57 protein-coding genes and 1 riboswitch (2 of these 58 running past the window's edge) are annotated in these 56,497 nt (G+C 57.2%); of the genes, 24 read left to right on the top strand and 33 right to left on the bottom strand.

Features of this window, described 5'->3' with window-relative positions:
• The 4 genes from N7D90_RS04105 to N7D90_RS04090 all read left to right on the top strand — a co-directional run.
• On the top strand, window positions 1–1,436 hold the 3' portion of the coding sequence (locus N7D90_RS04105) for a penicillin-binding protein activator (RefSeq protein WP_261741000.1). Its footprint begins 340 nt before the window's first position; only the last 1,436 of its 1,776 coding nucleotides appear in the window; the start codon falls outside the window, past its left edge; the stop codon is at window positions 1,434–1,436.
• Entirely contained in the window at window positions 1,436–1,801 is a 366-nt protein-coding gene (locus tag N7D90_RS04100; RefSeq protein ID WP_261740999.1) for a YraN family protein, read from the top strand. Before N7D90_RS04105 ends, N7D90_RS04100 begins: the two co-directional genes overlap by 1 nt.
• 135 nt (window positions 1,802–1,936) lie before the next feature.
• Window positions 1,937–2,530 carry a phosphoheptose isomerase gene (locus N7D90_RS04095; protein ID WP_016779517.1) on the top strand — a complete coding sequence of 198 codons (594 nt, stop codon included), beginning with the start codon at window positions 1,937–1,939 and terminating at the stop codon, window positions 2,528–2,530.
• Window positions 2,527–3,108: a BON domain-containing protein gene (locus N7D90_RS04090; protein WP_261740998.1), complete on the top strand. Its 582-nt coding sequence runs from the start codon at window positions 2,527–2,529 to the stop codon at window positions 3,106–3,108. The genes N7D90_RS04095 and N7D90_RS04090 overlap by 4 nt, the downstream gene beginning before the upstream one ends.
• Window positions 3,109–3,162: 54 nt before the next feature.
• On the opposite strand, the gene N7D90_RS04085 is transcribed toward N7D90_RS04090, so the two are convergent.
• The 7 genes from N7D90_RS04085 to rplM form a co-directional block, all read right to left on the bottom strand.
• On the bottom strand, window positions 3,163–3,570 hold the full coding sequence (locus N7D90_RS04085) for a ClpXP protease specificity-enhancing factor (RefSeq protein WP_261740997.1): 408 nt from the start codon (window positions 3,568–3,570) through the stop codon (window positions 3,163–3,165).
• Between the two features lie 17 nt (window positions 3,571–3,587).
• On the bottom strand, window positions 3,588–4,205 hold the full coding sequence (locus N7D90_RS04080; RefSeq protein ID WP_261740996.1) for a glutathione S-transferase N-terminal domain-containing protein: 618 nt from the start codon (window positions 4,203–4,205) through the stop codon (window positions 3,588–3,590).
• 186 nt (window positions 4,206–4,391) lie between these two features.
• Window positions 4,392–5,171: a cytochrome c1 gene (locus N7D90_RS04075; RefSeq protein WP_261740995.1), complete on the bottom strand. Its 780-nt coding sequence runs from the start codon at window positions 5,169–5,171 to the stop codon at window positions 4,392–4,394.
• Window positions 5,171–6,382, bottom strand: coding sequence for a cytochrome b (locus tag N7D90_RS04070; protein WP_261740994.1), 1,212 nt, complete (start codon window positions 6,380–6,382; stop codon window positions 5,171–5,173). Before N7D90_RS04070 ends, N7D90_RS04075 begins: the two co-directional genes overlap by 1 nt.
• Window positions 6,382–6,981: a ubiquinol-cytochrome c reductase iron-sulfur subunit gene (gene petA, locus N7D90_RS04065; protein WP_261740993.1), complete on the bottom strand. Its 600-nt coding sequence runs from the start codon at window positions 6,979–6,981 to the stop codon at window positions 6,382–6,384. The genes N7D90_RS04070 and petA overlap by 1 nt, the downstream gene beginning before the upstream one ends.
• A gap of 253 nt (window positions 6,982–7,234) precedes the next feature.
• On the bottom strand, window positions 7,235–7,627 hold the full coding sequence (rpsI, locus tag N7D90_RS04060; protein WP_003216038.1) for a 30S ribosomal protein S9: 393 nt from the start codon (window positions 7,625–7,627) through the stop codon (window positions 7,235–7,237).
• Window positions 7,628–7,641: 14 nt separating this feature from the next.
• Complete coding sequence (rplM, locus tag N7D90_RS04055; protein WP_048359182.1) at window positions 7,642–8,070, bottom strand: 50S ribosomal protein L13; 429 nt, start codon at window positions 8,068–8,070, stop codon at window positions 7,642–7,644.
• 246 nt (window positions 8,071–8,316) lie between these two features.
• Between rplM and N7D90_RS04050 the strand changes: the two genes are divergently transcribed.
• From N7D90_RS04050 to N7D90_RS04040, 3 genes are all read left to right on the top strand, one after another.
• Window positions 8,317–9,357 carry an NADP(H)-dependent aldo-keto reductase gene (locus tag N7D90_RS04050; RefSeq protein ID WP_261740992.1) on the top strand — a complete coding sequence of 347 codons (1,041 nt, stop codon included), beginning with the start codon at window positions 8,317–8,319 and terminating at the stop codon, window positions 9,355–9,357.
• Between the two features lie 244 nt (window positions 9,358–9,601).
• Window positions 9,602–10,522: a GlxA family transcriptional regulator gene (locus N7D90_RS04045; protein ID WP_261742370.1), complete on the top strand. Its 921-nt coding sequence runs from the start codon at window positions 9,602–9,604 to the stop codon at window positions 10,520–10,522.
• Window positions 10,523–10,672: 150 nt separating this feature from the next.
• Window positions 10,673–11,680, top strand: a complete 1,008-nt coding sequence (locus tag N7D90_RS04040; RefSeq protein WP_261740991.1) for an asparaginase — start codon at window positions 10,673–10,675, stop codon at window positions 11,678–11,680.
• Window positions 11,681–11,750: 70 nt separating this feature from the next.
• On the opposite strand, the gene zapE is transcribed toward N7D90_RS04040, so the two are convergent.
• The 3 genes from zapE to N7D90_RS04025 all read right to left on the bottom strand — a co-directional run bounded on the left by zapE (window position 11,751) and on the right by N7D90_RS04025 (window position 14,952).
• Window positions 11,751–12,845, bottom strand: coding sequence for a cell division protein ZapE (gene zapE / locus N7D90_RS04035; protein WP_261740990.1), 1,095 nt, complete (start codon window positions 12,843–12,845; stop codon window positions 11,751–11,753).
• Between the two features lie 91 nt (window positions 12,846–12,936).
• On the bottom strand, window positions 12,937–14,292 hold the full coding sequence (locus tag N7D90_RS04030) for a tryptophan--tRNA ligase (RefSeq protein WP_261740989.1): 1,356 nt from the start codon (window positions 14,290–14,292) through the stop codon (window positions 12,937–12,939).
• Between the two features lie 24 nt (window positions 14,293–14,316).
• Entirely contained in the window at window positions 14,317–14,952 is a 636-nt protein-coding gene (locus tag N7D90_RS04025) for an alpha/beta hydrolase (RefSeq protein ID WP_261740988.1), read from the bottom strand.
• 139 nt (window positions 14,953–15,091) lie between these two features.
• Between N7D90_RS04025 and N7D90_RS04020 the strand changes: the two genes are divergently transcribed.
• Window positions 15,092–15,526: a YhcB family protein gene (locus N7D90_RS04020; RefSeq protein WP_261740987.1), complete on the top strand. Its 435-nt coding sequence runs from the start codon at window positions 15,092–15,094 to the stop codon at window positions 15,524–15,526.
• A gap of 167 nt (window positions 15,527–15,693) precedes the next feature.
• Here the strand turns inward: N7D90_RS04020 and N7D90_RS04015 are convergent, their stop codons facing one another.
• The 8 genes from N7D90_RS04015 to N7D90_RS03980 all read right to left on the bottom strand — a co-directional run bounded on the left by N7D90_RS04015 (window position 15,694) and on the right by N7D90_RS03980 (window position 23,906).
• Window positions 15,694–16,416 carry an OmpA family protein gene (locus tag N7D90_RS04015; RefSeq protein ID WP_261740986.1) on the bottom strand — a complete coding sequence of 241 codons (723 nt, stop codon included), beginning with the start codon at window positions 16,414–16,416 and terminating at the stop codon, window positions 15,694–15,696.
• 189 nt (window positions 16,417–16,605) lie between these two features.
• Window positions 16,606–17,514, bottom strand: coding sequence for a MurR/RpiR family transcriptional regulator (locus N7D90_RS04010; protein WP_261740985.1), 909 nt, complete (start codon window positions 17,512–17,514; stop codon window positions 16,606–16,608).
• Between the two features lie 160 nt (window positions 17,515–17,674).
• Window positions 17,675–18,787: a succinylglutamate desuccinylase/aspartoacylase family protein gene (locus tag N7D90_RS04005; protein ID WP_261740984.1), complete on the bottom strand. Its 1,113-nt coding sequence runs from the start codon at window positions 18,785–18,787 to the stop codon at window positions 17,675–17,677.
• A gap of 9 nt (window positions 18,788–18,796) precedes the next feature.
• Window positions 18,797–19,495, bottom strand: a complete 699-nt coding sequence (locus tag N7D90_RS04000) for an ABC transporter permease (protein WP_261740983.1) — start codon at window positions 19,493–19,495, stop codon at window positions 18,797–18,799.
• A 13-nt stretch (window positions 19,496–19,508) separates the two neighbouring features.
• Window positions 19,509–20,198, bottom strand: coding sequence for an ABC transporter permease (locus N7D90_RS03995; protein WP_261740982.1), 690 nt, complete (start codon window positions 20,196–20,198; stop codon window positions 19,509–19,511).
• 90 nt (window positions 20,199–20,288) lie between these two features.
• On the bottom strand, window positions 20,289–21,068 hold the full coding sequence (locus N7D90_RS03990) for an ABC transporter substrate-binding protein (protein ID WP_261740981.1): 780 nt from the start codon (window positions 21,066–21,068) through the stop codon (window positions 20,289–20,291).
• Window positions 21,069–21,329: 261 nt separating this feature from the next.
• Window positions 21,330–23,087 carry a DUF1302 domain-containing protein gene (locus tag N7D90_RS03985; RefSeq protein WP_261740980.1) on the bottom strand — a complete coding sequence of 586 codons (1,758 nt, stop codon included), beginning with the start codon at window positions 23,085–23,087 and terminating at the stop codon, window positions 21,330–21,332.
• 189 nt (window positions 23,088–23,276) lie between these two features.
• Window positions 23,277–23,906 (bottom strand): LysE family translocator, encoded by a 630-nt coding sequence (locus tag N7D90_RS03980; RefSeq protein ID WP_261740979.1) that lies wholly within the window; start codon window positions 23,904–23,906, stop codon window positions 23,277–23,279.
• 80 nt (window positions 23,907–23,986) lie between these two features.
• Here N7D90_RS03980 and N7D90_RS03975 point away from each other — a divergent pair, with 80 nt between their 5' ends.
• From N7D90_RS03975 to N7D90_RS03965, 3 genes are all read left to right on the top strand, one after another.
• Window positions 23,987–24,952: a 2-hydroxyacid dehydrogenase gene (locus N7D90_RS03975; protein ID WP_261740978.1), complete on the top strand. Its 966-nt coding sequence runs from the start codon at window positions 23,987–23,989 to the stop codon at window positions 24,950–24,952.
• 30 nt (window positions 24,953–24,982) lie between these two features.
• Window positions 24,983–25,981, top strand: a complete 999-nt coding sequence (locus N7D90_RS03970) for a class I SAM-dependent methyltransferase (protein WP_261740977.1) — start codon at window positions 24,983–24,985, stop codon at window positions 25,979–25,981.
• 50 nt (window positions 25,982–26,031) lie between these two features.
• Window positions 26,032–26,151, top strand: a riboswitch (yybP-ykoY riboswitch).
• Window positions 26,152–26,242: 91 nt separating this feature from the next.
• Complete coding sequence (locus N7D90_RS03965; RefSeq protein ID WP_261742369.1) at window positions 26,243–26,827, top strand: TMEM165/GDT1 family protein; 585 nt, start codon at window positions 26,243–26,245, stop codon at window positions 26,825–26,827.
• 52 nt (window positions 26,828–26,879) lie between these two features.
• Here N7D90_RS03965 and N7D90_RS03960 read toward each other — a convergent pair whose 3' ends face one another.
• From N7D90_RS03960 to N7D90_RS03945, 4 genes are read right to left on the bottom strand one after another with little or no spacing between them, the layout of a single operon-like run.
• Complete coding sequence (locus tag N7D90_RS03960) at window positions 26,880–27,701, bottom strand: M48 family metallopeptidase (RefSeq protein ID WP_261740976.1); 822 nt, start codon at window positions 27,699–27,701, stop codon at window positions 26,880–26,882.
• Between the two features lie 34 nt (window positions 27,702–27,735).
• Window positions 27,736–28,362: an SOS response-associated peptidase gene (locus N7D90_RS03955; protein ID WP_261740975.1), complete on the bottom strand. Its 627-nt coding sequence runs from the start codon at window positions 28,360–28,362 to the stop codon at window positions 27,736–27,738.
• Window positions 28,363–28,412: 50 nt separating this feature from the next.
• The gene (locus N7D90_RS03950; protein WP_261740974.1) at window positions 28,413–28,673 is read right to left on the bottom strand and encodes a putative signal transducing protein; all 261 of its coding nucleotides are present in this window, start codon (window positions 28,671–28,673) and stop codon (window positions 28,413–28,415) included.
• Window positions 28,674–28,685: 12 nt separating this feature from the next.
• Entirely contained in the window at window positions 28,686–28,868 is a 183-nt protein-coding gene (locus tag N7D90_RS03945) for a CPXCG motif-containing cysteine-rich protein (protein WP_261740973.1), read from the bottom strand.
• 103 nt (window positions 28,869–28,971) lie between these two features.
• Between N7D90_RS03945 and N7D90_RS03940 the strand changes: the two genes are divergently transcribed.
• Window positions 28,972–30,138, top strand: coding sequence for a 1-acyl-sn-glycerol-3-phosphate acyltransferase (locus tag N7D90_RS03940; protein WP_261740972.1), 1,167 nt, complete (start codon window positions 28,972–28,974; stop codon window positions 30,136–30,138).
• Window positions 30,139–30,367: 229 nt separating this feature from the next.
• A complete protein-coding gene (locus N7D90_RS03935) occupies window positions 30,368–30,574 on the top strand; it encodes a hypothetical protein (protein ID WP_048359204.1) in 207 nt (68 codons plus the stop codon).
• Window positions 30,575–30,634: 60 nt separating this feature from the next.
• On the opposite strand, the gene N7D90_RS03930 is transcribed toward N7D90_RS03935, so the two are convergent.
• Window positions 30,635–31,219 (bottom strand): YajG family lipoprotein, encoded by a 585-nt coding sequence (locus tag N7D90_RS03930; RefSeq protein WP_261740971.1) that lies wholly within the window; start codon window positions 31,217–31,219, stop codon window positions 30,635–30,637.
• Between the two features lie 155 nt (window positions 31,220–31,374).
• On the opposite strand from N7D90_RS03930, the gene N7D90_RS03925 reads away from it, so the two are divergent.
• Both N7D90_RS03925 and mqo read left to right on the top strand, forming a co-directional pair.
• Complete coding sequence (locus tag N7D90_RS03925) at window positions 31,375–31,608, top strand: hypothetical protein (protein ID WP_261740970.1); 234 nt, start codon at window positions 31,375–31,377, stop codon at window positions 31,606–31,608.
• A 693-nt stretch (window positions 31,609–32,301) separates the two neighbouring features.
• Window positions 32,302–33,810 (top strand): malate dehydrogenase (quinone), encoded by a 1,509-nt coding sequence (gene mqo, locus N7D90_RS03920; protein ID WP_261740969.1) that lies wholly within the window; start codon window positions 32,302–32,304, stop codon window positions 33,808–33,810.
• An 84-nt stretch (window positions 33,811–33,894) separates the two neighbouring features.
• Here mqo and N7D90_RS03915 read toward each other — a convergent pair whose 3' ends face one another.
• The 6 genes from N7D90_RS03915 to N7D90_RS03890 form a co-directional block, all read right to left on the bottom strand.
• Window positions 33,895–34,335, bottom strand: a complete 441-nt coding sequence (locus N7D90_RS03915) for a hypothetical protein (RefSeq protein ID WP_261740968.1) — start codon at window positions 34,333–34,335, stop codon at window positions 33,895–33,897.
• A 307-nt stretch (window positions 34,336–34,642) separates the two neighbouring features.
• A complete protein-coding gene (locus N7D90_RS03910) occupies window positions 34,643–34,930 on the bottom strand; it encodes a PA4642 family protein (protein ID WP_261740967.1) in 288 nt (95 codons plus the stop codon).
• A 51-nt stretch (window positions 34,931–34,981) separates the two neighbouring features.
• On the bottom strand, window positions 34,982–35,476 hold the full coding sequence (locus tag N7D90_RS03905; RefSeq protein WP_261740966.1) for a hypothetical protein: 495 nt from the start codon (window positions 35,474–35,476) through the stop codon (window positions 34,982–34,984).
• 55 nt (window positions 35,477–35,531) lie between these two features.
• Entirely contained in the window at window positions 35,532–37,247 is a 1,716-nt protein-coding gene (locus N7D90_RS03900; protein ID WP_261740965.1) for an ABC transporter ATP-binding protein/permease, read from the bottom strand.
• Window positions 37,248–37,387: 140 nt separating this feature from the next.
• Window positions 37,388–37,948, bottom strand: coding sequence for a response regulator transcription factor (locus N7D90_RS03895; protein ID WP_019823883.1), 561 nt, complete (start codon window positions 37,946–37,948; stop codon window positions 37,388–37,390).
• Window positions 37,941–39,203: an ATP-binding protein gene (locus tag N7D90_RS03890; RefSeq protein ID WP_261740964.1), complete on the bottom strand. Its 1,263-nt coding sequence runs from the start codon at window positions 39,201–39,203 to the stop codon at window positions 37,941–37,943. The genes N7D90_RS03895 and N7D90_RS03890 overlap by 8 nt, the downstream gene beginning before the upstream one ends.
• Before the next feature lie 340 nt (window positions 39,204–39,543).
• Between N7D90_RS03890 and N7D90_RS03885 the strand changes: the two genes are divergently transcribed.
• The 9 genes from N7D90_RS03885 to N7D90_RS03845 all read left to right on the top strand — a co-directional run bounded on the left by N7D90_RS03885 (window position 39,544) and on the right by N7D90_RS03845 (window position 51,490).
• Entirely contained in the window at window positions 39,544–40,260 is a 717-nt protein-coding gene (locus N7D90_RS03885) for an SIMPL domain-containing protein (protein WP_261740963.1), read from the top strand.
• A 417-nt stretch (window positions 40,261–40,677) separates the two neighbouring features.
• A complete protein-coding gene (locus N7D90_RS03880; protein ID WP_261740962.1) occupies window positions 40,678–42,303 on the top strand; it encodes an ABC transporter substrate-binding protein in 1,626 nt (541 codons plus the stop codon).
• A 300-nt stretch (window positions 42,304–42,603) separates the two neighbouring features.
• Window positions 42,604–44,202: an ABC transporter substrate-binding protein gene (locus N7D90_RS03875; protein ID WP_261740961.1), complete on the top strand. Its 1,599-nt coding sequence runs from the start codon at window positions 42,604–42,606 to the stop codon at window positions 44,200–44,202.
• A 279-nt stretch (window positions 44,203–44,481) separates the two neighbouring features.
• Window positions 44,482–45,846, top strand: a complete 1,365-nt coding sequence (locus N7D90_RS03870) for an OprD family porin (protein ID WP_261740960.1) — start codon at window positions 44,482–44,484, stop codon at window positions 45,844–45,846.
• Window positions 45,847–45,933: 87 nt separating this feature from the next.
• Entirely contained in the window at window positions 45,934–47,529 is a 1,596-nt protein-coding gene (locus tag N7D90_RS03865; protein ID WP_261740959.1) for an ABC transporter substrate-binding protein, read from the top strand.
• Window positions 47,530–47,604: 75 nt separating this feature from the next.
• On the top strand, window positions 47,605–48,615 hold the full coding sequence (locus tag N7D90_RS03860; RefSeq protein ID WP_261740958.1) for an ABC transporter permease subunit: 1,011 nt from the start codon (window positions 47,605–47,607) through the stop codon (window positions 48,613–48,615).
• A 10-nt stretch (window positions 48,616–48,625) separates the two neighbouring features.
• Window positions 48,626–49,537, top strand: a complete 912-nt coding sequence (locus tag N7D90_RS03855; RefSeq protein WP_261740957.1) for an ABC transporter permease subunit — start codon at window positions 48,626–48,628, stop codon at window positions 49,535–49,537.
• 10 nt (window positions 49,538–49,547) lie between these two features.
• A complete protein-coding gene (locus N7D90_RS03850; RefSeq protein WP_261740956.1) occupies window positions 49,548–50,516 on the top strand; it encodes an ABC transporter ATP-binding protein in 969 nt (322 codons plus the stop codon).
• Complete coding sequence (locus N7D90_RS03845) at window positions 50,516–51,490, top strand: peptide ABC transporter ATP-binding protein (RefSeq protein WP_261740955.1); 975 nt, start codon at window positions 50,516–50,518, stop codon at window positions 51,488–51,490. Before N7D90_RS03850 ends, N7D90_RS03845 begins: the two co-directional genes overlap by 1 nt.
• Before the next feature lie 203 nt (window positions 51,491–51,693).
• On the opposite strand, the gene N7D90_RS03840 is transcribed toward N7D90_RS03845, so the two are convergent.
• The 4 genes from N7D90_RS03840 to N7D90_RS03825 all read right to left on the bottom strand — a co-directional run.
• Window positions 51,694–51,987, bottom strand: coding sequence for a hypothetical protein (locus N7D90_RS03840; RefSeq protein ID WP_261740954.1), 294 nt, complete (start codon window positions 51,985–51,987; stop codon window positions 51,694–51,696).
• A 379-nt stretch (window positions 51,988–52,366) separates the two neighbouring features.
• On the bottom strand, window positions 52,367–52,630 hold the full coding sequence (locus tag N7D90_RS03835) for a bacteriocin immunity protein (RefSeq protein WP_261740953.1): 264 nt from the start codon (window positions 52,628–52,630) through the stop codon (window positions 52,367–52,369).
• Window positions 52,620–54,869 carry an S-type pyocin domain-containing protein gene (locus N7D90_RS03830; RefSeq protein WP_261740952.1) on the bottom strand — a complete coding sequence of 750 codons (2,250 nt, stop codon included), beginning with the start codon at window positions 54,867–54,869 and terminating at the stop codon, window positions 52,620–52,622. The genes N7D90_RS03835 and N7D90_RS03830 overlap by 11 nt, the downstream gene beginning before the upstream one ends.
• 318 nt (window positions 54,870–55,187) lie before the next feature.
• Window positions 55,188–56,497: the 3' portion of a peptide chain release factor 3 gene (locus N7D90_RS03825; RefSeq protein WP_261740951.1), read on the bottom strand. Its footprint extends 274 nt past the window's final position; only the last 1,310 of its 1,584 coding nucleotides appear in the window; the start codon falls outside the window, past its right edge — the gene reads right to left on this strand; it ends in the stop codon at window positions 55,188–55,190.

The raw sequence follows: 56,497 nt of genomic DNA, 5'->3' as shown, positions 1-56,497 counted from the left end.
CTGCACTGAGCCACCCGAGCATGTCGGTTCTCGGCGAGCTGCCAGCCGACTTGCAAGTACGCACGCACACCGTTCACGCCCGCGCCCTTGAGGCCGACGGCCAGACGCTGGCGGCCGCACGCGAACGCGCAGCGATGAGCTCAAGCCTGACCGGCGATGCCGCCAACAGTAACAATGAAGCCATTTGGGCACTGGTTGCCGCCTTGCCGGTCGATCAACTGCGCACGCAGAGCAACGATGTACTGGGTGGATGGATGTCCCTGGCATTGGCCGTCAAGAGCGCTGGCACCTTGCAGGATCAGCAAAACGCCATCGATCAATGGCGCGCACAGAACCCCGCTCATCCGGCTGCCATCCAACTGCCAACACCGCTGATCAAACTCAAGGAGCTGGCCAGCCAGCCGCTGACCAAAATTGCCTTGCTGCTGCCACAAGAGGGCCAACTGGCCTCAGTCAGCAAAGCACTGCGTGATGGTTTTATGGCTGCCCACTACCAGGCTCAACAGGCCGGACAAAACCCGCCGAGCATTCAGTTCTATGACAGCTCGCGCCTGACATCGCTGGATGAGTTCTATCGCAAGGCGCAAGCCGATGGCGTGCAACTGGTGGTGGGACCGCTGGAAAAACCACTGGTCAAACAGCTCAGCACCCGCCAACAGCTGCCAATCACCACCCTGGCTCTGAACTACAGCGAGGGCGCACAAGCCCCCGCACAACTGTTCCAGTTCGGTCTGGCGGCTGAAGATGAAGCCCGCGAAGTGGCTCGCCGCGCCCGGGCCGACGGCCTGACCCGTGCTGGCGCCATGGTGCCCGTCGGCGAGTGGGGCAATCGCGTACTCAAGGCGTTCCGCCAGGAATGGGAAGCCCATGGCGGCACCATCGTCGGCGTTGAGCATATCGACAAGCCCGTAGCACTGGCCCAGCAGGTCGCTGACCTGGTGCAACTGCGTAAAACCGGTGGCAGTGCTGCCGAACCTTCGCGTCGCCACGACATGGAATTTATCTTCCTGGCCGCTACCCCTCAGCAGGCCCAGCAGATCAAACCGACCCTGAACTACCAGTACGCAGGCGACATCCCGGTTTACGCGACCTCCCATGTATTCAGTGCCAGCGGCGACCAAAATCAGTACAACGACATGAACGGTATCCGTTTTTGTGAAACACCTTGGCTGCTCGACCCTGCAAACCCGTTGCGCCAGCAAGTAACAGCGCAATGGCCACAAGCCGGCGGCAGCCTGGGGCGCCTGTATGCAATGGGCATCGACGCCTATCGCCTGACATCGAGCCTGGGCCAGTTGAAAGCCCTGCCCGATAGCCGGATTGACGGCTTGTCAGGCAGCCTGAGCATGAGCCCGGCGCAACGTGTAGAGCGTCAACTGCCGTGGGCCGAGTTCACCAATGGCCAGCCTCAACGCCTGCCTGATACTCCTAACTGATGCCCGAGCGCTCAAGCCAGCAAACTGGCAAGGATGCCGAACGCCTGGCGTTGCGGCATCTTGAGCAACAGGGTTTGCGCCTGTTGGCGCAGAACTGGTCATGCAAGCGTGGCGAGCTGGATCTGGTCATGCTTGACGGCGATACAGTAGTATTCGTCGAAGTTCGTTACCGACAACACGCGCAATGGGGTGGCGCACTGGCCAGCATTGACGCTCGCAAGCGACAAAAGCTGATACTTGCCGCTCAGTATTTTTTACAGCGCCAGACGCGCTGGGCCAATCACCCATGCCGATTTGACGTGGTGACCATGGACAGCGCAACACCCCAATTGAACTGGCTACGGAATGCCTTTGACAGCCAATAACGCTGCCAGGCCGATTCCAGCACCCTTTTTTAAACGATTTTGCTTTGCTTTGCTGGCTGCACATTTTTGTGCCGGGAAGTCACTCAGGAACACCTGGATCACGCCCGACCAGCCGCCCTACTTAAGGTCACATAGATGGACATGCAATCCCGGATTCGCCAGCTTTTTCAGGCCAGCATCGACACCAAGCAGCAGGCCATGGAAGTGCTCGCCCCCCATATCGAGCAAGCCAGCCAGGTGATGGTTAACGCCCTGCTCAATGAGGGCAAAATGCTTTCGTGCGGCAATGGCGGATCAGCAGGTGACGCCCAGCACTTTTCATCCGAACTGCTCAACCGCTTTGAACGCGAGCGCCCAAGCCTGCCCGCCATTGCGCTGACCACAGATACTTCGACGATCACATCGATCGCCAACGATTACAGCTTCAACGAGATCTTCTCCAAACAGATTCGCGCACTAGGCCAACCCGGCGACGTGCTGCTGGCTATTTCCACCAGCGGCAACTCGGCAAACATCATCCAGGCCATTCAAGCCGCGCATGATCGTGAAATGATCGTCGTTGCCATGACTGGCCGCGATGGCGGCGGCATGGCCTCACTGCTGCTGCCCGAGGACGTCGAAATTCGCGTCCCGTCCAATGTCACTGCACGTATTCAAGAAGTCCACCTGCTGGCGATCCACTGCTTGTGCGATCTGATCGACAGCCAACTGTTCGGGAGTGAAGAATGACTTTTAATCGCCTTAGCCTTGTCGCGCTGACGTTATGCCTCGGCCTGACTGCCGGCTGCAGCTCGGTACTGACAGCCACCCGCGACAAGCCCATTGAAGATGACCGCGGCACGCGCACTTTCGGCAGCAAGATCGACGACTCCCTGATCGAAACCAAGGTCGCCGTGAACGTGGCCAAGGCCAGCCCGGATCTGGACACCGGTTCGCATATCGTTGTCACCAGCTACAACGGCATCGTACTGCTCGCAGGCCAAACCCCGCGCGCCGACCTCAAGGCCCAGGCAGAGCAGGCTGCTGCCGCCGTTCAGCGGGTCAAAAAGGTCAATAACGAGCTGCAAGTCATGGCCCCGTCGTCGATCCTTGCGCGTAACAACGACGCCTGGCTGACCACCAAGATCAAGACTCAGATGCTGACCGACAACGCAATTCCCGGCTCACGGATCAAGATCGTCACCGAAAACGGTATCGTCTACATGCTTGGCCTGGTAACCAAGCAAGAAGCTGCCCGCGCCACCAGTCTGGTGCAGGGTGTTTCCGGGGTGCAGAAAATCGTCAAACTGTTCGAGTACATCGACTGACAGCACCCAACTGCCAGACACAAAAAAGGCGACCTTCTCAGGTCGCCTTTTTTATTACTTGACCACTTTCAAGCTTGGCCGGCCCGTAGGGCGCGGCGGCTCGGGTTGCGGCCCATCGTCATCCGGCTCAACCTCGTCATCACCCCCTAGAGGCTCTTCCAGGTCAAACACCATGCCTTGGCCGTTCTCTCGAGCGTAAACGCCCAAGATCGCAGGGATAGGCACGTACAACGTGTGTGGCACACCACCAAAACGCCCTTCAAAGCTCACTGCTTCGTTGTCCATGTGCAGTTGACGCACGGCGGTTGGCGAAACATTCAGGACAATCTGCCCGTCACTGGCAAAACCCGCAGGCACTTGTACCTTCGGGTAGTCAGAGTTAACCAGCATGTGCGGAGTGCAGTCGTTATCAACGATCCACTCATACAGCGCACGCACCAGATAAGGTCGACTTGAATTCATCGAGGGCTCCTAAAGCCTTAGCGCATGTCGCGTTCGACTTCAGACAAACTCGCCTGGAAAGTCTCACGCGCAAACTGGCGCTCCATATAATCGAGCAACGGCTTGGCTGGCCGCGGCAATTCAATGCCCAGAATGGGCAAACGCCAGAGTATCGGCAATAGGCAGCAGTCGACCAGACTTAGCTCGGTACTGAGGAAAAAAGGTTTATCTGAAAATAACGCAGACACACCTGTCAGGCTCTCACGCAGCTCTTTGCGCGCTTGAACACGGGCAGGCTCTTTGGTGCGCGAATCCAGAATCAAATCCACCAGCCCACACCAGTCGCGCTGAATGCGATGGATCAGCAGACGGCTATTGGCCCTCGCCACCGGATAAACCGGTAATAACGGCGGATGCGGGTAACGCTCATCCAGATATTCCATCACCACAGTCGACTCCCACAACGCCAGGTCACGATCGACCAGGGTTGGCAGGCTGCCGTAAGGGTTCACTTCGATCAGCTTCGGCGGCTGACGGCCCGCCTCCACACTGATGATCTCGGCGCTGACACCTTTCTCTGCGAGCACAATGCGTACTCGGTGGGAATAGTGGTCGGCGGGGTCGGAGTAACAGGCCAACCGATTGGTCACGCCCATGGCGGTCCTCCTCGCTTGTTGAAATTATCGGGAGCGGAAAAACGAACGCGCCCAAGGGAAGCCTCCGATAACCGCAGAACCTGGGCAAACGAGGTCGTTGGACCCCGCTTGCCACTTGTCCTGCACTGTTACCTTTTCAGAGACACCCTCGGGCGCGCACGATTAACAGCAATGCGTGTAACTATATCAGTGCACATCTTTCCAGTATTCGCGCTTGAGCAGATAAGCGAATACAAAGAAGAAGGCCAGGTAGAGCAGCACGTAAGTACCGATGCGCTGATGCTCCAGCTTCACCGGGTTGGCCGAGTAGGCCAGGAAGGTCACAAGGTTCTTGATCTTCTCATCGAACTGCTCTTCAGTCAGCGCGCCGGTTTTTGGCAGCACTGTCAGCTGGTCGCACGCTTCATGTGTCAAAGGTGTGCCGGTGAGCGGATCATACTGCTTCTTGCCGTCTTCGACGATCTGTACTTGCTTGCAGCCTACAACCTGACGACCTTGCAGCGGCGCCAGAACGTTCGGCATACCTACGTTCGGGAAGACCTTGTTGTTCACACCCCAAGGGCGGGACGGGTCTTCATAGAAGGAACGCAGGTAGCTGTACAGCCAGTCAGTACCACGTACACGAGCTACCAGCGTCAGGTCTGGCGGTGCAGCACCGAACCAGGCCTTGGCGTCAGCAGGCTGCATACCGATGTTCATGTGGTCGCCAATCTTGGCACCGGTGAACACCAGGTTATCGAGCATGACTTCATGGGGAATACCCAGGTCGTCTGCTACACGCTCGTAGCGCTGGAACTTGGCGCTGTGACAGCCCATGCAGTAGTTGGCGAACGTACGCGCGCCGTCCTGCATGGCAGCCTTGTCAGAAACATCGATGTCGACCTTGTCGAGGTGCACACCCTGTTCAGCCGCGAAGGAGAACACAGGCATCACCGCAAGCATCAATACAGCAAATAGCTTTTTCATCAGCCAGTCACCCTTTCCGGAACCGGTTTGGTCTTCTCAAGCCTGGTGTAGAACGGCATCAGAATGAAGTAAGCGAAGTACAGGAACGTACACACTTGCGACAGCAGCGTACGGCCCGGGGTTGGCGCCAGTACACCCAGCACGCCCAGAATCACGAACGAGATGCAGAACACCCACAGCCACACCTTGCTCATCCAGCCTTTGTAGCGCATGGATTTAACAGGGCTGCGGTCAAGCCAAGGCAGCACGAACAGAACGGCAATCGCGGCGCCCATGGCAATGACGCCAAGCAGCTTGTCCGGGATGGCTCGCAAGATCGCGTAGAACGGTGTGAAGTACCAGACAGGCGCAATGTGTTCCGGCGTTTTAAAGGCGTTAGCCTGTTCAAAGTTCGGTTTTTCCAGGAAGTAACCACCCATTTCCGGGAAGAAGAACACAATCGAGCAGAAGATAAACAGGAACACCACCACGCCGACGATATCTTTCACGGTGTAGTACGGGTGGAAGGGAATGCCATCCAGCGGTACGCCGTTTTCGTCTTTATGCTTTTTAATGTCCACGCCGTCCGGGTTGTTGGACCCGACTTCGTGCAAGGCCAGAACGTGCAGCACTACCAGACCCAGAATCACGATAGGCAAGGCCACCACGTGCAAGGCAAAGAAGCGGTTCAGGGTAATACCGGAAATCAGGTAGTCACCACGAATCCACTGGGTCAGGTCGTTACCGATAACCGGAATCGCACCGAACAGCGAGATGATCACCTGGGCGCCCCAGTAGGACATTTGACCCCAAGGCAGCAGGTAGCCCATGAAGGCTTCAGCCATGAGCGCCAGATAAATCATCATGCCGAACAGCCAGACCAGCTCACGCGGCTTCTGGTACGAGCCGTAGAGCAAGCCACGGAACATGTGCAGATACACGACAATAAAGAACGCCGACGCACCCGTTGAGTGCAGATAGCGCAAAATGGAGCCGTATTCAACGTCACGCATGATGTATTCGACAGAAGCAAAAGCTTCTTCTGCCGACGGCGTGTAGCTCATGGTCAGCCACACACCGGTAACGATCTGGTTAACCAGAACGAGCAATGCGAGGGAGCCAAAAAAGTAGAAGAAGTTGAAGTTCTTCGGCGCGTAATACTTGCTGAGATGGTCTTCCCACATCTTGGTAGCGGGGAAGCGGGCATCTACCCAATCCATGAACTTGCTCATTACGCGCTCTCCCCTTCAAGGCCAACGACAATGATGCTGTCACTGCCATCTACATAGTAGTAAGGAGGCACTGGCAGGTTCAGCGGCGCAGGTTGCGACTTGTAGACGCGGCCGGCCAGGTCATAGTGCGAACCATGACAAGGGCAGAAATAACCCCCGACCCAATCCTTGCCCAGGTCGACAGGTGCGACCTCCGGACGGAAAGTAGGCGAGCAACCCAGGTGAGTACAAATACCGATCAACACCAAAACTTCTGGCTTGATAGACCGCCACTCGTTTTTTGAGTTTTCAGGTTGATCAGAACTCAAGGACTCAGGATCAGCTAGCTGCCCTTCAATCTTTTTCAGATTCGCCAGGATTTCCTCGGTGCGGCGGACAATGAATACAGGCTGACCACGCCACTCAGCAATCATCTGCTGCCCTGGCTCGATCTTTGCAATATTCACTTTTACCGGTGCGCCCGCGGCTTTTGCCTTGGCACTGGGAAACCACGACCCCACGAACGGGACCGCCGCCCCCACCGCTCCTGCAGCACCCACCACGGATGTGGCTGCTACGAGGAAGCGACGCCGGCCGACATTTACGCCGTCATTGCTCATTCAGTCCTCTCCCATCAGCTTTGTGGCCTGTTAAATCAGGCATCTACTAAATTTGCATCTGAACTTATAAAAATTTTGCAGAATGGTAATGAAAAGCCCCTAGTCTTACAAGGTAATTACCGCTCTGGGGCGGCTACAAGCCTTGTAGTATAGGCGTTTGCTGGATGTGGCAAGTTGTCACACCAAGAAATCATCACCCATAAAAAAAGCCCAGCTCCGAAGGAGACTGGGCTTTTTTGAACGAAGCTGCGAATTAACGCTTCGAGTACTGCGGACGCTTACGCGCTTTACGCAGACCGACTTTCTTACGTTCAACTTCACGAGCATCGCGAGTAACGAAGCCAGCTTTGCGCAGAGCGCCACGCAGGGTTTCGTCATACTGCATCAGTGCACGAGTGATACCGTGGCGGATTGCGCCAGCTTGACCACTTACACCACCACCGATCACGGTGACGTAGATGTCGAATTTCTCGACAGTCTCAGTCAGTTCCAACGGCTGACGAACTACCATGCGGGCAGTTTCGCGACCGAAGAAATTCTCCAGAGTGCGGTTGTTGATCGAGATGTTACCGGTACCTGGACGCAGGAAAACGCGTGCAGTTGCGGTTTTACGACGGCCAGTGCCGTAGTTTTGAGTCGCCGACATAATGAACTATTCCGTTAAAACTTCAGTTCTTGGGGCTGCTGAGCAGTATGAGGGTGTACAGCGCCCGCATAGACTTTCAGCTTACGGTACATGTCGCGACCCAGCGGGTTTTTAGGCAGCATGCCTTTAACCGCGGTCTCGATCACGCGTTCAGGAGCTTTGGCGATCAGCTTTTCGAAGTTGATCGACTTAATCCCGCCCGGGAAACCGGAGTGAGAGTAGTACATTTTGTCAGTGGTTTTAGCACCAGTGACACGAATCTGCTCGGCATTGATAACAACGATGTAGTCACCGGTGTCAACGTGCGGAGTGTATTCAGGCTTGTGCTTGCCACGCAGACGGCTCGCGATTTCGGTGGCCAGACGACCCAGTGTCTGGCCAGCAGCGTCGACGACAAACCAGTCGCGCGTAACTGTTTCCGGTTTAGCAGTAAAAGTTTTCATTCTTTATAGCCTCAGGGGCCGCCCTGTAAATTAGACGGCGGATCTTACTGAATAGTGCGTACTTTGACAAGTCAAAGGCAGCCGGATACAGACGCTATCGGGGGCTCGGGTCAGCGCGTCCGTTCAACGGCAAGATTCTTCGGCGGGCGGCGCATCACTTCCACCGCAGAAAGAGGACGGCAATTATCCAGATTGCGCAAAAAATTACAACCTGCTTTTATGTTTGTTTACCCGAAGGAGCACCCGATGGACTATCGCAAGCTGGGCCGAACCGATCTGGACGTAAGCGCAATCGCCCTCGGGACCATGACCTGGGGCGAGCAGAACACCCAGGCTGAAGCCTTCGAGCAGATCGAATACGCAAAAAACGCCAACATCAATTTTATCGATACCGCCGAGATGTACCCGGTCCCGCCCAAGGCCGAAACCTATGCCACTACCGAGCGCTATATCGGTAACTGGTTCAAGGAACGCGGCGATCGTGCCGATTGGGTACTGGCCAGCAAGATCGCTGGTCCCGGCAATGGTATCGACTACATCCGTGACGGCAGCCTCAAGCATAACCGCACCCATATCGTGCAAGCCCTGGACGCCAGCCTCAAACGCCTGCAAACCGACTGGATCGACCTTTACCAGCTGCATTGGCCCGAGCGCAGCACCAACTTTTTCGGCCAGCTTGGCTACAAGCACAACGCCGACGAAGACTTCACCCCTCTGGAAGACACCCTCGAAGCGCTGGACGAACAGGTCAAGGCCGGCAAAATCCGCCACATAGGCCTGTCAAATGAAACGCCGTGGGCCACCATGAAGTTTTTGCAGCTGGCCGAAAGCCGTGGCTGGCCACGCGCCGTTTCGATCCAGAACCCCTATAACCTGCTCAACCGCAGCTTTGAAGTCGGCCTGGCGGAAATTGCCATTCGCGAACAATGCGGCCTGCTCGCCTATTCGCCCCTGGCGTTCGGCATGCTCTCAGGCAAATACAGTGGCGGCGCACAACCGCCAAAGGGCCGCCTGAGCCTCTACAGCCGCTTCTCGCGCTATTCAAACCCGCAAGCCGTGGCTGCCAGCGAGCGTTATGTCGCATTAGCCCGCGAACATGGCCTGGACCCGGCGCAAATGGCCTTGGCCTATGTCACGCAACAACCGTTCGTCACCAGCAACATTATTGGCGCGACGACGATGGCGCAGCTCAAAAGCAATATCGACAGTTTCAGCCTGAAATTGTCCGATGAAGTGCTCGCCGGCATCGAAGCGATCCACAAGGAACAGCCAAACCCGGCGCCTTAAACAAACCGCCTTACTCCCTGCTGGGGCGGGCCTGAGTCGCGAGCCAGCCCGCTCCCACAGAAGCAAAAGCACAAGCAACCGCCCTTACCCCTAGACACACAGGAAAAAAAATAAGACGATCCAGCCGTAAGTTGACCAATTTAACCTATAAGAATAATCAAAAATGTCTATGTCTACTCAACTCTCCACGCCCCTGCGGCGTGTCAGCATTTTGGCCATCGATCGGGTATTCGCCTCGACCCTGATGCATGCCAAGGACTTCTTTCATCTCGCCAGCCTGCGTCACGGCAAGCAACTGGGCCGAGGGCTCACCCCCACCTTCGAAACACGCCTGGTCAGCCCTGACGGCAAACCCGCGATCAGCTTCAGCGACGTTGTACTCCCCGTCGATGGCGGCCTGGAGGACACCGATATCATCATCCTCCCGGCCTTCGGGGAGGATTTCGGCACTATCTGCCAGCGTTATCCGCAAGTTCTGCCGTGGCTGCGCGAACAGCATGCTCGTGGCGCCGTCTTGTGCGCAGAGGCCACCGGCGTATTCTGGCTCGCCGAAGCCGGGTTGCTCGACGGCAAAGAGGCCACCACCTACTGGCGCTTTTTCGACACGTTCGCCAAGCGCTATCCGCTGGTGCAACTCAACCAGGACAAACACATTACCGACGCAGACAATCTCTACTGCGCCGGCGGTCCGACCTCAGCCTGCGACCTCTACATTTATCTGATCGAGCGTTTCTGCGGCGCCAACATCGCCCAGGCCGTGGCCCGCGACATTCTTTACGAAGTGCAGCGCAACTACACCCCTGGACGCATTGGCTTTGGCGGCCAAAAGCTGCACCAGGACGTGATCATTCTGCAAATCCAGCATTGGCTCGAAGACCACTTCGCCGACAAATTCCGCTTCGAAGACGTCGCTCGCGAACACGGCATGAGCATCCGTAATTTCATGCGCCGCTTTCAGATGGCCACGGGTGACAAACCCTTGCACTACCTGCAACGCCTGCGCATAGAAACCGCCAAGGGCCTGCTCTCGGCCTCGCGCAAAAGCATCAAGACCATCAGTTACGATGTGGGCTATGACGACGCAAGCTTCTTTGCACGGCTGTTTCGCCAACACACCGAGCTGTCACCGAACCAATATCGTCAACAGTTCCTGCAAGCGGCGTAAATCAGGTCTGTTTAATTTACAGCGTTGACCTACACGCCAAACGGAACAATCTGATTCCTCCGCCCTACCGAAAAGCCTCTGATGAAAACGCCCTCCACAGAGGGCAATAACAAAAAGAGGTTTGACCGGCTCCCGGCGGAGGTATCCATCATGCCGCAGAAACTCAACCACACCACCCTGCCTATTCTCGCCATCGGCGCCCTGGGTGGCACCGTGAGCATGCGCGCCACACAACCTGGAACCAAGGCCGGCGAAGCCCTGTTCAGCGGTATGGCGCAGCTGCACGAGGGGCTGGATGTACGCATCGAAACTCTGTGCCTGGTGCCGAGTGCATCTCTGTGTTTCAACTTGCTGCTTGAGGTGCTGATCTGGGCCCAGGACCAAGTGAAGCTGGGCGCGCAAGGTATCGTGATAACCCAAGGCACTGACACACTGGAAGAAAGCGCATTTTTCCTGGATCTGCTCTGGAACGCCGATGTGCCGCTGGTGTTGACCGGTGCCATGCGCTCCAGCGATCAGCCGAGCCCGGACGGCCCTGCCAACCTGCTGGACGCCTCCAGGGTTGCGCTCGACACTCACAGTCGCAAGCGTGGGGTGTTAGTGGTGATGAACGCCCAGATTCATCAGGCGCAACATGTACGCAAATGTTCATCAATGGCACTGGAGGCTTTTAGTTCGCCGCTTTTCGGGCCCGCAGGGGTGATGATCGAACACCGTGCCTGCTATCTGCGCAAAGCGTGTGCACGAACAGTGCTGCCCATACCCCGCTCAATTCATCACAAGGTCGCACTGCTGCAGGCATCGCTGTCAGCCGATACGGTGCTACTGGAACACGTGCTTGCCCTGGGGTATGACGCGCTGGTCGTTAGCGCTTTCGGGGCCGGAAACGTAAGTGTCGAATGGGCAGACCTGATTGACCAGATCACCACGGAGATTCCGGTTCTGGTGGGCACCCGAACCGGTTCAGGCTCGACTGCCGAGGCGTCTTGCGGGTTTATCGGCAGCGAGTTGGACCTGACCGACCGCGGAGCGGTGATGTGCGGGCTTTTGTGCCCATACAAGGCGCGCATCCTGATCTGGCTACTGATAGGTTCAGGGCTTGGCCGAGAAGTCGGCAAACACCTGCAGCGACTGGGGTTCAAGGCAGCCGAAACCTGAAAGCAAGCGGGAGCGAGCCTGCTCGCGAAGATCACAAGAACTTCGCAAGCAGGCTCACTCCCACGGGCTATTAAGGTTTATGCGCCCGGGTCAGGTATTCGTGGGACTGCATTTCCAGCAAACGGCTGAGGGTGCGCTGGAACTCGAAGTTCAGGCGCCCGCCGGTATATAGATCCTTGAGCTCGACTTGTGCCGAGATGATCAGCTTGACGTTACGGTCATAGAACTCGTCGACCATATTGATAAAGCGTCGGGCGATGTCGTCGGTTTTGACGTCCATCTGTTCAACACCGCTGAGGATCACGGCGTTGAAGATTTTGCCAAGCTCGATGTAGTCATTCTGGCTGCGCGGGCCATCGCACAGCTCACGGAAGTCGAACCAGGCCACGTCATCGCAGGTGCGAAGAGCGCGAATGGTGCGATTTTCGATGATCAGATCGTCGTTTTCAATTGCCCGGGTCGAATTGTGCGTCAGCGCCTTGAAGCTTTCGCGCAGGCTCTTCTCGGAGGCTTCATCCAACGGGAAGTGGAACAACTCTGCCTGCTCGAGGTGACGCAGACGGTAGTCAACACCGCTGTCGACGTTAACGATTTCGGTGTTCTGCTTGATCAGTGCAATGGCCGGCAAGAAGCGCGCACGCTGCAAGCCGTCTTTGTACAGACCGTCTGGCACGATGTTGGACGTCGCAACCAGCGTTACGCCGTTTTTGAACAGCTCTTCCATCAAGGTGCCGAGAATCATGGCATCGGTAATATCCGACACAAAGAATTCGTCAAAGCAAATCACTCGCGCTTCATCGGAGAAACGCTTGGCGATGATGGTCAGCGGGTTCTTTTCGCCATTGAGGGTGCGCATTTCTTCGTGCACGCGCTTCATGAAGCGGTGGAAGTGAGTGCGCACTTTGTCCTTGAACGGCAAGGCATCAAAGAACGTATCAACCAGATAGGTTTTACCCCGGCCCACACCGCCCCAGAAATAAATGCCTTTAACCGGCGCTCGGTCTTTTTTGCCGAACAGCTTGCCGAAGACGCCAGGCTTGCTCTGGGAGGCAGCGACGAGATCGTCGTACAGACGCTGCAGATGGCGCACAGCGTTTTCCTGGGCGGCATCGTGGAAGAAGTCCGGGCGTTTCAGATCAACTTGATATCGTTCTAGAGGCGTCATAATTCGTTAGCAAGGCAACAAAAACGGGCCGACACTGTAGCGACGGCCCTTAAGAATGGCAATCAAACCTGAGACGAAACGTCGCACTTTCTCAGTCTTGCGCGGGCACCAGGGCCAGTCGCAGTGCTTCGATTGCCGCATCGCGTGCCGCCACATCGGCAAATGCCGGGCTGTCGGCCACACCGGTGTCGCCCAGCCAGACGCTGAAGCTCAGCTCATCACTGCGCACATCCAGAGGCTCACCGGCTTGCAACTGCTTGGTCACCTGACCGGCTGCCTTGCCATCGGCAAAACTGCGCGACAGCAGCAGTTGTTCGCCATCAGCGGCCAGCAGGCGGAAGCGGAAACTGCCGTCTTCGTCGCGGAAGCTGACAAAACGCGGGCCCTTGGTAGCTTTCTTTTTGCTGGCGGTGGTGGTTTGAGCCACGCTGACAAACGAACGCAGGCCAACCGCCTCACGCAGTTGCGCCAAGAACGGAATGGCGGTTTTACGTGCCTTTTGCGCGCCAGCCAAAAGAATGTCTTCCATGTCGGCAGGTCGCGACATCAAGTCGTGGTAACGCTCGCGGGATTCGCCCAGTTCGGCATCCAGCAACTTGAACAGGCGCTCTTTGGCCTCGCCCCAGCCCAGTCCCTGCAACAGCTCGCTGCGCAACTCTGCCGACTGCTCAGGCGTCGAGAACGCCTGGTACAAGGTGAACAGGTGCGAGTTGTCCGGATCTTTCGGCTCGCCGGGCGCACGGGAGTCGGTGACGATGCGCGAAATCGCGCTTTTCATGTCCTTGGCGCTACTGAACAACGGAATGGTGTTGTCGTAGCTTTTGGACATTTTGCGGCCATCAAGGCCTGGCAATGTGGCCACGCTCTCTTCGATCAGCGCTTCAGGCATGGCGAAAAACTCTTTGCCATTGCCGAACAGGTGGTTAAAGCGCTGGCCAATGTCACGGGCCATTTCAACGTGCTGGATCTGGTCACGACCGACCGGCACCTTGTTTGCGTTGAACATCAAAATGTCGGCTGCCATCAGTACCGGGTAGCTGTACAGCCCCATGGTGATGCCCGCATCCGGGTCTTCGCCGTTCTCCAGGTTCTTGTCGACCGACGCCTTGTAGGCGTGCGCACGGTTGAGCAAGCCCTTGGCCGCCACGCAGGTCAGCAACCAGGTCAGCTCCGGGATTTCCGGGATATCCGACTGGCGATAGAACGTCACACGCTCAACATCGAGACCGGCTGCCAGCCAGGTCGCTGCGATTTCCTGACGCGAGCGCTGAATGCGCAGCGGGTCATCGCATTTGATCAAGGCGTGATAGTCGGCCAGAAAGTAGAACGAGTCAGCATTGGGGTCGCGGCTGGCTACGATTGCCGGGCGAATGGCCCCGGCGTAGTTGCCCAGGTGCGGCGTACCGGTGGTGGTGATACCGGTGAGGATACGAGTACGAGTGGTCATGGGTAATCGCTTATCAGGCTGCAATCAATTCGAAAGGCGCGGCGCTACCAACTCTTTGAGCTCGGGCAGCTTGCCGTGAAAAAAGTGTCCGCATTCTGCCACTTTCAGCAGCTCATGGGGGCGCGTCAGGTCTTTTGACCAGTTATAGACCAGTTGCGGGTCGATCACTTCGTCAGTTTCGGGCTGGATCACGGTCAACGGGCAGTCGTGGGGCAATGCGTCTTCGTCTCGCAAACGCATTACCGCAGGCGCCACCATAATCAAGCGCGACAGGTTCTCACCCGCGGCTTCCAGTCGGCCACCGAGGCTGGCGGCGACAAAACCGCCAAACGAAAAACCGAGCAGGGTGATCGGCAATTCAGGGTGTTTGGCCCGCAGCCATTGCGCCGCAGCCAGTGCGTCGTCGACTTCGCCAGTGCCCATATCGTGAGTGCCCGCGCTGGTGCCGACTCCACGGTAATTAAATCGCAAGGTAATCAGGCCAGCATCGCGAGCAGTGCGCTGCAGGGTCGAAACCACTTTATTCATCATCGTTCCGCCCTGCACCGGATTAGGGTGGCACAGCAGCGCAAGGCCCTGTGGCTCAGCAGAATCAAGGTACAAGGCTTCCAGTTGGCCGACCGGGCCATCAATTACTACGGGGGTTTCGCGGGTAAGCAAGAAGGAACTCCGTGACCTCAAATTGGGTCGACTCGTCTAGCTGATAGATCCTGTCTGACATATTTGCGAGTGCATCGCGGTATACAGCGCAGGTCCGAGCCGTTAACGTAAAGCAAAGCCGTTTATAGAGGAAGGACTCGTGGAACACTCGCTCTTGATTTGGTTGTTGCCGACTCTAGCCCTGGTTGCCGGTGTCGCCATTGGTTTTCTGGTCGCTCGTCTGCTGCCAAATGCCGTGCCTAACCGCACGCAGCGTCAGCTGGACGACATCCAGGAACGTTTTGACAGTTATCAAAGTGAAGTGGTTACCCACTTCAATACCACCGCAAATCTGGTGAAAAAGCTCACTCAGAGCTATCAGGACGTGCAAGAGCATCTCGCCGAGGGCGCCAACCGTTTGGCCCTGGACGAGCAGACTCGCCAACGCCTGCTGGCGGCGCTGCACTCCGATGTGCCACAACCGCATCGCGAGCGCATCACCCCGCCGCACAGCAACGAGCCGCCATTGGACTACGCACCAAAAAGCCCGAACGGCCCCGGCATGCTCGATGAGCATTACGGTCTGAAGAAGTAATTCTTCCGCTCAGCCGCTCAATAAAAAGCCCCGCGATCTGCAAGGATCGCGGGGCTTTTTATTGAGCGGCCGCTACGCGCTCGATCGCAGCCTTCGGCAGCGGCTACAGGGTTACAGAATCTGCCGCTGACGAGGAACGAAGGCTGCGATCAATCGCAGAATGAACCTTACGGGTACTGCTGAACCTGACCCGGCTGTTGCTGGTACTGCATGCCAGGGATCGGCGCCAGGGTGACTTGAACGCGACGGTTCTGTGCACGGCCGTCAGGCGTTGCGTTGCTGGCAATCGGGTCAGCAGGGCCGGCACCACGTACCGACAGGTACTGACCACTAACACCCTGAGACGTCAGATAAGTCGCCACGCTTTGCGCACGCTGTTGCGAAAGCTGCATGTTGTAGTTGTAGTTGCCGGTGCTGTCGGTGTAGCCGACGATCTGAATCTGGTTCTGGTTGTTGAACTGCTTCAACGAGTTCGCCAGGTTGTTCAGCGGCTGGAAGAAACTTGGGGCGATATTGGCCGAGTTGGTGGCGAACGTAATGTTGCCCGGCATCACCAGGGTGATGTTGTCCCCTTGACGCTGAACCTCTACCCCGGTGTTGGCCATGCTTGCACGCAGTGCCGCTTCTTGCTTGTCAGCGTAATAGCCATAACCGGCAGCACCCAGGCCCGCGACAGCAGCGCCGATCAACGCGCCCTTGCCACGGTTGTTGTGGTCGATGGCGGCACCGGCTACAGCACCGGCCAATGCCCCCAGACCGCCGTATTTGGCGGTATTGCTCATGCCCGAAGAAGCCTGACCCTGGTTATTGTCATACGGGTTAGGCGTAGCGCAGCCGGCCAGCAAGGCCACCGCACTTGCAGCAACAATCAAACGACGCGAGATGAACATGGTGACGCTCCTGATCAAACTATCTGGGGGCAAAAGTCATAGGCATTAGACCTTTGTTCGCGTTGGATCACGACCAACGGTAAAAATTCCTTTGGCCGTTTACATTCGCACTAAATAAACCATAGCCGCCCGATCGCTCCCCCACAAACGCGTACACCCAGACACCACCAAGATTGGTCATGCACCTGGCTACTTTTTGGAAGCCTTGCTGCTGACGGGAACATGCAGATAGGACATAACGCTCTCAGTCAGTTCGGTTGCCAGTTTGACCGCCTCTTTGTTTCGCGCCATCACTCCCGCAACCAGCCCTTCAATCAAGGCGAGCACCGCGATGCTGGAACTGGTCATCACCGGATGGTCGGCAGGCGCAAACAGGACGTGCTCGGCGATATTGGCCAGCGGCGAAGCCGGTGAGTCGGTGATCGCCAGCACACAGGCGCCCCGCTCCCTGGCAAAACGTGAAAGCTGCATGGTATCGATGGAGTAGCGCGGCAGGGAGATGGCCAGCAGTACGTCCTGATCGGTAATCGCCGCCAGACGGTACGCGGCGTTTTCATTACCGCCTTCCATGCTGATGGCCGTGGCATCGGCACAGAACGGCATCAGGGTCGAGGCCGCAAGGCCTGCAAAATAGACGCTATTGCCAAAGCCCAGGATGTAGATCTTGCGCGCCTTGATCAGGCGCGTGACAAAAGCTTCAAACGTGTCCGGATGATTGTTCGCCGCCGCTGTGGCGAGATTGCTGCTGGCGCTTTGGATTTGCTCATGCAGGCCAAACGCGCCGTCGGGGCGATGGGCCAGTTCGTTGCGCAGTTTGTCGACCGGCGACACCACTTGCTGCAACGTTGCCACCAACTCGGCCTTCATGCCGGTGTAGCCGCCAAGATCCATAGCCTTGGCCAACCGGTTAACCGCCGCTGGAGAGGTAGCCGTTTCGTGGGCCAGTTCCTCAATCGTCAGCGTCGCGGCCCGCAGCGGATGGCGCAGAATAAAATCCGCGACCTTGCGCAATGACGGCTGCAAATCAAGCACGATCTCGGCCAGCTTGCGCATGACTGGCGCGGCATAAATGGTGGTGTTTTTGGATGGGCTTGGCATATCCGGCTCAACATTACCTGTGGATAAAAGACGGGGCTGAGCCCAATCAATTGTGAGAGCGGGCTTGCGTGGACTGACGCGAGTGTATCCCAAGCCTGCCCCGGGCCGCAGAGCACAATCCGGGGCTGGAAGTTTTGTCCATGCTGCTCACTCAGCGGCCTCAGTCGCTGAGCAAGCGACCTTGGCGAAGAAGGGTGCTGCCAGCAACTTTGGCCAGCCACAAGCCGGGCTGGGCAAAGCGCAGGCGCTCGCGGGCATAGAGAATGCCATCCGTGTTGGCGCGCACCAGGCTGTGGCGGTCGGTGACCGGGTCGATCACTTCAAACAACGGGTCGCCTACCTTGACCCGAGCCCCCAACGGCTGGATAAAACTCACCACCCCAGGATGCGGCGCATAGGCGTACTGCGCTCCCGCAAACGGGGTCGCCTCGCAACAATTGGCCGGTGCGGGCGCCCAATCGCCATTGATCAGTCCCTGATCCGCGAGATAACCCAAAATGGCCTCGGCGCTCGCGGCACAGGGCTCGGCCTCGGTATCTGCCATGCCCCGCAGTTCAATAGTGGTCGCCACGCAGGCCAACGGAATATCGGCCTGGGGAAAGCGCTGCGCCAGACGCAACCAGGGGATCGCACAGGCTTCATCAAACGCGCTGCCACCCGCATCTTCAGCCAGCAATGCGACACGGGCGTGCAGGCGCGCAGCCAGCGACTGCAAGCGCGGCCAGTTATGCGGCATGGCGTACAGCAGCATGATCGACTCGAAGTCACAATGCAGGTCGAGCACCACATCGGCGTCACACGCATGACACATTAACAGGCAGCGCAAGGCGTCCAGCTCCGATATCGGTGCAGGCAACTCATCCAGCACAGCGAGCATGGTGCTACGGATCAGCGCGATGTTTGCATCGGCATCGGAGCCTAAATGCCCCTCCAGACGCGCAACCACGGCGTCGGCCAACACCGGAAAGTCACGATTGAAATTCTTGCCACTGGAAAACTCGAAACGCCCCTGATGGGTGGCCTGGAACATCTGGCCAATACCGATGGGGTTGGCCATCGGCACCAGCTCGATCACCCCGTTCAGACGGCCCTGTTCTTCCAGTTCAAGCAGGCGGCGCTTGAGCTCCACGGCAACCCGCATTCCGGGCAATTCGTCTGCATGCAAAGCAGCCTGGATATAGGCCTTGCGCGGCCCTTGGCCAAAGCGAAACAACGACAAATGACGTTCTGTGCCCGAAGCTGTCCACGGCAAAAGGTACTTGATATGTTCCATAAATATTCCTTAGTGCTTGCGCGGTGCCAGATACGCCAACCAGCGGCGCTCGGCCAGCTTGAACAGACGGACCAGAATGAAAGTCAGGACCAGATAAAAAATCGCCGCCGTGATAAATGCCTCAAACGGCAGGTAGTACCGTGCACTGACCGTACGTGCCGCCCCGGTGATGTCGACCAGAGTGACAATCGACGCCAGGCTGGTGGTTTGCAGCATCATCAGCACTTCGTTGCTGTACTGCGGCAACACCCGGCGCAGGGCCGACGGCAAGAGAATCCGACGGAACAAAGTCGCGCGCGACATGCCCATGGCTTTACCGGCTTCGATCTCGCCATGGGGAGTGGATTTCAGGCTGCCCGCCAACAGCTCCGCGCTGTAGGCACTGGTATTGATCGCAAAGGCCAGGCACGCGCAAAAGGTGGCGCTGGAAAGGTATGGCCAGAGCACGCTTTGGCGTACCACCTCAAACTGCGCCAGGCCGAAATAGATCAAAAACAACTGCACCAGCATCGGCGTACCGCGAATCACGTAGGTGTAAAGCCAGGCCGGGAAGTTGATCAGGGGCGAGCGCGAAACCCGCATCAAGGCCAACGGAATCGCCAGCATCAGCCCGAAAAACAAGGAAATAAGCAGCACTTTCAGAGTCACCAGCGCACCACTGAAATACAGCGGCAGGTTTTCCCAGATCAGGTTGTAGTCAAGAATCATGAGGTGCTCCCAATCACAATTCGGCGGCTTTTATGCCAACCGAAAAGTGTTTTTCCAGATAGCGCAGTACCAGCAAAGACACGCTGGTCAGCATCAGATAAAGCACCGCCACCGCGAGAAAAAACGTAAACGGCTCATGGGTCGCGTCAGCTGCGTTCTTGGCCTTGAACATCATGTCCTGCAGGCCGATGACCGAAATCAGCGCAGTGGATTTGGTCAGCACCAGCCAGTTATTGGTAAACCCCGGCAGGGCGAGACGGATCATCTGCGGCACCAAAATTCGCCAGAACACCTGGGAGCGGCTCATGCCATACGCCATGCCCGCCTCGGCCTGACCCGCAGGGATGGCCATAAAGGCACCACGGAAGGTTTCCGACAGATAGGCACCAAAAATGAAGCCCATGGTGCAGACACCGGCAATGAAGGGATTGATATCGATATAGCCGGTGTAATCCAGTGCCAGGGCGATGCGGTTTATCAGGTCCTGGCCGCCGTAAAAGATCAGCAGGATCAGTACCAGATCGGGAATCCCGCGAATCACCGTGGTATAGCCCTCTCCCAGCCGCGCCAGCCATTTGACCGGTGACAGGCGAAAGGCCGCGCCAACCAGACCTAGGGCAACCGCCAGGGCCATGGATGTAAGGGCAAGGTTCACGGTCAGCCAGGCACCATCGAGAATGCTCGATCCGTAGCCGTGGAGCATGATGAAGTTCCTCAAGCGTGCGCCAAATCGAGCGCGAGACAAACCCGAACCGCCCCCGGAGCGGAGGCGGTGTAAGGGTTGCGGGTTTACTTAGCGTTGGCCGTAGATGTCGTACGTGAAGTACTTGGCCATGACTTGGTCGTACTTGCCATTGGCGCGGATCGCGTCAATCGCCGCACTCAAACGTGCGGCGTTGGCGGTATCGCCTTTGCGCACTGCAATACCGGCGCCGCGCCCGAAGTATTTGGGGTCGTTGATGTCCGGCCCCACCAGCGCGTAATCCTTGCCTGCCGGGGTTTTGATAAAGCTCTCATCGGTGTAGACGATGTCCGCGAGAGTGGCATCCAGACGGCCCGAGGCCAGATCAAGGAAGGCTTCATTCTGCGTGGAGTAACGCACTACCACGACGCCTGCCGGTTCCAGTTGCTCAGTGGCAAAACGGTCGTAAGTCGAAGAGCGCTGCACGCCAAGGCGTTTACCCTTGAGATCAACCTTGGGATCGGTGAGCACATTGCCCGCCTTCATCGCGAACTTGCCTGGGGTGTGATAGTACTTTTTGCTGAAGTCCACAGACTTGAGGCGATCTTCGGTAATCGACATCGAAGACAGCACCGCATCGACCTTGCGCACTTTCAACGAAGGGATCATGCCGTCGAATTCCTGGACGACCCAGGTGCACTTGGCCTTCATCTCTTCGCACAAGGCATTGCCTATGTCGTAGTCAAAACCGCTGATCTCGCCCGCTGGCGTTCTAAAGGAGAACGGCGGGTAGGCCGCCTCGATCCCGATACGCAGAGGAGCTTCTTCGGCGTGGGCCAAAAAGCTCACAGCGCAAAGTGCCAGTGCACCTAGAAGTTCTGTCTTGTTCAAATTATTGACTCCTGAAGGGGCGCCATCCGGGCTGGCTCGGTGGTTAAGACCGATGATTGTGTACGCCTATGATTGACACGTATTATTTCAGAAATCAACACAGTGAAAATAAATATATCAAAGACAGCCCGCACTCTTCCAACCTGTAGCCGCTGACGAGGTACGAGGCTTCGACAAGGTCCGCAGGACCTTCAAGCTGTCGGAGCCGCTTCGCAGCCTCGTACCTCGGCAGCGGCTAAAATTCTGCGCGCAGTTTGCAGGCTAAAATTTCACCCCCACCGTCAGTGCCACAAAATCGCGGTCACTGAGGGTGTTGTAGCGCCCGCCAAAGAAGTTGGTGTACGACAGGCTGCTGGTGTAGGTGCTCTGGTATTCGCCGTCCAGGCCCAGGGTGATGGCTTTGCGGCCTTCTTCGAAATTGGCATTGGGGCCCGGGGAATAACCACTGATGTCATGGGACCAACCCAGGTTGGGCTTGAGGTTCACGCCGGGCAACACGCTGTTGTACTCCCACACGGCCCGACCCCGGTAACCCCAGGAAGTAGCCGTAGTGAAGCCGTCGTTGCCGTCGGAGCCGAATACCGGGTCGCGGCCATAACGCAGATCTGAAGGGCTATCCAGTCCGCCCACGTAAGTCACGCCCACTTCGCCGGTCACGGTCAGACGATCGGCCCCCATCGCGTTGTCAAAAACATGGGTGAGCGAGGTCTGGAACTGGGTAACTTCCTTGCGTCGATAGCCCTGAATGTCCGCGCCGGGAGTCACCGTCAGGGGCGATGCCTGGGCAAGACCGGGCAACAGCGTGACATTGGCGTACAGCAAGTCGTTGCTGTTGAGCTGCACCGGAGCATTAGGACGGTAGCTCAGCTCGCCTTTCCAGGCCGTACCTGTGGATAAGGTCGTGGCAAAACTCAAGCCGTACAGGCGGATGTCTTCGGGGTACTCGACGTAGTAGCTGGAGTTGCCGGCGACGATCATCGGCGCCAACCCGCCCGAGCCTGCCGCCGCGCTATAGGCCGACTGCGGCGCAGCACCCGCACTGAGAATCGGGTCACGGCTGTGGTAATTCATGAAGTAGGCACCAAACTCGGTGTCCAGCGGCTCAAACACATAGTGCATGGCCACGCCAAACTGGCCGCTGTTGCGCGCATTGCGATCAGCGCCACGACGCACCAGCACGCCCTCCTCATTCACCTCGACACCCGCGCCGGTGAGCGCAGCGAGGTCCGCCACATCGAGTGCCGAGCGCTTGCTCATCACCCGGTAATTGCCGCTGCAACCGTCAGCCATCACGTCGGACCGGGAGAAAAACGTCCCGCAGTTGTCCGCCTCCGACTGCTCCCAATCCAGTTGATAAAAAGCGTCGGCCGACAGGTTTTCGGTCAAGTTTTGCGAGATATAGAACAGGTTGACCGGCACCAGGCCGTCTTTGTACTCAGTGCCCGGCCGCCGATAGGCAGATGCATCGGTGGGGTTGATCGCATTGATCCCGCCACCGATAAACGCACTTTCGCCCCAACTGACTACTTGTTTGCCCAAGCGCACCGCACCGGGCTGATCGGCAATCGCGTAGTTGTGATAGACGAACGCATCCAGCAGTTGTGAGCCGGAAGATTGGGCGCTGGCTTTGCGCCCACTATCGCTGATGGCCTTGAAGGGGCGACTGTCGTCTTGCAGCTCGAAGTCGTACCAGTATTTGCCGCGCACATACAGGCCGCTATCGCCGTACTTCAGCTCCAACGCGTGCATGCCGGTAAAAATTTTCGAGAAGGTTTCGCCGCGTTTGAAGTTGAGGCGACCATCGTCCGAGATTTCGGATTGCCCCTTGCCCCCGTTGTTCGCGCCAATCAGCTTGCTGTCGGCCTTGGCCGTGGACCAACTGGCACCGATGGACAACTCGGAATCGATCTGGCCCTCGACCGGGCCGACATTGAAACTCACGCCCCAGGTGGGCGTCGAAGCGAGGCTGACTGCCAGCGCCAGTTTGGCTCGGCGCCAGAACCGGTTGACTGAGGACATCGATACTTCTCCGTGGGCACACTGCGATAAGCCCGCAAGGATGAAGCAAATCCAGATTTTGACAAGAACACCGCATCGCACAAACCTGTAGCCGCTGCCGAAGGCTGCGACAAGGGCCGCAGGAGCTTCATATGGCGAGCGCTTCGCGCTCGATCGCAGCCTGCGGCAGCGGCTACAGGAGTCCGCTTCTTAGTGCATCTCGGTAAATGCCAACTTCACACCCAGCGCCACCAGAACCGCGCCCATGGTGCGATCAAACCAATGGCCCATGCGGGCAAAGCCTGTGCGTACGCGCTGATGGCTGAACAGCATGGCAACCATGCAAAACCACAGCCCGGTGGCGACCGCCAGGTACACACCGTAACCAGCCTGAATCGACAGCGGTGTATGCGGGTTGATGACCACGGTAAACAGCGACAGGAAAAACAGCGTCGCCTTGGGGTTCAAGCCATTGGTCACAAAACCCGAAGTGAACGCCCCGCGAGCCGTGCGCTCGCCCACCGGCAACGCGGCGGCCACTGCTGCCGGATCAGCCGGTTTGGCCCGCAGCGCCTTGAAGCCGATGTACAGCAGGTAAGCCGCTGCCAGCCATTTCAAAGCGTTAAACAGCACAATCGACTGCGACACAATGATCCCGATACCCAACAGCGAATAACCGACATGCACGAAAATCGCCGTGCCTACACCAAACGCGGTAAAGATCCCGGCGCGACGACCGTGGGTTACGCTCTCGCGCACCACCACGGCAAAATCGGGCCCGGGGCTGGCCACAGCCAGAAGGTGAATCAGGGCAACGGTCAAAAATTCTGTCCAGTACATGCACGGCTCCATTACAAATTGTTTCTTCTGTTAGGCTCGCCACATTACGCCTTCATTTCACAGCACAAAAGGTACAGTTGATGACTAACACTCAGCGCGCCGTATTCCTTGATTACACATCACTGGATCTGGGCGATCTCGACCTGGACCCGCTGCGTCGAAACTTCGGCGACTTGCAGTTGTGGTCGGATACCACGCCCGCGAATGTGATCGAACGCCTGCAAGGTGCCAGTGTAGCCATCAGCAATAAAATTCTGCTCAACGCCCATACCCTCGCCGCCTGCCCGGATCTGAAACTGATTCTGGTGGCGGCTACCGGCACCAACAACGTAGATCTGGAAGCCGCTCGCGCCCAAGGGATCACCGTCGCCAACTGCCAGGGTTACGGCACGCCATCCGTGGCGCAACACACCCTGGGCCTGTTGCTGGCGCTGGCCACACGCCTGATCGACTATCAAAAAGCCGTCACTGAAGGTCAGTGGCAGCAAGCAAAACAGTTCTGTCTGCTGGACTTCCCGATTGTCGAGCTGGAGGGCAAAACCCTGGGCCTGTTCGGGCATGGCGAACTGGGCAGTGCAGTGGCGAAGCTAGCCGAAGCCTTCGGCATGCGCGTGCTGATCGGCCATATTCCAGGGCGTCCGGCTCGGGCTGACCGCATGCCATTGGACGAACTGCTGCCCCAGGTCGATGCCCTGACCTTTCACTGCCCGCTCAACGAACACACACGCAATTTCATCGGTGCTCGCGAGCTCGCGCTACTCAAGCCCGGAGCCTTTGTGGTCAACACTGCGCGCGGTGGCATGATCGACGAGCAGGCTCTGGCCGACGCCTTGCGCAGCGGTCACCTGGGCGGCGCGGCGACCGACGTGCTGAGCGTCGAACCGCCCCGTGACGGCAATCCGCTGCTGGCAGCCGACATCCCGCGCCTGATCATTACCCCGCACAGCGCCTGGGGTAGCCGCGAGGCTCGCCAGCGGATCGTCGGCCAACTGGCGCAAAACGCCGAAGCGTTCTTCAACGGTACAGCGCTGCGAGTCGTCAGTTGATAGACTGCGCCCCTTTTTGAGGAGCAGATTATGGATCCGCGCAGTGAAGTACTGCTTCGTCAGCCTGAATACTTTCAAGGTTCGGTGCTGTTGGTCGGCTTGCCGGCTGACGAACTACTGAGTGAATTGCCCGATGCCCACGGCTGGTGCTGGCACGCCGGTGATCAGGCCGTGCTCGACGCCCGTTTTGAAGGACGCGTGCAGTTCGGTGTCGAAATTCCGCAACGGGCGTTTGACACCGCTGTGGTGTTTCTGCCCAAGTCCAAGGAGCTGAGTGACTACGTGCTCAAGGCGGTGGCCTCACGCCTGCCCGGCGCCGATGTATTTTTGGTCGGGGAAAAAAAGGGCGGCATTGAAGGCGCGTCCAAGCAACTGGTTCCGTTCGGCAAACCACGCAAGCTCGACAGCGCGCGCCATTGCCAACTGTGGCAAGTGACGGTGGATAACGCCCCGCAAGTGCCGGTACTGGAAGACCTCGCGCAACATTACGAACTGCCGCTGGCCGAAGGCCCGCTTAAAATCGTGAGCCTGCCAGGTGTATTCAGCCACGGTCGCCTGGATCGCGGCAGCGCCTTGCTGCTTGAACATCTGGACAAACTGCCCAGCGGCCACGTGCTGGACTTCGGCTGCGGCGCGGGCGTACTCGGTGCTGCGGTCAAGCGGCGTTACCCGCACAACACTGTGACCTTGCTCGATGTGGATGCCTTCGCCACTGCCAGTAGCCGTCTGACCCTTGCGGCCAACGGTCTGGAAGGCGAAGTGATTACCGGCAACGGTATCGACGCAGCACCTATGGGCCTGAACTCGATCCTGAGTAACCCGCCGTTCCATGTCGGGGTGCATACCGATTACAAGGCAACCGAGAACTTGCTGCAAAAAGCAGTGAAACATCTGAAATCTGGTGGCGAACTACGAATTGTGGCCAACAGCTTCTTGCGCTATCAACCGTTGATCGAAGAGCATTTTGGTGCCTGTGCGGTCAAGGCTGAAGGTCAGGGTTTTCGGATTTACAGTGCCAAGCGTCGCTGAGGTGATTGGCAAATAAGAGCTTGCCGGATCGGATTTGCCTAGGCAGAATCCGCTCCGTCCTAGGGGAGTAGTCTCCCTTGAGCTCCACGCTCATTCGGCATACGTCAACATACTTGGTCAACAGACCATGGCGTATGCGACCCAGGTGTCCGCACAGACGGACCGGGGTTTGACAAGACCTATGACACGAACACCTTACCCGGGGCGGGAAGGCTGTACGTGTCATAGCCGTGTCGACCCGCCCCTGGAAACCACCTGATGATGCTCGACTCCTTACTCGTTCCTACCGCAATCGTTGCCTTGGCCGAAATCGGCGACAAGACGCAGCTGCTCGCTCTCATTCTCGCCGCACGCTTTCGCAAACCCTGGCCGATTATCGCCGGTATCGTGGTCGCAACCCTGGCCAACCATGCCGCAGCCGGTGCAGTGGGCGCCTGGTTCAGTACCTTCTTCAGCGATGCAATGCTGCACTGGATCCTCGCCGCGAGCTTTACCGCTACCGCGTTGTGGACCCTGGTGCCCGACAAGATGGACGACGACGAAGCCAGCACTGCCCGCAAGTACGGGCCGTTCGTCACCACTCTGATCACGTTTTTCATTGCCGAAATCGGCGACAAGACCCAGGTTGCGACCGTGATGCTCGCCGCGCAATACCCGGACCTGTGGCTCGTCATTATCGGCACCACCCTGGGCATGCTGATTGCCAACGTGCCGGTGGTATTGGCGGGTAACTTTGCGGCCGACAAATTGCCGCTGACCTTGATCCGCCGTCTTGCAGCCACCGCATTCGTGGTACTGGCCGTCGTGGCGGTGTACAAGGCGATGGCGATCAGCGGCTGGGTTTAAAAGCGCCCTCACCCTAACCCTCCGGGAGAGGGTTGGGGTGAGGCCCTGGCCGTTACTGGGTTTTCGGCGCCTGCTGATACAGCGGCATCACCTTCGGGATTGCCGCTTGCAGGGCTGCAATCCGGCTGCTGGAAGCCGGGTGAGTGCTCATGAATTCAGGCGGAGCGTTCTGTGATTGCTGGGCCATTTTCTGCCACAGGGTGATCGCCGCATTCGGGTTGTAACCCGCACGGGCAGCAAGCTCCAGGCCGATCAGGTCCGCTTCGTTTTCATTGCTGCGGCTGTTGGGCAAGGTCAGGCTGTAGTTCACCACGGTATCGGCCAGCCCCATGCTGTCCTGCCCCAAACCCAGCAAGGCACCAGCTCCCTGCTTGGCGATCTCGATGCCATAGGCCTTGGACATGGACTCACGCCCGTGCTCACGCAAGGCGTGGGCGATTTCATGGCCCATGATCGCGGCGATTTCGTCGTCGCTGAGCTTCAGCTGATCAATGATCCCGCTGTAAAAGATGATCTTGCCGCCTGGGCCGCAGTTGGCGTTGAGCTCGTCACTCTTGATCAGATTGACTTCCCAATTCCATTGCGCGGCATCCGGGCGAAAGGCCGGGGCCTGGGCAATCAGTCGGTTGGCGATCGCCTGCAAGCGCTTGGCGTTAGCACTGGTCTTGTCCAGCGCGCCCTTGGTGCTCGCTTCGCTGACAGTCTGCTGATACGACTGCGCATACATTTGGTCAACCTGCTGGCTCGACAGCATGCTGAACATGTACTGCTTGCGCTCAACACCGACCGCGCCGCCATTGGTGGTATTCACCGCCTGGCAACCACCCAGCAACAACCCGGCGCCCACTGCGCACACTACCGCTAACTTACCCATCAAAGATCTCCATAAAGATGGTGCGCATCGTATCTCAACCCGGCGTCAGGCACTCGGGCGCATTGAGCTTGGGATCGTTGACCAGATTGGCCAACGGCCGTTCGCGCAATGGCGTCTGCGGGCTGGCAAGCAGCGCCTGCAAAACATGCAAGGGGGTTTCGGGGTCAAGCCAGGCCTGCTGGCCCGCTTCGTCCAGAATCAATGGCCGGCGCTGACTGGCGGCGGCCTGGGTGATCACCGCAGTACTCAGCCACACATGCCCTTCGACGGGATAAGCCTCCCAGATACCGGCAAAAAACAGCGAAGAACCCTCGCCCGGCGTCAGCCAATAGGGACGTTTGCGGGTAGTGCCGCGCCATTCGTAAAAACCGTTGGCCGGGATCAGGCAACGCCGTTGGCGCAAGGCATCGCGAAACATCGGTTGTTCGGCCACGGTTTCGGCCCGGGCATGGGCGGGGGTTCGCGACAGGTCGGTCAGCCAGGCCGGGGTCAAGCCCCAGCGCGCCCGTGCCAGCTCACGTTGGCCAGGTTCTGCACCGGCACGCAGGATCAATACCGAGTCATTGGGCGAGATATTCCACTGGGCCTGCTGATCTGCCGGAAAACCGGGCAAGGCTGCAAACGCAGGATTCCAACGAAACAGGGCAAAACGTCCACACATGGGGCTGCACAACTCTTATCTATATAGCAGTGAAAAAACCGTCTACGGCTTCAGCAGACCAGTACATCAGGGAAGCTCTCAGGCTCATCGCCCGCCACCGGTGACGCGGCATTGTACGCATCGATCAACTCGCGCGCGTATTGCGCCTGATCATCAGCCACGGCCAGCCCCAACAAACCCAACGCTGGCAGCTCACCGGTGCCGCCAATCAAATCTCGCCCCTGAAGACATGCGCCAATACCTTCACTGGCGAGCATGCCCAGCAACAGCTCGGCTTCCATCAGGTTTTGCGGTTCATAGATGCGCTGCATGGCAATCACCTGCTACTCGTTCTCGCTGTGTACATCGAGCATCCACTCCTGACCATCGGTCTGAAGATGGAAAACAATCGGTCGGCAACACACAGGACAATCCTCTATGTAGCTTTGATCACCACCCGAGAGGTCGAGCACAGCTTCTGCCGGCTCGCCGCAATAGGGGCACTCATAGCGTTCAGTTTCAAGCATCGCGGTCTCCATAGTGACTTGTGCGTATAATCGCCTGTCTATTAGCAGGGCCATTTTTTGCCCTGCCCTGCGTACCAACCCTAGCCGTTTCCAACAAGAGAGCATGATGGGCCAATTCGATACCATCCGACCTTACGACGACGCCGAAGTCCCAGCAGTGCTGGCCCGGCTGCTCAGCGACAAGGCGTTTCTAGATATCCTGACCCACTTTCGCTTTCCGCGCCTGGCAGGCGCGTTTGGCTGGCTGTTAAAACCTCTTATAGCTCATCGCCTGCGTAAAGAGTTCGCGAGTGTAAATTCGGTCGCATCCCTGCAGGATAAGGTCGAGGTTTACGTCGACCGCACCATTGAGCATGCCACTGACGGCGTGACCTACACCGGCGTTGAACAGTTGAAATCCGGCAGCGCCTATCTGTTTTTGGCCAACCACCGCGATATCGTGATGGACCCGGCTTTCGTCAACTATGCGGTGTATCACGCGGGCCTGCCGACGCCACGCATCGCCATTGGCGACAACCTGCTGCAAAAACCCTTTGTCAGCGATCTGATGCGCCTGAACAAGAGCTTTATCGTGCACCGCTCGATTACCGGACGGCGTGAGAAGCTCGCGGCCTATCAACTGCTGTCGGCGTATATCAATCACTCGATCCGCAACGACTGCCAATCGATCTGGATCGCCCAGGCCGAAGGTCGGGCCAAGGACGGTGATGACCGCACCGATTCGGCGATCCTGAAAATGTTTCACATGAGCCGTAAAGACGAGCCGTTCGCCGAAGTCATTCAGTCATTGAACCTGACCCCGGTATCGATCAGCTACGAATACGACCCCTGCGACCAGGCCAAGGCTCGCGAGCTGTACATCCGCGCCACCACGGGCACCTACAGCAAGATACCGGGCGAAGACGACACCAGCATCGCCAACGGCATCACCGGCTACAAAGGCCGCGTACACGTGAACTTTGCTGCACCCATCACCACACCTTTCGAGGACAGCAAGTTGCTGGCCGCCGAAATGGATCGCCATATCCTCAGCGGCTACCGCCTGTTCCCGGCGCACTACCTCGCGTATGCACAGTGGAGCGATGCCGATCCCGAGCTGCAAGTGCCCAAGGCCACCGAGGTATTCGGTGCCGAAGAACTGGCCAAGGCCAAGCAGGAATGGCAACGCCGCCTGGACGCCTGCCCGGTCGAGCACCGCCCGTACCTGGTGCTGCAATATGCGATGCCGGTGCGTAACCAGTATCGGATCAAGGCCGGGTTGGCGCTGTAACCTCACGCGTAGCAGCTGCCGCAGGCTGCGTCCGGCGGCGCAGCCGTCGCAGAATCAGAAACCGCTATCTTTCAGACAACTCGCGGTTTCAGGTTTACGATCGCTTCGCAATCGGACGTAGCCTTCGGCAACTGCTACAAGAGCATCACCTCTGTTAATTTTTGCTGTAACCGTATCGTCATGTAGAGAGGTCACTCTGTGGCCCCTCGACACCGACACGGAGCTTGTCATGCTGCACGCAGAGAACCAGGATCGCCTTTACCTGATCGCCCCCAGCGACGAACAGCAGGCACTGATCGAAGGCCTGGCCTTTAACGTTCAGGACCACCACTGGCTGGTTTACTGCGCTTTGAGCGGCCACACCCATGCCGACTTGCCCGAGCTGGACTTGCTCACCGGCGTCAGCCGCCTGGAGCTGTATGCCGAAGCGGCCTGAAGCGTCCAAACAAAAAAAAGCCCGAACTCAGTAAGTTCGGGCTTTTTTGTTTGTCCGCGATTACTCGCCGAGCAAACGACCCACCGATGGGTCCTGGAACACACGGGTCAGCGCATCACTCAGTACATCGCTCACCAACTTGGTGTTGGTTTCCTGATTCGGCGCCATGCCGAAGCGTTGATCCAGCGACGCTCCATAACGACCGCTGTAAGTACGGCCACCGTTCTTCACGTCAGAACGAAAGGTCGCACCGATAGTGGCTTCGGTCACGTACATGGTGTCTTTGGGCGATTGATATTTCAGCTCGGCCAGAGTCACGGTCAGGGTTGGCGCGTTCATCGCATTGGATGTCGGCGTGTAGCCCAGCAACCGCACAGCCGCTTCAGCCTGGGCTTGCAGTTTAGGGATCACATCAGCACTGCTGACGCTGATCGCGCTGGTCTCGGGGTACATGCCACCACGGGTGCCCAGGGTTGGCGAAGGACGACCGTCCACGACCCGCACCACGACCGGCTGGCCACGACCCACTGGCGCAAGCTGGGTGGTCAGTTTGGGTTGCGGGCTAAGTTGTTGCGGGCTGTGGGCGCAGCCGACCAGAGTCAAACTGGTCACAGTAATCAAACCGAACAACAGGCGTTGCAACATGCTCATCTCTCCAGGACTGGGTAAAACAGACCGTCAGTATAGGGTGCTGTGCGCCTGCGAACTAGCCGCTTGCTGTCACCACTCTGTCATCGCCGATACATCGTGATGTCACTTCGACAAGGCATAGTCTGAGCACTGACCAAAGAGGTGCTGCCATGAACATGCTCTTATCGTTGTTCGGCTTGAATCGTCCTCATCGCTGCTTCGTGCGCCTTGACTACACGGGGCGCTGCCAGGCTTTCAAACAATGCAAACAACCGCCGGTCGGCGACAGCTGGGTCGAGATCGAAGAAATCCGCCTCAACTGGTTGCACCAGGTACTACCCGCCAAAGCCCGTATTGCCTCGTCCGCAACCCGCTCAGCGGCACTGCCCTTGCTGGGACTTTGATCGGCGCACCAAGAAAAGTCATTTAACAGGATCAATTGCCCGCGTTTCTTCGCTACAATCTCCCCCCGATTATAAGGACGTCTCCTGATCGGGCCTCGCAGCATCGCTAATGCGCTTGTATTAGCTCCCCCGCACCGCCCACAGAGAGCCGCCCACACAGATCATGTGAAGCTGGCGCGCTTGAATTTCACTGCGTAACCCCACTTTCAACATGGTCTGCCAGAGCTGCCATAACGCTCGGTCACTGGTTCGGTACCAGGCTTGCGGCAGCCCTTTTTTGAGGTTCACGTCTTCAAGAGAGCGTGAAAAAAAACGGGTTTCACAACTTCACAAGAGTGTGGCGAGCAAATGAAAAGTTTTGCGTCTGAACATGCACCATTAGCGTCTGATATTGCCCCACCAAGCAGGATCGAAGTCGGCTCCACAGCACGAGACTGAAAGCCTGTCCGCTTACGGATTTGGTTGCACAAACGGACGCTCTAGACCTTAAGTCGAATTGCCTCCAAGGTACTGAAATGCGTTCATATGTACCTCGAAGGCCCGGTCTGGGCGTGCGCTAAAGTTGCAAGAAATTGCGAAGAATCGGACATGGCGATCCTGGCCATGCGTGATCCGAGGCTAATCAGAACCACGCCTCGGAACACCTGGCAGCTATGCCGTCAATTTGGTGCCGTAGATTTTGGAGACGCGTTAATGGCGCATAACGAAGCAGTCGACGTAGTACTGGTTGGAGCGGGCATCATGAGTGCCACCCTCGCCGTACTGCTCAAAGAGCTCGACCCCGGCATTACGCTGGAAGTTGTTGAGCAGATGGACTCAGGTGCTGCGGAGAGTTCCAACCCGTGGAACAACGCGGGCACCGGTCATGCTGGCCTTTGCGAATTGAACTACACGCCGCAGGCGGCTGATGGTTCGATCGACATCAAAAAGGCTGTGCATATCAATGCCCAGTTCGAAGTGTCGAAGCAGTTTTGGGCCTACCTGGCGCAAAAGGGCACCTTCGGTTCGTGCAAGTCCTTCATCAGCCCAGTGCCTCACCTGAGCTACGTTGAAGGCGAAAAAGGTGTGTCCTTCCTGAAAAAACGTTTTGAAGTGCTGAGCAAGCACCATGCGTTTACAGATATGGAATACACCGAAGACAAAGCCAAAATGACCGAGTGGATGCCTTTGATGATGCCGGGCCGCCCTGCGGACCAGCACATCTCGGCCACCCGTGTGCTGAACGGTACTGACGTCAACTTCGGCGCCCTGACCCAGCAGTTGCTCAAGCATCTGGCCAGCGCACCGGACACCCAGATCAAGTACAGCAAAAAGGTCACCGGCCTCAAGCGCAATGGCAGCGGCTGGACGGTGAGCATCAAGGACACCAACAGCGGCAACACTCGCCAGGTTGATGCCAAATTCGTATTCCTGGGCGCAGGTGGTGCGGCATTGCCGCTGCTGCAAGCGTCGGGCATCGAAGAAAGCAAAGGCTATGGGGGCTTCCCAGTCAGCGGCCAATGGCTGCGTTGCGATAACCCGGAAGTGGTCAAGCTGCACCAGGCCAAGGTTTACAGCCAGGCCGCTGTAGGTTCGCCACCGATGTCGGTACCGCACCTGGACACCCGTGTGGTTGATGGCAAAAAGTCGTTGCTGTTCGGACCTTATGCCGGTTTCACCACAAAGTTCCTCAAGCACGGCTCGTTCCTTGACCTGCCGATGTCGATCCGTCTGGGCAACATCGGGCCAATGCTCGCAGTGGCTCGCGACAACATGGATCTGACCAAGTACCTGGTCAGCGAAGTGCGCCAATCGATGGAACAGCGCCTGGACTCCCTGCGTCGCTTCTACCCGCAGGCCAAGGCCGAAGACTGGCGTCTTGAGATTGCCGGGCAACGGGTTCAGATCATCAAGAAAGATCCGAAGAAAGGCGGCGTGTTGCAGTTCGGTACCGAACTGGTTGCTGCCAAGGACGGTTCGCTGGCCGCTCTACTGGGTGCCTCGCCGGGCGCTTCGGTAACCGTTTCGATCATGCTGGATCTGATCGAGCGTTGCTTCGCAGACAAAGCACGTGGCGAATGGGCGACCAAGCTCAAGGAAATCTTCCCGGCACGGGAAAAAGTCCTCGAGACCGACGCCGAGCTGTACCACACAATCAGCACCCGCAACTCCGAGTTGCTGGAACTGGTTGAGCCGCAGAACGCCAATACCAGCATCGCGTAACAGCGTCACCTCAAAATGACGCACAACAAAAAGCCCCTGCGCTGTTAAGCGCAGGGGCTTTTTTGTAACCGACACGCAAGCGTTTCAGCCCATCGTGAACAGCACTCGCGAGCCGCCATTGCGCGAAAACTCATCATCGTCCGATACCGCTATCAGTTCTGCGGCACAGCCGACGGTGACTGCCCCGACCGACTTGGCCTGAGCCCAGCGATTGAGATTGCTGGCGCCCGGTGTGAGATGACCAAAGCCGAAGTAACAGACCTGTTCGCCCTGACGATAAGTGAAGGTTTCAGACCCTCTGGACGCTGGCAAGTAATACAACAGCTCCTGACTGGTGGACGGCTCGACAACAAAATCGTGCCCAGCATTTTCAGGGCTCTCCAGCCATGAAAAGTCGTTGCCCGGCGAAATGGCCCTGGCTGTCGCGTTAAATATCTCGACCTCCAGCACCTCATCGGCGGCCAGAGCGGCAGAGCCCACAGCCATCAATCCAAGTCCAAAAATAAAACTGCACAGACGCTTCATTGCTTGATTCCATTCCAATTGAAGTTTTGCCCATCGTCCTGATGAGCACCTGACATGCCTGTTTGAGTATTGATCGCCCACACAAGAACACCCCGTAGCAAATAGCTCAGGGTTGGTCGGAGTTTTCTGGAATAGAAGCACGAAGCCTGTAGCCGCTGCCGAACTCCACGAGGCTGCGTTCGGCTGCACAGCAGCCGTAAAACCATGCAATCGGGTAATTCAGATACATCGCGATTAGCGGGTTTACGAGGACTGCGTCCTCGAACGCAGCCTCGTTCCTTCGCCAGCGGCTACAGGAGTAGGGATCTTAGCCGCGGGCTTTTTCGATGAGTTCGATGTACTCATCCGAGTTGCGCTGATCCTTGATGAGGTCCACAAACGTCTGGCCGTGCTCGTCTTTGCCATCCAGGTCGTAACCGGCTTCGTTGAAGAAGGTCAGGAAACGCCCAAAGTCATCGATACGCAGGCCACGATAGGCTTTGATCAATTTGTGCAGCGACGGCGAGATGGCGTCCACAGGCTCGAAGTCCAGGAACAACTTGATCTGCTCGTCGCCGATCTCATCACCAATCAACTGCTTCTTGTCTTTACGCATGTCCGGCTCCAGCCTGCTGATACTTCACGGGGCCAGCAGTTTACCCAAGGCTCAACGTGCGCGCACGCTACCGGTGTGCAAGTCGGCCCAAATATGCCCATTGGCATAGGTCAAAAACTGGCAATAGACCGTGTCGTTGCGCAGTAAATCAATTACCACACGGTATTGGGACAGCGGATAGGAAAGGCTCAGGGTTCGCGTCTTGCTGTCAAAAACAGGCTTTTTCAGGCTCTTGCTTTCACCATCAAACGAAATCAGCACCTGGCGCACCGTAGCGCCCTGACTCATCGGTTTGCCCTTCAGGCGCAGCAACAAAGGCGAAGTCACCGGAATCGGCTGCTGATTGGATTGACGCTGGCTACCCACCACCACCGAATACGAAGTCACCATCATCAATTGCTGTTGCTCGGGGACCTCGCTGCGCAATTGCAAATCATCGGAGGGCAAAAACTGCCCATGCAACAACGGTGTAACAGCAGGTGCCGCCGCCAGAGGCAGGCTGGCCAGCAACAGACTTAACGCAGCGCTGCGAAATAGAAAGCTCATGACAGGTTCCAAAAAGCGGGAAGCAGCACTCTAGCATGCTGCTTGCACGCCTCCCCTACTGCGCCACCAACTGCCCCTCAACAATCCGCACATGCCTTGGATGAAAGCGCGCAAGACTGCTGCGATGCCCCACGCTGACAATGCTCAAGTTCGGCAACTGCTCTACCAGAGCCTGGTACAACATGGCCTCATCCTCCTCGTCCATGGCCGATGTCGATTCATCCATATAAAGCCACTGTGGGCGATACAGCAGCGCACGGGCAAAAGCCAAGCGTTGTTGCTCGCCTCCGGACAACAGACGCTGCCAGTGATTGACCTCGTCGAGCTGGGGAACCAGATGCTCCAGACGGCAAGTGCGTAGCACTTCTTGATACCGCTCGGTCGGATAGGTGTCGCCGGTCTGTGGATAACTCAACGCGTCACGCAAGGTGCCGATGGGCAAGTAAGGTTTTTGCGGCAAAAACAGCGCGCGCTCCCGAGGTAATCGAATCGCTCCGCCCCCTCGTGGCCAAAGCCCGCCCATTGCTCTGAGCAATGTACTTTTGCCGCTGCCGGAGCGACCGCTAAGCATCAGCCGCTCACCTTCCTCGACCTGCAAATTGGCGTTATGCAGCAGAGGGCGACCATCTGCCAGGTCCAGGCTCAGGTCTTCGATCTTCAACTCCTGGCCCTGGCTCTGCACATCAATCGCTGGCAAGCGCTGCTCGTTATCGGTCATCGCCTGACGAAAGCTCAGCAACCGATCACTGGTCGCGCGCCACGCCGCCAGGGTGACGTAGGCATCGATAAACCAGCTGAAGTTCTCTTGTACATTGCTGAAAGCCGAGTTGATTTGCATCAGTTCGCCCAGCTCGATCTTGCCCGCAAAGTAGCGCGGCGCGGCAACGACAAACGGAAAAATAATAGCGATTTGCGAGTAACCGGCGGTGAAGAAAGTCAGGCGCTTTTGCACCTTCATTTGCGTCCAGAAGTTCCTCCAGACTTTATCGAAGCGTGAACTCAGCCGCTCATGTTCATTCGGCTCGCCGTTATACAACGCAATGCTCTCGGCATTTTCACGGACCCGGACCATCGAGAAACGCAGGTCGGCTTCGAAACGTTGTTGTTGGTTGCTCAGGCCAATCAAGCGCCGGCCGATCAAATGCGCCAGCCAGCTGCCGACTGCGGCATACAGCAACGCGCACCAGAACATATAGCCGGGAATGGTGATGCCAAAGACCTCGATACTGCCCGAGACGCCCCACAAAATAACCGAAAACGACACCAGACTGACCAGCGTACGGATCAGGCCCAGGCCCAGAGTCAGGGTATTGTCGGTGAACGAGTTAAGGTCTTCACTGATGCGCTGGTCAGGGTTGTCGGTGTAACCGCCCTGCTCCAGCTGGTAATAGTTTTTGTGCGCGAGCCAGCGCGCAAAGTGCTGCTCGGTCAGCCATCGACGCCAGCGAATGGTCAACATCTGAGTCAAATAAAGCCGGTACACCGCGCCAACAATGCCTGCCGCAGCAATGATCCCGAAGTAGCCGATCAAGCTCCAGAATGCGGCTCCGTCCTTCTTTTCCAGGGCGTTGTAGAAGTCCTTGTACCAGTGGTTGATCCACACCGATATGCCGACGCTGACCAGCGACAAGGCAATTACTGCAATCAGCAGCAACCACGCCTTGACCCGCTCCTCACTGCGCCAGTAGGGAGTAATGAGGCCCCAGACCCTAGGTATGAAATCCCCACGCACAGCATCATTCACAACAGAAGGCTCAGCGTTCTGATTCATCGTTCAGGCTCGTTCGGAGTAAAGAGCAACCTGCAAGCCGGTCAGGACAACCGGCTCACGACGCTAAGACACGTCTTGATACAGATTAGGGGCTGTAGCCGTTTGCATGCAAGACGCAATGAAAAGGCTACAGCTCCCGTTCAGCGTCGAACCGGGCGCTTCTGCAGCTTGCGCTGCAAAGTGCGGCGGTGCATGCCCAGCGCGCGGGCAGTGGCCGAAATATTGCCTTCATGCTCACCCAGCACGCGCTGGATATGCTCCCATTGCAAGCGGTCAACCGACATCGGGTTATCCGGCACCAGGGTTTCGAGATCGGCATGCTGCGACAGCAAGGCCGCGAGCACGTCATCCGCATCCGCAGGCTTGCACAGGTAGTTGCAGGCCCCGCGCTTGATCGCCTCAACGGCGGTGGCGATGCTCGAGTAACCGGTGAGGATCACTACCCGCATCTCGGGATCAAGCTCAAGCAGCTTGGGCAAAAGGACCAGGCCTGAATCGCCGTCCATTTTAAGATCCAGCGCCGCATAATCGGGCAGGTCCTGCTGGGCCAGAATCAGCCCTTCTTCGGCGGAGCCCGCCGTGCTGACGCGAAAACCGCGACGGCTCATGGCGCGGGCCATTACGCGGGTAAACGTGGCGTCGTCATCTACCAACAACAAATGCGGCAGCTCTTCGCCTTCGACCTGAATTTCTTCACTCATTTTCATTTCCTCGGGCGACACGTGGCAGGCGCAGCTCAGTGAGCGTTCCGCCATCCTCATGACTGTAGAGTTTTACCGAGCCGCCAGCGCGGGTCACGCTGGCCTTGCTCAAGAATAGGCCCAGACCGAAGCCTTTGCCCTTGGTGGTAAAAAAGGGTTTGCCGATTTGCTCGGCGATGGCCAACGGTACACCTGGGCCGTGGTCACGAATACTGATGGTCAGATCAACTGCATCCCAATCGAGGCAGACTTCCAGCCCTTCAGGGCAGGCATCGGCTGCATTGTTGAGCAGGTTGAGCAGCGCCTGGGTCAAATCCGGTGGTGGCGCCAGACGCGGGACCGGGTCGTGGCCCAGGCACTGAAGGCGGTATGTGGCTTCGGGGCGCATCAAGTGCCAGCGGTTCAGGGCCTCGTCCAGCCACTGCGTAACATCCTGGACTTCAATCGCCAAACGGCGGTTGGCCTCAGCGGCGCGCACCAGTTGCTGCAAGGTCTCCTTGCACAACTTGACCTGATCCTGAAGCACGCTCAGATCTTCCTGCAACTCGGGGTCCGGGTGATCGCGGCGCATTTCCTTGAGCAGCACGCTCATGGTCGACAGCGGCGTGCCCAACTCGTGGGCCGCACCGGCGGCCTGGGTGGCCACCGCCAGCAATTGCTGGTCACGCAGCCCCTCTTCACGACGCAGGGCGCGCAGCTCTTCCTGGCGGCGCAGCTCTTCGCCCATCTTGGCGGCGAAAAACGTGATGACCGCAGCAGACAGGGCAAAACTCAGCCACATTCCATAAATTTGCAGCTTTTCGCGGAAGAACGGCACCGTGTCTATCGGGAAAGACTGCGACAACAACAGGGTGTAGAGCGCCAGCGCAATACCGGTTAACACCAAGGAATAGCGCCATGGCAGTGTCACGGCGGCGATGGTCAGCGGCACCAGGTAATACGAGACGAATGGGTTGGCCGAGCCACCGGAGAAATACAACAAGGCGCTGTGGATAAACAGGTCACAGGCCAGTTGCAGGGCGTATTCCAGCTCTGTTACCGGCCAGGTGGTACGCAACCTGATCGCGGTAAACGCGCACAGCAGCATGGAAAACCCGAGGGTAATACTCAGCTGAAACCAGGGCAGCGGCAGCAAATTGAACAGGTAGGCAAAGCCTACTGAACCCGCTTGCGCGGCCAGTACCAACATGCGGATAAACGTAAGACGCCAGAGGTTCTGACGAGTCGCGGACAATAACTGAACGGGGGCGAGCATGAGCTCTCCTGATGAGCGCTCCAGGCGGATCACCGGGAGTATAACCAAGCGAGCGACCCGACAGGCAAACGTGCGGCAAAGAGCCACAGTGTTTTTTATCAAAACCTGCACTACCTGTAGATACTCTGTTCCAGGTCAAGCCCCAGTGGGAGCGAGCCTGCTCGCGAATGATCTTCGCGAGCAGGCTCGCTCCCACGCTTGAAGTATCTCAAGCCGCTGAGGAGCGTCGCGAAGCTGCGAAGCAGTCGGCAGGTCAAATGTAGTGAAAATGTAACTGGGCGAACTGATGGCCACTTACTACAGTCTTATGGGTCTTGCTGTCCTCTTTCAAGGAGCCTCCATGTCCAACTTTCAACGCACCGCTGCCCTGCTGACCCTGAGTATCGGCGCGCTTGCCAGCTTGCCGGCCCTGGCCGACGACATTCATTACAACCAGATCTCATTGCGTGCCGAGGCCAGCCAGGAAGTCCCCCGCGACCTGATGATCGTGACGCTGTACACCGAGGCGCAAAACACCGATGCGGCCAAGCTGGCGGCTGAAATCACCACGTCGATGAACAAGGCCATTGGCCAGGCCAAGTCCGTCAAGGAAGTGACCTTGCGCCAGGGCAATCGCAACAGCTATCCGATTTACGACAACAAGACCCAGAAGATCACTGGCTGGCGTGAACGCGCCGAACTGCGCCTGGAAAGTACCGACTTTGCAGCGCTGTCCAAGCTCACCGGCGATCTGATGCAAACCCTGAAAATGGGCAGCATGCAATTCACCGTAGCCAATGCCACCCGCAAAACCAGCGAAGACGCATTGCTCAAGGATGCGGTCAACGCGTTCAAGGCCCGCGCGCAACTGGCAACCGATGCGCTGGGCGGCAAGGGTTACAAAATCATCAACCTGAACCTCAACACCAACGGTTACCCGCAGCCCTACATGCGCAGCGCAATGATGATGAAAGCCGCAGCCCCTGCGATGGACTCGGCGCCGACCCCGGAAGTCGAAGCCGGTACCAGCGAAGTCAGCATGAGCGCCGATGGTGCGATTGAAGTCCAGATGCAATAAACACCGATCCATCCTGAAAACCCCTGAAACAGACATGTTTCAGGGGTTTTTTTATGCCGCACGGAAAACTCCTACAGACCGTCCTAGTATTAAAAGGCGATGGACTACATGCGCTGCTGGCGTTGACCTACATATTTCCAGCGCAAGAGTCTAGATAAGTAACAGCGTTGTTCCAAAACAGTGCACTTCGGTGTCCTGATGCTCAAGAACGTGTAAGAAAATGAGTCTAAAACCCGTGCGCAAACGATCAAATGCGTCATAAATTATACAAACGCGACATTCTTGTACGATCGTTCCACATTTTCAGGCTTCACCGGCTTTCGCATATTGCAATGGGTATGGGCTGTGCATAAGTATCGCCGGGTCGACTCACAAGGTCGCCCTCAAACCAAAAATGACAAAAATCATGAGGCCACCATGTTCAAATACGCGGTCATTCCGTTTTTAGTAGGTGCCAGCCTGTTGGCAAGTGCACCTTTCGCCCACGCTGCGACCAATCTGGTGTTTTGCTCTGAAGGCAGCCCGGCTGGTTTTGACCCGGGTCAGTACACCACCGGTACTGACTTTGATGCATCGGCCGAAACCATCTACAACCGATTGAGCCAATTCCAGCGCGGCGGCACCGCGGTTGAACCAGGCCTGGCAACCAGCTGGGATGTCTCCCCGGACAACCTGACATGGACCTTCCACCTGCGTGATGGCGTCAAGTTCCATACCACCCCGTACTTCAAGCCAACCCGCGATTTTAACGCCGACGACGTGCTCTTCACGTTCAACCGCATGCTCGACAAAGACATGCCGTTCCGTAAGGCCTACCCCACCGAATTCCCTTATTTCACCGACATGGGCATGGATAAAAACATCGCCAAGGTGGAAAAAGTCGACGACAAGACCGTCAAATTCACGCTGAACACCGTGGATGCCGCGTTTATCCAGAACCTGGCCATGAGTTTTGCCTCCATCCAGTCCGCCGAGTACGCCGACAAGCTGCTCAAGGAAGGCAAGCCTGCCGATATCAACCAGAAGCCGATCGGCACTGGCCCGTTTGTGTTCAAGAGCTACCAGAAAGACTCGAACATCCGTTACACCGGCAACAAGGACTACTGGAAGCCTGAAGACGTCAAAATCGACAATCTGATTTTCGCCATCACTACCGACCCTTCGGTACGGATCCAGAAGCTTAAAAAGAATGAGTGCCAGGTCACCCTGTTCCCGCGTCCGGCAGACCTCAAGGCCCTTGGTGAAGACAAGAACCTGAAGATGCCTCACCAGGCAGGTTTCAACCTCGGTTACATCGCCTACAACGTGATGGACAAGATCAAGGGCAGCAACGAGCCAAACCCGATGGCTCAGCTCAAGGTTCGCCAGGCCTTGGACATGTCAGTAAACAAGCAGCAGATCATCGACTCGGTGTATCAGGGTGCAGGCCAACTGGCCGTTGGCTCCATGCCACCTACCCAGTGGTCGTATGACACCAGCATCAAGGACGCACCTTTCGACCCGGAAAAAGCCAAGGCTCTGCTCAAGGAAGCCGGCATCAAGGACGGCACCGAAATCGTCCTGTGGGCCATGCCGGTTCAACGTCCGTACAACCCGAATGCCAAGCTGATGGCCGAAATGCTGCAGTCGGACTGGAGCAAAATCGGCATCAAAGCCAAGATCATGAGCTATGAATGGGGCGAGTACATCAAACGCTCCAAAGGCGGCGAAAACGGCGCGATGCTGATTGGCTGGAGCGGCGACAACGGTGACCCGGACAACTGGCTCGGTACCCTGTTCGGCTGCGACTCGCTGCAAGGCAACAACTTCTCCAAGTGGTGTGACCCCGAGTTCGACAAGCTGGTGAAAGCCGCCAAGGCCACCACCGATGTTGCCGAGCGCACAAAACTGTACCAACAGGCGCAGCAACGACTCAAAAGCCAGGTCCCGATGACACCTATCGCACACTCGACGGTGTATCAACCGATGCGCACGAACGTACAGGACTTCAAGATCAGCCCATTCGGCTTGAACTCCTTCTACGGGGTCAGCGTCAGCAAATAACAGGACCGGTGAATGCGGCTACAACGCCGCATTCACTTCTCTACCAGGACGGTGGAATTCACCTACAGCCTTTAGCCACTTCTGACTACATCAGAGGCTATAGGACGCCAAGACAATTCCTACAAGTTTGTCAGGCCTGACGCATTTACTGCTGAGTTTTGACGCCCTAACGTCGACACACAGCCAGTCTATTGCGCGGGGTGCGGCACAGTAGCTGATGATATCGACGCCCTGAACCGCAGGCCTTTGATCAAGGCTCGCGCTCAGGACTCAAAAACAAGAAAAAGGATAGGGAACGCCATGCGCAACCCTCTGGTTTTATCTGTGTTACTCAGCGCCGGCGTACTTGCCGGCAGCCCGCTCGCAAACGCCGCCAATAGCCTGGTGTTTTGCTCGGAAGGCAGCCCCGCCGGTTTTGATACCGCGCAGTACACCACCGCCACCGATAACGACGCGGCCGAACCGATTTACAACCGCCTCGCCGAATTTGAAAAAGGCGGCACCGCAGCCGGCCCCGCTCTGGCTACTCGTTGGGACATTTCCGAAGATGGCCTGACTTACACCTTTCACCTGCGCGACGGGGTCAAGTTTCACACCACCAAATGGTTCACCCCGACCCGTGACTTCAACGCCGATGACGTGCTCTTCACGTTCAACCGTATGCTCAACGCCGACCATCCATTTCGTAAGGCTTACCCGACCGAGTTCCCGTACTTCACCGGGATGAGCCTGGACAAAAACATCGCCAGCGTCGAAAAAACCGACCCCATGACCGTGGTCATGAAACTCAACTCGGTAGACGCCGCTTTTATCCAAAACCTGGCCATGAGCTTTGCTGCGATTTTGTCAGCCGAATATGCCGATCAACTGCTCAAGAGCGGCAAACCCAGCGACATCAACCAGAAGCCGGTCGGCACCGGCCCGTACGTGTTTCAGCGGTATCAGAAAGACTCCAACATCCGCTACGCCGCCAACAAGGAATACTGGGATCCAAGCCAGGTCAAACTCGACAACCTGATTTTCTCGATCAGCGTCGACGCCTCGGCACGCATGCAAAAACTGCGTAAAAACGAGTGCCAGGTCTCGCTGAACCCGCGCCCGGCAGACGTCGCCAGTCTCAAGGCCGACCCCAAGCTCCAAGTCATCGAAAAGCCCGGCTTCAACCTCGGCTACATCGCCTACAACGTGCAGCACAAGCCGCTCGACCAACTGCAAGTACGTCAGGCGCTGGACATGGCCGTCAACAAGGACCAGATCCTCAAGGCGGTCTACCAGGGCGCGGGCCAGAAAGCGGTCAACGCCATGCCGCCAACACAATGGTCCTACGACGAGACCATCACGGATGCGGCCTACAATCCCGAAAAAGCCAAAGAGCTGCTCAAGGCGGCTGGTGTCAAGGAAGGCACTGAAATCACCCTGTGGGCCATGCCCGTGCAGCGCCCTTACAACCCGAACGCCAAGCTCATGGCCGAAATGCTGCAATCGGACTGGGCCAAGGTCGGGCTCAAGGTCAAGATCGTCAGCTATGAATGGGGCGAATACATCAAGCGCACCAAAAATGGCGAGCATGACATCAGCCTGATCGGCTGGACCGGCGACAACGGTGACCCGGACAACTGGCTCGGCACCCTCTACAGCTGTGACGCGATTGGCGGCAATAACTACTCCATGTGGTGTGACAAGGAGTACGACACGCTGGTCAAGAACGCCAAGATCGTCACCGACCGCGACCAACGCACGGTGCTCTACAAACAGGCCCAGCAGTTGCTCAAGCAACAGGTGCCTATCACCCCCATTGCGCACTCCACGGTCAACCAGCCGCTAAGTGCCAAGGTCGAAGGTTTCAAGGTCAGCCCCTTTGGGCGTAACGCCTTCTCTGGCGTCAGCCTCAAGGACTAAAGCACAAGCCAGTGCCGGTGTGGGAGCGAGCCTGCTCGCGAAGGACGTTAGCGATAACCCGATCGAGACGGTGTTGGGATATTCGCGAGCAGGCTCGCTCCCACAGTTGACGACACACAACACCCAGCCTGCATCAGCAGGCCACCTTTCCAGGTGGCCCGCTAAAACTTCGCCAATCGCACGTGACGCAAACGTTTGTAATGCTTTAAATCGTTTCACAACAGCTGAGTCAACACAAAAAGACCGGCAATAAAAAAAGAAACCAGAGGAGCCTCAACCATGAAAATCACCAGCAGTGCGTTGTTAGCCCTATCCATCAGCAGCCTCACCGCGATGGCCTACGCCGATGAATTTGTACCTACCGAATTGAAAGGCACCAGTGCCCAAAGCGAAACCAAGGGTTTCCTTGAAGACCAGACCCTGAGCGGCACTACCCGTAACTGGTACGCCAACGAACTCAAGCGCCGTGATGATCGCTTCAGCTACAACAACCACGGTACCCGCGAGTCAACCCCGCGCCGGATCAACTGGGTACAGGGCACCATCCTCGATTACAAATCGGGCTTCACTGAGGGCACCGTCGGCTTCAGTACCCAGGTAGCGGCCTACAACGCCATTGCCCTGGACCGCGACGCCAAGGATATTGCCGGTCCGAACAACCGTACCCTGACCCACAGCGATGGCGATGCCGTCGGCCAGTGGAGCAAGTTGGGCCTGGCCAACCTCAGCGCCCGCATCTCCAACACCACGCTGACCGTAGGCCGACAGAACTTCAGCAGCCCGACCATCGACGTGATCGGTAACCGCGCATTGCCTTCAAGCTTTCAAGGGGTGGGCTTGCACAGCGAAGAGTTCAACAACCTGTCCTTCGACGCGGGCTCCTTTGATCGCGTGTCCCCGCGTACTGAACAAAGCCTGAGCAAGTTTCGCAGTGAATACGGCGCAGCCGGGGTCGAGACTGATCGCGCCAGCGTTGCTGGCCTTAACTACCAGCCGCTGAAAAACCTGAAAACCACGCTGTACGCAACAAACGTGGAAGACTTCTGGAACCAGTACTACTTCGGCGCGGTACACGATATCGGCGACAACGCCGTGCTGGGTCTGAACACCAACTTCAACTACTACAAGACCCTCGATACCGGCAAGAAAGAGCTGGGCAATATCAACAACGACGCCTACAGCCTGGCATTCGCCTTGACCCACCAGGCCCACACCGTGAGCCTGGCATTCCAGCAAATCGTCGGCGACGAGTACTTCGACTACCTGCACGAAACCAACGGTATCTACCTGGCCAACTCCCTGCTCTCGGACTTCAACGGCCCGAACGAGAAGTCGCTGCAACTGGCCTACAGCATCAACATGGCGCAGTACGGTATTCCGGGCCTGAAGTTCAACGCCTACCACGCGCGCGGCTGGGATATCGACGGTACCAAGTACAAGGGCACCGCCTACGACGTCAGGAACATGGACGGTGAAACCCACAACGAGTACAGCGTTGGCACATCTTATGCTGTGCAAAGTGGCCCGCTGAAAGCCACCGCCATTCGCGCCACCTACACCACGCACCGCGCCAGCAAAAACCAGGCTGACGGCAACATCAATGAGTTCCGCCTGGTGACCACCATTCCATTCAGCATTCTGTAAACACACCTTTACATGCCCAGCGCCTGCGGCCGATTAGCCCCATCGGCCGCAGGCACATGCTGGTTCAACTGATTGGAGAGGATTGCCATGAGAAGACTTCCACTACGCACCGCCCTCGCCGTGGCACTGCTGGGTACAGCGTTCTGTGCTAACGCGAAAAACCTGGTGGTCTGCACCGAAGCCAGCCCTGAAGGATTCGATATCGTCCAATTCACCACCGCCGTGACAGCCGATGCCTCGGCTGAAACCATACTCAACCGCCTGGTCGACTTCGCACCCGGTACGACCGACGTCGAACCAGCACTGGCCGAACGCTGGGACATCAGCCCGGATGGGCTTGAGTACACTTTCCACCTGCGCCCCGGCGTGAAATTTCACACTACCGATTATTTCAAACCGACCCGAACCGTGAACGCCGACGATGTGGTCTGGAGTTTTCAGCGCCAGCTGGACCCGAATCACCCGTGGCACAAACTGTCGTTGGTCGGTTACCCCTACTTTGAAAGTATGGGTTTCAAAAACCTGCTCAAAAGCGTCGAAAAAGTTGACGACCTGACCGTAAAAATCACCCTCAACCACGCCGAATCACCATTCTTGCGTGATATCGCGATGCCGTTTAACTCCATCTACTCCGCCGAATATGCCGACCAGTTGCTCAAGTCCGGCAAAACCGCTGACTTGAACAACAAGCCTATCGGCACCGGCCCGTTTATCTTCGTGCGCTACAACAAGGATGCCCAGGTACGCTTCAAGGCCAATCCGGATTACTTCCGTGGCAAGCCCCCCAGCGACAACCTGATTTTTGCCGTGACCACCGACAGCAACGTGCGCCTGCAAAAACTCAAGGCCAACGAATGCCAGATCGCGCTGTACCCCAAGCCCGATGACGTCAAAAACATCCGCAAAGACCCCAACCTCAAGGTCGATGAACTGGCAGCCCTGATGACCAGCTACATCGCCATGAACACCAGTCACAAATACCTGAGCGATGTGCGGGTGCGCAAAGCCATCGACATGGCCTTCGACAAACAAACCTACCTCAACACCGTGCACGGTGAAGGCAACGCGCTGATTGCGATCAACCCGTACCCGCCCACCATGCTTGGCTATAACACCAATATCCAAAGCCCGCCCCGAGACCTGGACAAGGCCCGGGCGCTGCTCAAGGAAGCCGGTGTACCAGAAGGCACGGTACTGACCTTCTTCACCCGTAACGGCGGCGGCCCGACCAACCCCAACCCGATGCTGGGTGCCCAGCTGCTTCAGTCCGATCTGCAGAAAATCGGACTCAAAGTGGATATTCGCGTCATGGAATGGGGCGAAATGCTCAAACGCGCCAAAAGTGGCGAGCACGATATGGTCTCGACCGGATGGGGCGGCGATAACGGCGACCCGGATAACTTCCTGACCCCACTGCTCAGCTGTGAGGCAGCCAAGAACGGCGAAAACTATTCACGCTGGTGCAATAAGGATTTCGAAGCCCTGATTACCAAGGCCCGCGGCATCACTGAACCCTCTGAACGGGCTGCACTCTATCAACAAGCACAAGTAATTTTTAATCAGGACCAACCATGGATCAACGTAACCCATCCTATGCTGTTTACTGCGATGCGCAGAAATGTTGAGGGCTATACCCTTAGCCCCCTGACCAACAATAACTTCGCCACAACCCAGGTGAAGTAGAACAATAAAAAACCCGCCAGGGTTTACCTGAACCCTGGCGGACCTGCCTAACCGGCTGATAAGGAACACCATAAGATGTTTAGTTTTATTGCCCGCCGAGTGGGGTTGTTGATACCCACCTTCTTCGGCATCACCCTTCTGACCTTTGCCTTGATTCGCATGATCCCGGGTGACCCGGTCGAAGTCATGATGGGCGAACGACGGGTCGACCCTGAAATGCACGCCCAGGCAATGGAGCGCCTGGGTCTGAACAAACCGCTGCATGAGCAGTACATTGACTACGTCACCAAGCTCGCTCACGGCGATTTGGGCGAGTCATTGCGCACCCGTGAAAGCGTATGGACCGAATTTTCCGCACTGTTCCCCGCCACTCTCGAACTGGCCACTGCTGCGCTGTTGTTAGCCGGTGTGCTCGGGCTACTGGCAGGGGTCATTGCAGCACTCAAGCGAGGCTCATTGTTTGACCACGGGGTGATGGGTATCTCCCTGGCGGGTTACTCGATGCCGATCTTCTGGTGGGGCCTGATCCTGATCATGTTCTTCTCCGTGGGTCTGGGCTGGACCCCGGTTTCCGGGCGTATCGACCTCTTGTACGACATCGAACCAAGAACCGGTTTCATGCTCATCGACACCCTGCTCAGCGACCAGCCCGAGGCCTTCTGGGATGCACTGCACCACTTGATTCTGCCTGCCATCGTGCTGGGCACCATTCCACTGGCCGTGATTGCACGGATGACCCGCTCATCGATGCTCGAAGTACTGCGCGAGGACTACATCCGTACCGCCCGCGCCAAAGGCCTGTCGCCTGCCCGCGTAGTTTTCGTGCACGGCCTGCGCAACGCCCTGATCCCGGTACTGACCGTGGTCGGCCTGCAAGTCGGCACCCTGCTGGCCGGTGCCGTACTGACCGAGACCATCTTCTCGTGGCCCGGTATCGGCAAATGGCTGATCGAAGCCATCGGCGCCCGGGACTATCCCGTGGTGCAAAACGGCATCCTGTTAATTGCCTGCCTGGTGATTCTGGTCAACTTCGTAGTGGACATCCTCTACGGCTTTGCCAATCCACGCATCCGTCACCAGCGCTGAGATCCTGACCATGAGCACCTCTCCAAGCACCACCGAAGTGGATCAAAGCCTGCTTTATCCATCGCCTTACAAAGAGTTCTGGCAGGCTTTCTCCCAAAACAAAGGCGCCGTCGCGGGCCTGATTTTCATGACCCTGATCGTGTTCTGCGCGATTTTTGCCCCGTGGGTTGCCCCCCACAGCCCGAGCGAGCAATACCGCGACTTTCTGCTGACCCCGCCGGTCTGGCTGGAAGGCGGCCAGTGGCAGTTTTTGCTCGGCACCGACGAACTGGGCCGTGACCTGCTGTCACGCCTGATTGAAGGGTCACGGCTGTCGCTGCTGATCGGTTTGTCATCCGTGGTGATTTCCCTGATCCCGGGCGTCATCCTCGGCCTGTTTGCCGGGTTTTTTCCGCGCCTGCTCGGCCCTGGCATCATGCGTTTGATGGACATCATGCTGGCCCTGCCGTCCCTGCTGCTGGCCGTGGCGATTGTCGCCATCCTCGGCCCTGGCCTGATCAACACCGTGATCGCCATTGCCGTGGTTTCGTTGCCGTCTTATGTGCGCCTGACCCGCGCCGCCGTAATGGGCGAACTGAACCGCGACTACGTGACGGCTGCCCGTCTGGCGGGCGCCAGCTTGCCGCGCCTGATGTTCATCACCGTGCTGCCCAACTGCATGGCACCGTTGATCGTTCAGGCCACCTTGAGCTTCTCCTCGGCGATTCTCGACGCTGCTGCCCTGGGCTTCCTGGGCCTTGGCGTACAACCGCCAACCCCGGAGTGGGGCACCATGCTGGCCTCGGCCCGCGACTACATCGAACGTGCCTGGTGGGTCGTGAGCCTGCCCGGCTTGACCATTTTGCTCAGCGTGCTGGCAATCAACCTGATGGGCGACGGTCTGCGCGATGCGCTGGACCCGAAACTCAAGAACGCCGCCTGAGGAGATTCCCATGTCACTGTTAGAAATCAAGAATCTCAACGTCCGTTTTGGCGACGCCAAGGCAGTCCCAGTGGTCGACGGTCTGAGCCTGTCTGTGGATAAAGGCGAAGTTCTGGCCATTGTTGGCGAGTCGGGTTCCGGCAAATCGGTAACCATGATGGCCCTGATGGGTCTGATCGAGCACCCTGGCATCGTCACCGCCGACGCGCTGAACTTCGACGGCAAGAACATGCTGACCCTCAGCGCGCGTCAACGTCGCCAGATCGTTGGCAAAGACATGGCCATGGTCTTCCAGGACCCGATGACCGCACTGAACCCCAGCTACACCGTGGGCTTCCAGATCGAAGAAGTGCTGCGTCTGCACCTGAAAATGTCCGGCAAAGCGGCGCGCAAACGGGCCATTGAGCTGCTGGAAAAAGTCGAAATCCCGGGCGCTGCCAGCCGCATGCAAGCCTACCCGCACCAGTTGTCGGGTGGCATGAGCCAGCGTGTGGCGATTGCCATGGCGATTGCCGGCGAACCGAAGTTGCTGATCGCCGACGAACCGACCACCGCGCTGGACGTGACCATTCAGGCGCAGATCATGGACCTGCTGCTCAGCTTGCAACGCGAGCAAAACATGGGCCTGGTGCTGATCACCCACGACCTTGCCGTGGTGGCTGAAACCGCCCAGCGGGTGTGCGTGATGTATGCAGGCCAGGCGGTCGAAGTCGGCAACGTGCCGGGGTTGTTTGATGTGCCAGGGCACCCGTACAGCGAAGCCCTGCTGGCCGCGATCCCGGAACACAGCATGGGCGCCGCCCGCCTGTCCACATTGCCTGGCATCGTGCCGGGGCGTTACGACCGGCCTCAAGGCTGCCTGTTATCGCCGCGCTGCCCATATGTCCAGGAACAATGCCGCCAACAACGTCCTGCGCTGGAGCAAAAAGCTCACAGCCAGGTGCGCTGCTTCTTCCCCTTGAATCAGGAGGTGGCGTAATGACTGTTGTTCTTACTGCCCGCGACCTTACCCGTCACTACGAAGTATCCCGCGGCATGTTCAAAGGCCATGCACTGGTACGCGCACTCAATGGTGTGTCGTTTGAACTTGAAGCCGGCAAAACCCTGGCCGTGGTGGGCGAATCCGGCTGTGGCAAATCCACCCTGGCCCGCGCCCTGACCCTGATCGAAGAGCCGTCCTCAGGCTCGTTGAAAATCGCTGGGCAAGAAGTCACAGGCGCCAACAAGGCTGAGCGCAAACAACTGCGCAAAGACGTGCAGATGGTGTTCCAGAGCCCCTATGCCTCGCTCAACCCACGGCAGAAAATCGGTGATCAGCTTGCAGAGCCTTTATTGATCAACACCAAGCTGAACGCCAGCGAACGTCGCGAAAAAGTTCAGGCCATGATGAAACAGGTAGGCCTGCGCCCCGAGCATTACCAGCGCTACCCACACATGTTTTCGGGCGGTCAGCGTCAGCGAATCGCCCTGGCCCGGGCCATGATGCTGCAACCCAAAGTGCTGGTGGCTGACGAGCCGACTTCCGCGCTCGACGTGTCGATTCAGGCGCAGGTGCTCAACCTGTTTATGGATTTGCAGCAAGAGTTCAAAACCGCCTACGTCTTTATCTCGCACAACCTGGCGGTGGTGCGGCATGTGGCCGATACGGTACTGGTGATGTACCTGGGCCGTCCGGTAGAAATGGGGCCAAAGGAAGAGATCTACACCCGGCCGCTGCACCCATATACCCAAGCATTGCTTTCAGCCACCCCGACCATCCACCCGGACCCGAACAAGCCGAAAATCAAGATCGTTGGCGAGTTGCCCAACCCGCTTAACCCGCCATCAGGTTGCGCCTTCCACAAGCGCTGCCCGTATGCGACCGAGCTGTGCAGCACTGATGAACCGGCCTTGCGCGTGCTCGACAACCGCCAGGTGGCTTGCCATCACGCGGAACAGTTTTTACAGGTTTAAACACTGACACCAGGAGGAGGCACACTCCCCCGTAGCAGCTGTCGAAGGAACGAGGCTGCGTCCGACTGCGCAGCAGTCGTAAAACCATTCAACGTGATGCTCCAGAAGCACCGCGTCTACCGGGTTTACGAGGGCTGCGCCTCGGACGCAGCCTCGCGGAGCTCGACAGCTGCTACGGGACTTATTGTCCCGCTAACTACTCACTACGTCTGGCCATCGCCCTCGTCGCCATCATCGCCGTTGTCACCGCTGCCACCGCCATCGGCGCCACCGTCACCATCGGTCTGGTCATCATCCCCCGAACTGCCGCCCTGCCCCTGATCACCCGGCTCCGAGTCCGACTTGTAAATCGCATGAATCGTCGGCCCCGGCACACCTGTGGCTGAAAATCCTGCCCCGGAACTGCTCAGCGGGTTACTCGCCCAAGCCGCTGAAGCACTCACCGTCAACAACACCAGCACCTTGAGCAACAACACAATGCGTTGAAAAAGCTTCATGGGATTTCCATCCTGTGTATGGGAAATACCCTTTAAACCTAGTTCGCCACCTTCAGTTTTTCCAGAAACACGCCGGTTGCGATATACCCATTCGGACTAACTCAGTTGCTCTGGTTGATACTTTGTTGCGGATCAAGCGGGTATACGCAAATCCTTGTAACCGTTGACGAGCCGCGCGAGGCTACGTTCGACTGCGTAGCAGTCGTAAAACCATTCGGCCTTGGTGTTTCAGGGACATCGTGCTTATCGGATTTACGACGATTGCATCGTCGGACGTAGCCTCGCGCAGCTCGTCAACGGCTACAGGCGTTTGGCTCACACTGTAGCAACAAATAACTCAGCCACTGTGAGCGCAGCGGCTGAGTTAAATAGCATTTGATTAGCCTGCTTTAAAACCAGGTTTGCCGTTGGCGGCTCGCCACTCACTAACTCTTTTAGTGATTGCTTCGGGCGTGCATTCCACATCCGAGGAAGCATAATAGATGAGGTCTGTTCCCTCAGGATGCTCTGTCACATCTTCAAAATGTTTTAACAGAACATCAAGACGCTCATCTGTGCCAGCGATATTCTCTCTAAATACCTCCTTCATAAATTCCAAAAATTCTGCTTCCGTATATTCTGAAAAACCACTTTTAAATCCCATTATTCTTCCCCTTATGAATATCCATATGACGTTTAGGAGTCAGAACCATCATATTTTCAATATTATAAACGTCCCCGCTTTTGGCGATTTCTTGGACATGATGAATTTCAAATGTAGATCTTTTACCCACTGCATCATCTCGCCTAGCCTTAGGCGCCTTACCCATGTTCATTCGGGCCCGGTTCGAGACTATGAATTGCTCTGACAACTCCGAGTCTTTTGCTATTTCTACCCAAAACGCCTCCCGAAATGCCCTGAAATTTCTAAACTCCTTGCCCCGCAACTGGTCTGCAATCTGCGACGGAACAGCAGCCCCCTCACCTTGCGCCGCAGCCCCCAGCCAGATACCCGTCACCGGCTGCCCCATCCCCGTTGCTACCCCTGCATCCTCGCGGGGATCCCGGAACATTACATAAATTGGAGGCAGGCCAGAACCCGCCGGAAACACTGTAATGAAGTCATCAAAGCCAGCTTCAGCAAGCCCCGGGAAAGTATCAATCCTTCCCACAACAGGCGTAACTGTCGCCCCAGTGTAGACCGGAGTCTCAGGCTGTTCAGCAGGCGAAGTAGTCGAGCTATTCCCTGGATCAACGATGGGTGTCCAGATCAAAGTCCTTGGTGGTACATCCTCTGTCGTAACGCTGTAGACATTCTGCTGAGCGTTAAAAGTTGCGGCTATTACCCTGACTTGTGACGGCACAATGACGCCATCGGCTTTGGCGACAAACACTTCTGACTGGCCATCGGCTGCTGCTTTCGAACTGATACGCACCGGCAGATCAACAGTTCCATTGGCGGCAGCAATAGCTGATAGATCGTCCTTGAGCTCAGGCGCCAGATCCGAGAGCGGCGTACTAAATGCATAGCGCTCAGGCAACTCGCCATTTGCCAGTTTGGGCGAATATACCAAGGCAGACACTCCAACCAAAAGCCCCGAAGCTGTGCCTGCCGCCAGACTGCTCAACGCTGCAATTGCCGAGCGGATAGCCGCTTGCAGAGTCACTGTCGCCGCATCAATAACCGCGGCGGTGCCCGCTGAAGTTATAAACAATGGGCCAGCTGATGCAGACCCCGGCGCACGGAACGTGTTGGCTATCCGGATAGCTGCTTGCGCTGCACCCGCCCGCTCGGCAAGACCACCAAAGGCATTGGCGGTCGCTGTCAGATACCTGGCCGATTCAGTCTTTAGCAAGGCATCGTGATAACTCAGCCATTTGCGCCCTAACTGAGTATGGGTTTGCAAGTAAACCAGCTCGTTAAGCGCTGCCAATTCAGGCTTGCTCAAGGGTGCTTTGATGTTCGGGTTGTTCGCAGGGTAGGTGATGGTAATTCCGCCCCTTTCAAGTGGCGGAGGCGCGTAAATGGGCTGAGTTTCTGCGGTTTTTGACGCGGCCAGACGCTCAAGCGTCGTCTTGTAATGGGCCAATGCTTCAGAGGCAGTATTGCCTTCCATCACCCCCGCTGCAGTGATGAGTTCTGTATAGAGGAACTCCGGTAGTTGTTGAGCGTGAATATCTCGCTCCTGGATGATGATGGCTAACCGTTGATCCTGCGCAGTGTCATTATCAGCAACCTGTACCTGTTCAATTTGCATGGCCAGTTCTGCAAGCTTACCCGCAAGAACACCAATGGAGAGCGAAAGCGCCTTAAGTTCTAACGCAGATTTATAAACAGTGTCATACAGCCGATACAAATTTATCAACGTATCAGGAGAGAGAGCATTGGAATTCAAAAGTTCGCGCATTTTCTGACGCGGCAGTACTTCCATCAAAAAATAAGGACTCTGACCATAAAGACCATAAATATCAGGCACTATAGTGTTGTATTGAGTTATTTTTGATTCAATAAGATCCAGCGTCACGTGTTGTTCTATTGCAGCAGATTCTGCGGATGTCATGGCCTGTGAACCTTTGGCGGCCTGTTTTCTTTCCTCCAGCTCACGCTCGGTATCGGGGACGAGCGAGTTGAATCGCGTATTGAATTCTTGATCAAGATATCCTTGGCTATGAATTTGCTCATTCATAAACTCAGCCATAATGTTTGGTTTTGCAAGATCATGAATATTGCTCGGCCCGCCTTCTCCTCTGCGCGGACCTTCATTCAAACCCCACGAATTAAATCCGCCGCCAAATTCGATTTTGGGCTGCCATTTCCCCACAACAGAGGTTGCCCCCAACTCGTATGAGCCGGGGCCTAGTTTTTTGTGAGGGCCCAAGTATTTATCGATATCATTTGACATATAACCTCTCCTTTAGTCTTTAACGCTTACACCACCCTCAACAACCAACATAGATAATATTAGTACCCACTTTGACAGACGATAGAGCCAACATAGCAATTTCAGAAACATACTACACAAGCAAAAATAACCATCTTCAAATACGGAAAGAAACATCTCTTATTAATGTAAAACACCTCCTACGCACTGTTAACTGCCCCGCAGGGGGCGGAAGGCCCTGCGGTCCTTATCACAGCCTTCAGCAGCGCCTACAAAATCGCGCCCATAAAAAAAGCGAAGCCCAAAGGCTTCGCTTTTTTCTACCCAGCGTCTGAGCGCTTAGTGGTGCTCACGCGTAGCGCGGAATTTCACATCCGGCCAGCGCTCTTCCATCAACGCCAGGTTGACGCGAGTCGGAGCCAGGTAGGTCAAGTGACCACCGCCATCAATGGCCAGGTTTTCCACAGCCTTGACCTTGAACTCCTCGAGCTTTTTCTTATCGTCGCAATCAATCCAGCGCGCCGAGTACACGGTGATCGGCTCGTAGGAGCATTCCACTTTGTATTCGCCTTTCAAACGGCTCGCGACCACATCGAACTGCAGCACACCGACGGCGCCCAGGATGATGTCGTTGCTGCGCTCCGGGAAGAACACCTGGGTGGCGCCCTCTTCCGCCAGTTGCTGCAAGCCCTGACGCAGTTGCTTGGATTTCAGCGGGTCACGCAGTCGTACGCGGCGGAACAGTTCCGGGGCGAAGTGCGGGATACCGGTGAAGCTCAGGCTCTCGCCTTCGGTGAAGGTGTCACCGATCTGGATGGTGCCGTGGTTGTGCAAACCGATGATGTCACCCGCGAAGGCCTCTTCGAGCTGTTCACGCTCGGAGGAGAAGAACGTCAGCGCATCGCCGATACGTACGTCTTTGCCGGTACGCGCATGGCGCATTTTCATGCCCTTCTCGTATTTGCCCGAGCAAATACGCATAAAGGCGATACGGTCGCGGTGTTTAGGATCCATGTTCGCCTGGATTTTGAACACGAAACCGCTGAATTTCTCTTCGGTCGGCTCGACCGTGCGCTCGTTGGCAACACGAGGCAACGGCTCCGGTGCCCAGTTCACGACAGCGTCGAGCACGTGATCGACACCAAAGTTGCCCAATGCAGTACCGAAGAACACCGGCGTCAGTTGGCCATCGAGGAATTCCTGCTGGTTGAATTCATGGCAAGCGCCCTGAACCAGTTCCAACTGATCGACGAAACGCTGGTACTCGTCACCCAAATGGGCGCGGGCTTCATCAGAGTCGAGCTTTTCGATGATTTTGGTTTCGGTACGTTCATGACCATGACCGGCGGTGTAGACGATGATGTAGTCGTCTGCCAGGTGGTAAACACCCTTGAAGTCACGGTAGCAACCAATCGGCCAGGTGATCGGTGCAGCCTTGATTTTCAGGACTGCTTCGATCTCGTCCAACAACTCGATCGGGTCGCGAATATCGCGGTCGAGTTTGTTGATAAAGCTGACGATAGGCGTGTCACGCAGACGGCAAACGTCCATCAGGGCGATGGTACGTGGCTCAACACCTTTACCGCCGTCGAGCACCATCAGCGCCGAGTCGACCGCAGTCAATGTGCGGTAGGTGTCTTCCGAGAAGT

It is taken from the genome of Pseudomonas fragi, from assembly GCF_025426255.1.
GTDB classification, from domain to species: Bacteria; Pseudomonadota; Gammaproteobacteria; order Pseudomonadales; family Pseudomonadaceae; genus Aquipseudomonas; species Aquipseudomonas kulmbachensis.
This window is presented reverse-complemented; position numbering and strand designations above follow the sequence as displayed.

Bases quoted from the DNA above. Each gene is read 5' to 3' on its own strand.
- N7D90_RS04100 (WP_261740999.1), top strand. From the start codon at position 1,436: ATGCCCGAGCGCTCAAGCCAGCAAACTGGCAAGGATGCCGAACGCCTG.
- N7D90_RS04095 (WP_016779517.1), top strand. From the start codon at position 1,937: ATGGACATGCAATCCCGGATTCGCCAGCTTTTTCAGGCCAGCATCGAC.
- N7D90_RS04090 (WP_261740998.1), top strand. From the start codon at position 2,527: ATGACTTTTAATCGCCTTAGCCTTGTCGCGCTGACGTTATGCCTCGGC.
- N7D90_RS04085 (WP_261740997.1), bottom strand. From the start codon at position 3,570: ATGAATTCAAGTCGACCTTATCTGGTGCGTGCGCTGTATGAGTGGATC.
- N7D90_RS04080 (WP_261740996.1), bottom strand. From the start codon at position 4,205: ATGGGCGTGACCAATCGGTTGGCCTGTTACTCCGACCCCGCCGACCAC.
- N7D90_RS04075 (WP_261740995.1), bottom strand. From the start codon at position 5,171: ATGAAAAAGCTATTTGCTGTATTGATGCTTGCGGTGATGCCTGTGTTC.
- N7D90_RS04070 (WP_261740994.1), bottom strand. From the start codon at position 6,382: ATGAGCAAGTTCATGGATTGGGTAGATGCCCGCTTCCCCGCTACCAAG.
- petA (WP_261740993.1), bottom strand. From the start codon at position 6,981: ATGAGCAATGACGGCGTAAATGTCGGCCGGCGTCGCTTCCTCGTAGCA.
- rpsI (WP_003216038.1), bottom strand. From the start codon at position 7,627: ATGTCGGCGACTCAAAACTACGGCACTGGCCGTCGTAAAACCGCAACT.
- rplM (WP_048359182.1), bottom strand. From the start codon at position 8,070: ATGAAAACTTTTACTGCTAAACCGGAAACAGTTACGCGCGACTGGTTT.
- N7D90_RS04050 (WP_261740992.1), top strand. From the start codon at position 8,317: ATGGACTATCGCAAGCTGGGCCGAACCGATCTGGACGTAAGCGCAATC.
- N7D90_RS04045 (WP_261742370.1), top strand. From the start codon at position 9,602: ATGCATGCCAAGGACTTCTTTCATCTCGCCAGCCTGCGTCACGGCAAG.
- N7D90_RS04040 (WP_261740991.1), top strand. From the start codon at position 10,673: ATGCCGCAGAAACTCAACCACACCACCCTGCCTATTCTCGCCATCGGC.
- zapE (WP_261740990.1), bottom strand. From the start codon at position 12,845: ATGACGCCTCTAGAACGATATCAAGTTGATCTGAAACGCCCGGACTTC.
- N7D90_RS04030 (WP_261740989.1), bottom strand. From the start codon at position 14,292: ATGACCACTCGTACTCGTATCCTCACCGGTATCACCACCACCGGTACG.
- N7D90_RS04015 (WP_261740986.1), bottom strand. From the start codon at position 16,416: ATGTTCATCTCGCGTCGTTTGATTGTTGCTGCAAGTGCGGTGGCCTTG.
- N7D90_RS04010 (WP_261740985.1), bottom strand. From the start codon at position 17,514: ATGCCAAGCCCATCCAAAAACACCACCATTTATGCCGCGCCAGTCATG.
- N7D90_RS04005 (WP_261740984.1), bottom strand. From the start codon at position 18,787: ATGGAACATATCAAGTACCTTTTGCCGTGGACAGCTTCGGGCACAGAA.
- N7D90_RS04000 (WP_261740983.1), bottom strand. From the start codon at position 19,495: ATGATTCTTGACTACAACCTGATCTGGGAAAACCTGCCGCTGTATTTC.
- N7D90_RS03995 (WP_261740982.1), bottom strand. From the start codon at position 20,198: ATGCTCCACGGCTACGGATCGAGCATTCTCGATGGTGCCTGGCTGACC.
- N7D90_RS03985 (WP_261740980.1), bottom strand. From the start codon at position 23,087: ATGTCCTCAGTCAACCGGTTCTGGCGCCGAGCCAAACTGGCGCTGGCA.
- N7D90_RS03980 (WP_261740979.1), bottom strand. From the start codon at position 23,906: ATGTACTGGACAGAATTTTTGACCGTTGCCCTGATTCACCTTCTGGCT.
- N7D90_RS03975 (WP_261740978.1), top strand. From the start codon at position 23,987: ATGACTAACACTCAGCGCGCCGTATTCCTTGATTACACATCACTGGAT.
- N7D90_RS03970 (WP_261740977.1), top strand. From the start codon at position 24,983: ATGGATCCGCGCAGTGAAGTACTGCTTCGTCAGCCTGAATACTTTCAA.
- N7D90_RS03965 (WP_261742369.1), top strand. From the start codon at position 26,243: ATGCTCGACTCCTTACTCGTTCCTACCGCAATCGTTGCCTTGGCCGAA.
- N7D90_RS03960 (WP_261740976.1), bottom strand. From the start codon at position 27,701: ATGGGTAAGTTAGCGGTAGTGTGCGCAGTGGGCGCCGGGTTGTTGCTG.
- N7D90_RS03955 (WP_261740975.1), bottom strand. From the start codon at position 28,362: ATGTGTGGACGTTTTGCCCTGTTTCGTTGGAATCCTGCGTTTGCAGCC.
- N7D90_RS03950 (WP_261740974.1), bottom strand. From the start codon at position 28,673: ATGCAGCGCATCTATGAACCGCAAAACCTGATGGAAGCCGAGCTGTTG.
- N7D90_RS03945 (WP_261740973.1), bottom strand. From the start codon at position 28,868: ATGCTTGAAACTGAACGCTATGAGTGCCCCTATTGCGGCGAGCCGGCA.
- N7D90_RS03940 (WP_261740972.1), top strand. From the start codon at position 28,972: ATGATGGGCCAATTCGATACCATCCGACCTTACGACGACGCCGAAGTC.
- N7D90_RS03935 (WP_048359204.1), top strand. From the start codon at position 30,368: ATGCTGCACGCAGAGAACCAGGATCGCCTTTACCTGATCGCCCCCAGC.
- N7D90_RS03930 (WP_261740971.1), bottom strand. From the start codon at position 31,219: ATGTTGCAACGCCTGTTGTTCGGTTTGATTACTGTGACCAGTTTGACT.
- N7D90_RS03925 (WP_261740970.1), top strand. From the start codon at position 31,375: ATGAACATGCTCTTATCGTTGTTCGGCTTGAATCGTCCTCATCGCTGC.
- mqo (WP_261740969.1), top strand. From the start codon at position 32,302: ATGGCGCATAACGAAGCAGTCGACGTAGTACTGGTTGGAGCGGGCATC.
- N7D90_RS03915 (WP_261740968.1), bottom strand. From the start codon at position 34,335: ATGAAGCGTCTGTGCAGTTTTATTTTTGGACTTGGATTGATGGCTGTG.
- N7D90_RS03910 (WP_261740967.1), bottom strand. From the start codon at position 34,930: ATGCGTAAAGACAAGAAGCAGTTGATTGGTGATGAGATCGGCGACGAG.
- N7D90_RS03905 (WP_261740966.1), bottom strand. From the start codon at position 35,476: ATGAGCTTTCTATTTCGCAGCGCTGCGTTAAGTCTGTTGCTGGCCAGC.
- N7D90_RS03900 (WP_261740965.1), bottom strand. From the start codon at position 37,247: ATGAATCAGAACGCTGAGCCTTCTGTTGTGAATGATGCTGTGCGTGGG.
- N7D90_RS03895 (WP_019823883.1), bottom strand. From the start codon at position 37,948: ATGAGTGAAGAAATTCAGGTCGAAGGCGAAGAGCTGCCGCATTTGTTG.
- N7D90_RS03890 (WP_261740964.1), bottom strand. From the start codon at position 39,203: ATGCTCGCCCCCGTTCAGTTATTGTCCGCGACTCGTCAGAACCTCTGG.
- N7D90_RS03885 (WP_261740963.1), top strand. From the start codon at position 39,544: ATGTCCAACTTTCAACGCACCGCTGCCCTGCTGACCCTGAGTATCGGC.
- N7D90_RS03880 (WP_261740962.1), top strand. From the start codon at position 40,678: ATGTTCAAATACGCGGTCATTCCGTTTTTAGTAGGTGCCAGCCTGTTG.
- N7D90_RS03875 (WP_261740961.1), top strand. From the start codon at position 42,604: ATGCGCAACCCTCTGGTTTTATCTGTGTTACTCAGCGCCGGCGTACTT.
- N7D90_RS03870 (WP_261740960.1), top strand. From the start codon at position 44,482: ATGAAAATCACCAGCAGTGCGTTGTTAGCCCTATCCATCAGCAGCCTC.
- N7D90_RS03865 (WP_261740959.1), top strand. From the start codon at position 45,934: ATGAGAAGACTTCCACTACGCACCGCCCTCGCCGTGGCACTGCTGGGT.
- N7D90_RS03860 (WP_261740958.1), top strand. From the start codon at position 47,605: ATGTTTAGTTTTATTGCCCGCCGAGTGGGGTTGTTGATACCCACCTTC.
- N7D90_RS03855 (WP_261740957.1), top strand. From the start codon at position 48,626: ATGAGCACCTCTCCAAGCACCACCGAAGTGGATCAAAGCCTGCTTTAT.
- N7D90_RS03850 (WP_261740956.1), top strand. From the start codon at position 49,548: ATGTCACTGTTAGAAATCAAGAATCTCAACGTCCGTTTTGGCGACGCC.
- N7D90_RS03845 (WP_261740955.1), top strand. From the start codon at position 50,516: ATGACTGTTGTTCTTACTGCCCGCGACCTTACCCGTCACTACGAAGTA.
- N7D90_RS03840 (WP_261740954.1), bottom strand. From the start codon at position 51,987: ATGAAGCTTTTTCAACGCATTGTGTTGTTGCTCAAGGTGCTGGTGTTG.
- N7D90_RS03835 (WP_261740953.1), bottom strand. From the start codon at position 52,630: ATGGGATTTAAAAGTGGTTTTTCAGAATATACGGAAGCAGAATTTTTG.
- N7D90_RS03830 (WP_261740952.1), bottom strand. From the start codon at position 54,869: ATGTCAAATGATATCGATAAATACTTGGGCCCTCACAAAAAACTAGGC.